Origin of the sequence: Paenibacillus gorillae, from assembly GCF_000513275.1 — a bacterium.
GTDB classification, from domain to species: Bacteria; Bacillota; Bacilli; order Paenibacillales; family Paenibacillaceae; genus Pristimantibacillus; species Pristimantibacillus gorillae.
On record NZ_CBVJ010000045.1, the window covers coordinates 1 to 57,671 of the forward strand.

The following is a 57,671-nucleotide window of genomic DNA, read 5'->3' on the forward strand; positions in this document are numbered from 1 at the left end:
GAACAAGTATTCCTTCTCTCTGGCTTCGCCTTTCCAGCCATCTCTGGTAAAACCAAATGGTAACAGCGAGCCATGTGCCACTAGCCAAATAACCGCCGATCACATCGCTTGGATAATGTACCCCTAGATAAATCCGGCTAATCCCAATCGCCAGGATCATAACGGTGCCGGCAATGATGAGCAAAGTCCGCTTCAACGCAGTACGGGCGTGTTTCCATAACAGAAAACATAACACGCCATATAGGGCAAAAGCGGCCATCGAGTGTCCGCTCGGAAAGCTATACCCCGTTGCATCCGCAAGGCGATGGAGTGTAGGACGGTCACGATGAAAAATCGCCTTCAGCATAACATTGAGCAAAGCGGAGCCGGCAATAACCCCAATAAAAAAAAGCAGCTCCCAGCGATGCTTAAATACAAAATAGAGCATGATCATGATGAGAATAGTAAGGATTACATTTAACGTGCCTGCTCCAATCAAGGATAATCCTTTCATAATCGGCGTCAGCCAAGGACTCTCCCACTGTTGGACAAATGTAATTACCCGGCTGTCAAACCATTCGATATTGTTTTTACCAATTAACATGGCAATTAAAGCAAAGCCGATGACTCCAATCAGACTAATAATAAATGATCCTGTAAAGATGGACTTCAGATTCATAAACCTCTCCCTGTACCTTGCATTTTCCCAAACCAATTTACAAAATCTTATTAAAATAGAATAGCATATACGCTCCCTATTTAAAAACAGAAGTAAAGTCGCGATTCATCTTCATCCGTCTCACAGAATATAATTTACTTTACACAGTTCAAGCATCCTGAATTATAATGATGGAGACATTTTCCATTTCATGGAGGGGATTGAATGAATGAGGTTAAATCACATTTAGCTGCGGCTAGAGGGAGATTGCTGCAAGAGATATCATCTCTGGATGATGACGTGTTTAATCGTGCAATTGAACCGGACAAATGGAGCATTGCTCAGGTTTGTCATCATTTATGGCTGACAGAGACGCTATTCAGAAAAGCCATTATGTATGGGCTGAAGCATAAGCTTCTCTCTCCAACCGAAAGAAAAAACGTAGATATTGTAATCGATATGTCTGTGAAATATGAAGCACCTAAAGTTTCACAGCCTGATCCGGGTCCCTTCCAAGTGCCTCAAATGGTTGAACAATTGAACAACTCCAGAATTAAATTGATCACACTCATTGATGAGATCGAAGATCCCTCCGTTTTAAAAGAAATAGCTGTCAATCATCCCCGCTTCGGCGATTTGCCCTTAGATCAATGGATCGAACTGCTATATCTGCATGAACAGCGGCATACTGAACAAATCATTTCACTTAAGTAAACAAACGAATGACCCGCAGGATGAACACTCCATTGCAGAAGTGTACATTCTAACGGGTCATGCTTTCATTTTAAAGACTATTTTTTAGAGCGTTTCTTGGACGATGCTTTCGCACGCTTGCCGCCTCTCCGGCTCGAAACCATCACATTTTTTTCGCTATGCGTGTAGTAGTGTTTGTATACCGGACAACAGTGATGCTGCTTGATCGTTTCGATGTTTTGCACGACATTCACTAGCTGCGGATGGTAATAATCCTCATATTGAACGACTGGAGGATCGTAAATCGTCTGCGTTGGACAGTCCGGACAAAAACCAGCCTCATTCATTTCATTGCCCACATTATAGTAACCGTTACGTTTCAAAATAACAATCTCCTTCCGTTTTTGAATACAACATATTCTATTCACAGAAGTAACATGCGGCCTGTACTCTTGACATGGAAGGCCATAGCCTTCGCTAGAACAGGGGTAGAACGGCCGGGATAAATCCCCCTCCCTATCAGTCTGAAGAACGAAATAGGTTAGAAAACAAAACTGGATTTTGATATGATACCAGTATGAAACTTAATCCTGCTATACATAAAATCATCATTATACTGCTCTTTATCAGCGTTTTACTTGGTTTGCGCTTCATATGGCAAAACCTATTTTCACAATCAGAGCCTGTTCCTGTTGTTAATGGTGTCATGGATTTGCGGGACCGCAATCTAGAGGAGTCCCATCTATTCAGAACCAATGGTGAATGGAGCTTCTATCCTTCTCAATTGATCTCTTACAACGATCTGTTATCGATGCCTGACTCTGCTGTTCCGCTTCAAGTTCCCGGGGACTGGAGTGCTGCATTAGGAACGGACAGCAGCTCTTCATATGGTTATGGAACGTACCGGTTACAAATACTAGTCGACCCGCTTCAACAGCCTATTTCGCTATGGCTAAATAAAATTCAGTCTGCTTCGGTTGTCGAAATTAACGGAACGCCGATGCCTGCGAACGGCACGGTATCCCAAAATGCTGAAACGTATACACCAAAGACTACTTCGTATACCGCGTCTTACTTTGCTAAAGACACGACAGTAATTGAAGTGCTAATTCACGCAGCAAACTATGATCAACCGCATAAGGGCGGCATCGCCGGCCCTATTTTTGTCGGCTCTCAGGAAGCTGTTGAGCAGAGCTACTTTTATAACATCAGCACTCAAATGATTGCCATCATTATTTTGCTGCTGCATGGGCTTTATGCCTGCATTCTTTACCTATTCAATACCAAAGAGCGTGCTTTATTTTTGGTTGGGCTAATGACGATTTCGGTAGCTGTCATTCTGATGGCGAGGAATGATAGTCTGCTGCTGACGTTATTGCCGATTAATTATACTTGGTCTTTGAAAATCCGTTTGATTGCCTTCTTATGGCAAAATTTATTTATTCTGCTTGTTTTCCGTAAATTCACGACAAGCGTGAAATCTGGCTACGGGGTACGCCTGTATGTAGGATGCCTTTATGTTTATACCATCTTTATTCTGATCTCCCCTGCTTCCCTAATAAGTAAATTCAATCATTTGGGGATCGTTCAAGCGTTTCAGTATATCCCCTTCATCTGGTTGATTTACAGCTTAGGGCGACTATTGTTTAAGAAACAGGAGGATAAAGATATTGTCTTTCTGCTCCTGTCCGGAGCGGCTATTATCTCAAATCTGCTATGGAGCTTCTGGAATTATAATGGACAGTTTATACTCGTCTATTATCCGCTCGATATTATCGCTGCCATCGTCGGCTTCTCGGCGTACTGGTTCAAAAAATATTTTCGCAACGTCAAGAAAATTATGGATTTAACTAAGAAATTAAAAAAAGCAGACAAGCTTAAAGATCAGTTTCTAGCTAATACGTCTCACGAGCTGCGCACGCCGCTGCACGGGATCATGAATATCGCGCAAAATGTGGTGACCAAAGAAGAAGGCAGACTGTACGAGAGCAGCCGCGAGGATATGGAACTGCTCATTACAATCAGCCACAGGATGTCCCGGATGCTTGGCGATTTGCTGGATGTCGCCCGTCTTCAGGAGCATCGCATTACTCTGCAGCGGGAGCCTATCGCTATTCAATCGGTTGTCCCTGGCGTCATCAGCATGCTTAATTATATGACCGAGGGCAAGCCGATACGGTTGAACATGGCTATTCCGGAAGCTCTGCCTCCTGTCCTTGCTGATGAGAAAAGACTGGTTCAAATTGTATATAATCTCGTACATAATGCGCTAAAATACACGGAAAAAGGAGTAATTACCGTTTCAGCCGAGGAACGGGACGGCGCGGTCTTTATCCATGTGACTGATACCGGAATTGGCATGGCACAAGAAACGATGGAGCGGGTATTCCTCCCTTACGAACAAGGCCCGAACGGCCAGCAAGACGGACGCGGCATCGGACTAGGCCTCAGCATTTGCAAGCAATTAGTCGAACTGCATGGAGGCAGTTTGTCTATTCAATCGGAGCTTGGCAAAGGGTCCGTGTTCAGCTTTCATTTACCGCTTGCCGAGGCAGCAGATCTGCAGGCAACAATAATAGAGCCATCCCCGTTCATTGCGGCGGCCAATGAGCAGATGAGCCGGATGACAGAGTGGACTTTAATCAAGCATGACACGAGCCGGACTGTTATTTATGAAGAGCTCCCTCCTCTGTTAACGGACAGCAAGGTGAACATTCTGGTGGTCGATGACGATCCAGTTAATCTGAACGTTCTCAAGGGGATTTTGTCCAATGGATCCTATTCCATTACGGCTGTAAGTTCTGCGCTAGAAGCACTTGATTTGGTGGATAAAAAGAAATGGGATCTGCTAATTGCTGACGTGATGATGCCCCATATGTCGGGATATGAATTAACGCAAAAGGTGCGGAAGAGCTACTCCTTATCTGAGCTCCCGATATTGCTGTTAACTGCACGCAGCCAGCCGGAGGACAGGTACACCGGATTTATGTCAGGTGCAAATGATTACGTCACGAAACCGGTAGATGCACTGGAGCTCAAATACCGTATTCACGCCTTAACGGCGATGAAGCAATCGATGAATGAACGTTTGCGCCTGGAAGCGGCTTATTTACAGGCACAGATTCACCCGCATTTTCTGTTCAACACCCTGAATTCCATAACGGCACTCATACATCAAGATAAGAAGAAGCTTGAGGATCTGATCCATGCGTTTTCTTCCTTCCTGAGGATCAGCTTCGACTTTCTGAATACAGGAAAGCAGGTGGAGTTGTCCCATGAATTAGAGCTTGTGGAAGCTTATTTGCATATTGAGCAAACACGCTTCGAAGAGCGGTTGTCCGTCATCTGGAAGGTTGATCCTGACATTAACATTCTTATCCCGCCTCTATCGATTCAACCGATTGTAGAAAATGCGGTTAAGCATGGGCTGCTCACTCGCCATGTAGGCGGCACGATCCAAATCCGGGTTGCCTTACAGAGCAGTTCGGTCCTCATTGAAGTGCAGGACAATGGACAAGGTATGAATCCGGCCATTCTCTCTTCTCTATTGGAGCCTGCTATGAAGAGAACAGGCGGCATCGGACTAGCCAACACTCACCGCCGATTAATTCAGTTGTATGGAAAGGGTCTTTCCATTGAAAGTACGCTTGGGAAAGGTACGACCGTATCCTTCCTAATTCCTGTAGAAGGTTAGCTTCTGCATAAATATTGAATAAACCTGATTTCCATATGAGGAAATCAGGTTTTTTTCAAGCAAATTCAAAGGTTCAATTGCTACAGCTTTTTCGCATAACAATGACGCAGCAAGCCGCCATACATCGGTCTTGAAAATTGCAGTTCGAGCTGTGCAGCCTCCAAATTGCGAATACTCGCTGTATTTTCCGGGTGAACCGTTGAATAGAGATATAAACCGCCTAATGCCTTGGCACGCTCTTCACGCAACTGATTGAAATAGCGCTGCAAGCCGCGGCCGCGAACAGACTCGTGTACGATCGTGGAATCAAGGGTCCACACTCGTGTCAGCTCTTCTTCCGGCACGCCAAATTCTTTTCCAATATTGCTCTCTGTCGCTCCAGCATATGCTAGTACCGAATACGCTCGTAACTTCTCTTCCTCATAAGCTCCGTAAATTTCTCCGTTGAGTTGGATGACTTTATGGAAATAAGCTTCATTATCAGAGGCGAACATGGCAGCATCCGGCAGCCTCGATATGACGCCCAGCATCAGCTCGTAAATGAACGGAACTTCATTATGACCAAGCTGACGTATGGTTAATCCTTGATGCCAATGTTCCATATCTAATGTACTTCCCGCCCTTCATACCTGTATTTCTTCTTACACAAGATGCGAGGATACGGTCTTGCCCATACAGTAGCTGCTTTCACAATCAATATAGGGTCCGAAACGTTCGATTTCGACAAAGCCAAACCTTTTGTACAGCGCTATGGACTCCGGCTGCATCAATCCTGTTTCCAGAAGAATAGAATGATACCCGGCCTGCAGAATCTTCTGCTCTAACAACGTTAAAATACGTGAGGCGATGCCTTTGTTTCTATAGGAAGGATCAACAAAAATCCGTTTCAGCTCACAAGACCTTTCATCAAGCGGACGAAACGCCCCGCATCCGACAGCAATATGCCCCGAATACGCAACGACAAATACAACACCGTCTTCCTCAGCTTGTTCCAGCTCTAAGCCATGAACCTCATCTGAGGGATATAGAGCGTATAAGTAATTATCCAGCTTAGCTATCAAACCCCGTAAATCTTCATTGTACGCATCTACTATTTGTAAAGTAAGTTGTTCCACTCTGTTCACTCCTTAAGCAATTCGTTCTCGTGAGGCAACGTTAATAATTTCTTTTACCGCCTTTTTTAACAAATTCCCAATCGCCCTCTATATTGGTTCTTACCTTATGAAGCAATTTGTGAAGTGCTTCTTTATCTTTGTTGGAGAGACCGGCTAACGCCACCTGATCTGAATAATCTGCCTCCCGTTTTAAAAAAAAATAAGCTTCCTTCCCCTTCTCTGACGGATACAGCTTTTTGTTTTTTTATTTTCCTCATCCATTTTTTCTCAATGAAGCCCTGCATCTCAAGTTTGCTGATTGCACGGGCTGCGGTCGTACGATCAACTTTGATCATTTCCGCGAGCTTTTCCTGTATAATTCCCGGCTCCTCACAGATCCGTACAAGGTATAAGTATTGACCTTTCGTCAGATCCAGCTCTTTAAATTCGATATTGCTGATGGAATCGAATGCTCTAGCAATCATACCGATTTCACGAAGAATTTCTTTCATAAAACGACCTCCAGTTTTTGTTGCATTTACAATATAATATATTCACTATGAAATAGTCAATTACAGCATTAAAAAGAACGGCTGCAAAACGCATGATTCTTATTCATCAATAAATCTGCCATAGAAAGAACAGTGAAAAACCATCCCTTTTTCCAACGGAAGCAAGCCCTCTTATAGCACTTTCTGGAAAGAAAAGACGCTCAAACCCGCGCATATGCTGCATTAGCATGTTCGTAGACCACTCGAAATTCAGTCTATCAATTATTTATCTTGACAGATGCAGAAATTTCACTAGAATAAAATTTACTAAACCAATGGATTTAGTGGAAATTGAATTTGAATCGTCTGTAGATGTTTCGCTGTCCCTTCTTTTCTGCACAGTTTAGAAAACATCTCGTTATGTACAAAGGAGGAGACCGATTCATTCAGGGATTTCACAATAGTTGAGTTTTACCCGTAATTTGCAAGACATGAGCTCCATCAGCAGTATGTATTTTTCACAATCGAACTTAAGGAGAAAACGAGATGAACAAAAAAACTCAAATCATCACAATCAGTGCGCTGGCAGTAGCTATTAACGTTATTGCCGGTACGATTGTGGGCAGCTTAAAAATTCCATTCCTATTCCTCGATACGGTAGGAACGTTTTTCACCGCCGCACTGTTCGGCCCGGTATGGGGAATTCTAGTCGGTGTCGTTACCAATCTGGTTCTAGGTGTAACATCGGGCTATACAGCCATTCCATTTGGGCTTGTTAATGCCGTTGTTGGTCTGGTTGTCGGTCTATTGGCTAGAAAAAAAGGCTATCGCCTCTCTACAGCTCTTACTTCGGGAGCCATTCTAGCTGTCCTTTGCCCGTCAATCGGTACGATTATTGCCATCGGACTGTTCGGCGGCTTAACAGGCGGAGCGCATGACGTTGCCATCCTGTGGCTCAAACAAGCTGGCAGCAGCCTCTTCACTTCAGCATTCCTGCCTCGTTTGGCTGAAAACCTGGTCGATAAAATTTTATCAGCTATTCTGGTATTCTTTATTATTAAAAACCTGCCGCAATCTCTAATTAAAAAGTCGAACAAAAAGAAGGCGCCGTCCATTGAAGCGCAGTAAGCAGCTCGTAGTCGTCTCACACTGCGTTATTAATCAGAACGCCGTCGTAGATGGCGAAGCTCGTAGCCCAGGCATCATGAAAGCGGCAGTTGACTGGTCCTACAAGCAAGGGTACGGCGTATTCCAGCTTCCATGCCCCGAGTTTACTTTTCTTGGCCCTGAGCGTCCGCCTATGACCGTTGAGGAATATAATACACCGGAATTCCATGCCCATAATCGTAAAATATTACTCCCGTATATGGAGCAGCTTAAAGTGTATCAGGATCACGGTTATGAAATCGTCGGGGGGCTGGGCATCCAAGACAGCCCTTCATGCGACCCGGGTAAGGGCGTATTTATGCAGGACGTTATTCAGCTTGCGGCTGAGCTTGGCGTAAATATTGATTTCTTCTGGCAAATTCCGAATACAAAAACCGGCAAATTCGACCCCAATCATCCGAAAAGCGTATTTGGTCCGGTATCTGCGTCTGCCGAGAAAGAAAATGAGGCGGTGAAGTAGTCATGCTTGATATTCGCAACGCCTCCTTCTCTTACACGGATGAGGACGAAGAGGATACACAGCACACTTCCCGCGTGCTTCACCAAGTAACGGCTAGCATTGAAGCCAATGAATTTGTAGCTTTGCTTGGACGCAATGGATCTGGCAAATCATCTTTTACCCGTTTGCTTAACGGAATTGAAATTCCATCTGAAGGTACGGTTCAGGTGGAAGGGAAATTCACTCATCATTCTCCGAGTCTTCCGTTAATCCGCCGGGCTGTGCAGATCGTGTTTCAGAATCCGGAGAATCAGCAGGTTGGGATGACAGTTGGCGAGGATATCGCTTTTGGCCTATCGAATATCGGGTATCCGCAGCAGCAAATGCAGGAGCGCATAGCTTGGGCTATCGACCTTGTAGGTCTTGATGCTGACGTAGATCGTCCTGTAACTCGTCTCTCTGGCGGTGAAAAGCAAAAGCTTGCTCTGGCAGCTGTGCTGGCCTTGTCACCGAAATATTTAATCCTAGACGAAGCCACATCCATGCTTGACCCTTTGGCCAGAAAGCAATTTGTTGCTACGCTGCATGAAGCGCGTAAACGGCACCCTTTTGCTCTCATTTATATTACCCATCATCTCGAAGAGGTTCTGGAAGCGGATCGCTGGGTTCTGTTCCGTAACGGCCGCATCCATCTTGACGGCCCGCCGGCTCAGTTTCTGAATGATGAAGCTCTCTTGGCGGAATGCGGATTGGAATTGCCTTATTATCATGCCCTTGCGCTTGCGTTGCAAGCTAAAGGAATTTCTGTCCCTGCTTCTCTAGGGATAGAAGAATTGAGGGATTTGTTATGCAGATTCAACTGAGCGGCGTCTCCTTCATTTATGAGAAGAAGAAAAAGAAAAAAGCTGCTACTCTAGCGCCAACCGTTCTGAAGCAATTGAATCTTACGATTCATAGCGGTGAAATGCTGGCAGTTGCAGGGAAGTCCGGTTCCGGAAAATCTACTTTTCTACAGCTGCTCAAAGGCTTTCTCTCTCCGACAACAGGCAGCGTATTACTGGATGGTGTTGATCCCAACACCTCCAAGCGCCCAGAGTTATTCGATCAGGTCGGCTTTATTTTCCAATATCCGGAACATCAATTATTTGCGACTACCGTATTTGATGATATTGCATTTGGGCTGCAAAGCGCCAAGCTGCCTGGAGAAATCGTCGAACAGAGAGTTCGCAAAGCGATGGAATCCGTCGAACTGGATTATGAGGTATTCAAAGACCGCAGTCCGTTTGAACTAAGCGGCGGGGAGAAAAGACGGGTAGCAATTGCAGGCGTCGTGGTGCTGGAACCAAAGCTGCTCATTCTGGATGAACCGACCGCAGGCCTCGATCTTCCATCCCGGACGGCTTTGTTCGAGCTTCTGCATCATATGAACAAGAATCAAGGACTGACGATTATCTGGGTGAGCCATCAGCTCGACGAAATCGTTAGTCATGCATCTAGGCTGCTTGCTTTACAGAACGGCGTCTTTATTGCAGACGGCTCGCCTGAAGCAGCTCTTTCCGACCCGGTATTGCTGGAAGCCTTCGGTTGGGAGGAACCATCTGCATTGGTTGTGTCTCGGTTGCTTGGGCAGCTGGGATTGTCGGCCGGCAACACCAAGTTATCGCCGGAGGAAGCCGCTGCTATCATTGCAGCTGCGCTGAACCAGCACGAAATAATAGCTAAATGAGGAATGATTATGGCAAATAACAGCTTTCTTTTGTTTCAAAAACAAAATTCGTGGCTGGAACAATGGGACCCGCGAATGAAGATTACGGTAAGCCTCATATTTGCTGCAAGCCTGCTGCTGAACCACAGCTTGATACTAAAGACCGCTCAGATTGTACTATTGATCGCGCTTTGGTGGATTGCCAAGCTGTCATGGCGAGCACTTGTATTCACGCTGCTGAGCTTAACGATCTTCTTTATTTCGACGATGATCTACCGGTCGATGCTCATGACGAATCCTGGAGATACCTTGGTTCACCTTGGAGCCTTAACCTATTCCGAGCAGGGAGCCCTCGATGGAATCCTCATGTGTGAGCAAATTGCCGGCATTGTTCTGCTCTTATCCTTGGTCGTCCGCACCACCTCGCCCATTATTCTGGCTGAAGGACTGGAAATGATTTTGAAGCCGTTCAAAAAACTGCGTCTCCCCGTCCATGAAATGGTCATGATGTTCACGATTGCTCTGCGGTTTCTGCCCATTCTAATTGAAGAAGTGGATAAAATCCGCAAGGCTCAAATGGCGCGAGGCGGCGGCTTTCACCGCAAAGGAATTTCATCACGCTTTCGCGGGGTATTCCCAATGTTGATGCCGCTATTTGTACTGTCTATTCTGCGGGCCAAAGAGCTCGCCGTAGCGATGGAATCCCGCTGCTACCAAGGTGATGAAGGACGTACACCGATCCGGCTCTATCAGATGCACCGCCGCGATTATTCCATTTTGACTTTCTCGGTCATTAATCTATTGCTCGTTTTTATCGTGTAACAATAAGAAGAGAGATCAGGTTCGTCTGATCTCTCTTTTTTTTTACGGTTTGAGTCCTCCGCTCCACTGAAAACCTCTGTGGCCCGAACTTCTTCTAATCTGCATTCATTGCCTCTACTTTGCTTGTTTCTATCATTCAAACTCCGCAAATCTATAAAGCTATCAGTCTATACCATTTCTCTGAGAGGTTCATAGAATATCTTATACTAATTGAAAGGGTTGATTAATGAATGAAGAAACTGACAGTAAAAAACTATGCATCCATCGTTAAAAACGCACCTGCAAAAGTTGCAGCTAAAGGCAAAGTTAAAATCTCGGGCTATGGCGGAAGTGTTGGCGGGTACAGCGGCTGCAACAACAATGGCAACTACAATCGCAACTCTAACCGGAACGAAGAGTCCAATGATCCATTCTTTGGACCTTCCCTTAGACAACGTCTGAGAGGCTGGGCTAAAGCCAGCACAATCGTTACGGTCGTTCTTGACAAATTCGTCATTCGCGGTCGCATTATCAGCGTTGACGGCGACGGCTTTGAAATGACAATTGTCGAAAATCACAGATCTGGCGGCAGATCCGGTGGCAGCTCCGACCGCAACCACCTCTTCCAACCTGGATCCATTGTATTCATCAGCTTCAAACAAGTTAACGCTGTTGCAGCTAGCCCTGGCTGCTAAGCATTGGCCACTGAATGTTCTACGAAAAAAAAAGCGCCGTGATGGCGTTTTTTTCGTTTATTTAAGAGATTTGTATAAAGCGGCCGATCACTATTGCACCTTCTGTATTCCAACCCGTTTTACAGCAATATTACCCGAGACCAGCAGCCCTGTCACCACAAAGGCAGTCGCTATCCAATCGTATGTTGTAACTGCTTCGTTCAAAATAGCTGCCGAGAGCATAAAACCGAATATTGGAGTCATAAACAGCCAGTTGTTCGCTCTGACCGCATCTTGCTTGAGCAAGTAGAACCAGAGCAGCATTGTAGCGATTGATATAATGAAAACGAGCCAGAATAGCGACCCTGCCAAGTAGTAATCAAAGTGCAGAACATACTTGTCTCGCTCGAAGAAGTAGGTCACTGGCAAAGAAAGCACGCCGCCGATTACAAGCTGCCATGTATTAATGACAAGGCCGGGAAGTTCTAAATTGGCTTTTTTAAAATATACACTCCCCAGCGCCATCGCCGTCATGCCAGCAGCCACAAGCATAATCCCCGTCAACTGAAAATGACTGTCGGCAAGAGCTGGCCAAGTAGCAATGAACAAGCCAATGGCCGCCACAAGCATGCCAATCCACTCTTTTCCTGTTATTTGTCGCTTTAGCCAGACCGAAGAAAGCAAAGCAACCAGGAAAGGATTTACCGTAACGAACAAATTGAACAAGCCAGCGGACACTTTATCCAATGCCAGACTTGTTGCCCCTAAGTAGATCGTTGTATTGAGTGTTCCCAAAATAATGAGCGGCCGCCATTCCTCCCGTCGCGGCATACGATAAGACCGCTTCACACAATAAACGTAAATAAACAGCAATGCGCCTGCTATCAGAAAGCGGATATTAGCCAGCAGCAGCGGTGTCGTCGCATGCAGCCCCAGCTTAATTGCAATTGCCGCAGATGACCATAATAGAGTAAAGAGTAGACCTAATGCTATGTTCTTCATTGCACACATCCCCTTAGCGATCCAAACATCTTGTAATAAATTCACAACCGGACAGGCTGCTCATTCATTGTAATGGTTGGATACTAAGGGGATTTGACTCGTTATCAGGTTTTTTTAGCCAATTGTCTGATGTTGGAGCTATTCTCTATACTGCTGACGGTATTGGCTAGGCGTCAATTGCTCATGCTTGGTGAATAGCCTTGTCAGGGAAGACTGATGCTCCAGCCCCACTTGCATGGCAATATGGAGCAAGGACATATCATTACTCAGCAGCAGCTTCTTCGCTTCGTTCAATCGCACTTCCTGGATATAGGCGGAAGGCGTTTTACCCGTTTCCTTCATAAACCAATTCGAATAATACGTACGATTATAATTCTCAAGTTCAGCGAGCATCTGTACTGAAATCGGCTGGTCATAATGCTCATGAATGTACTGAATTGACCTTGGCAGGCCTCGCTTCTCCTGCTGCAGGCAGCGTGAAATATAAGGAAAGAGATCTCGGAGAGCCGAACGGGAATAATGCTGCTGCTCCATCTCATGCAGAAGCAAGTACCGGATGCTTTTCCACTGATTATTCAAGGCATGTGCTTTACAGCCCGCGCTGTTTCCCAGCAGTTCGCTTGCGGATAACATGCCGCTTGGGATATCAAGAACCAAAAACTCGTTTCTGGTAGTCGCATAGAAACAATGCTCGTAGTTTGGCGATACATATAGCAAAGTTTGCTCGTTCACCCGGTGATGACTGGCTCCTGTTACTATCGTAAGCTCTCCGCGCAACGGCATAATTAAATGAGCATGATGATGGGAATGCGTCACCTGCGTCGCCGAATATGTACGCTTCTCTGCTACGATGTCGTTGAACGTGTCCACTCTCTGTCGCCCTCTCTTCGTTTTGTTAAATCTATCATACCAGCTAGAAAGCGCAAGATACACTGTAAGTATCCGGCTTAGTCTTACCAAAAGAAGAAACCTTGACAGGCACGAAGCCATCAAGGTTAAAAGTATTTGAACTATTTCAGATAGATTAAATCGTCATAATAGGAATCCCATTCTCCAGTAATGAACCTAGCCGTGACTACTTTCTCTAGACTAACGGGAGACCAAGATTCCAACTCAATGACTCCTTCAATCTCAGAATCTCGAGGGTTTTCATTAATAATATCCCCACTATGGTCTACCAACATATAACCGTCCTCAGTTTCTACTTTATAGACCGGAAAGTTAATATGTGGTAATGGTGCATTCCCAATCACCTCCCAAATACCGTCTTCAATTCTAGAATTCACAGTCTGAATTAAAAAAACAATTGGTTTCGATGTGATATCAATGACCGGTAGATGTTCTTTTGATACTACATCGAATATAACCATACAATCAGATATCCTTCCCTCAGCAATCACTTGACCATAACTATATTTATCCTGTTCTATTTTTATTGCGAACACATCTCCAATGCGCACCTTCACTTTTTTTTTACCTGCCATCGTGAGTCTCCTTTACCGCTTTTTTTAGGTGGGTCGATACCATTTTGTATCCACTTCGTTTCACTAATTTGATTTCTTTTATTTTGTAAGCTTCCTCCATTTTTTTGCAACCCACCATATTGGTTCATTGCCGTTCTATTCCTAATCCAGTGTTCTTCATATTAGCGGATAAAGAGATGCTGGTTCCATTTACATGTTAGCATTGGTTTTATCTTTTAGCATTTTCACTATGGCTTCCATGACCGTGATGTTTGGATCCTTATACTCATACGCACATGCTTCAGGATAGCTGGTTTTGTACACGACCCGGTTGAACATACGAGACACCATATCCTGATAATACGATGTGGACTGAACCGGGCTTCATTGGCGTAAGCAATGGTTGACTCTGCGATTGTATGCACGATCTTCTCCACAGTGCCCGATTCAATAGCTAATTGCAAGAGCATGCGGATTCCTTTTTCTTTCGTCCGGCCCTTCTCTATAAACATCGTATTGTTTGATGTATACGCGCTCCCCTGATTAAAAACCCACTTCGCCTCACTTAATACTTCTTGTCAGTTGGCTTGCTCCTCGAGGTTCGCTTTGTATAAGTTCAAATTGGGCAGCAAAATTTGAAGCTGTTGCTCTTTCTCTTCATTCGGTATGTTCCGATAATCCGGCTATAACCCATATCTGTTAACTGTTTCGCAATCCAAGTGCCGATGTAGCCTGTTACTCCTATAATAACAATCTTATCGTTTCGGTCCATCTTTTACATATCTCCTTTCCATGCCATTAGAAATACACAATACGGATACGATACAGCTTAAAGCTGGGTTTAAGTCAAAGTAATGTTATTCAGTGTAAAAGGCTCTCCAACCCAGAAATAAATTTCTATAAAAAAACCATTCCGAGGAATGGTTTGGTCAAAACTGTATCAATCCTTAGTCTGGAACCTGCTCTCCACCAGCACCTGCGCTTGAGACATTGTCTGTTGAATAATTGCAGCAGCAGGATGATCCGTTGCTAGTCGAAGCCCCTGTCCCGCCCATAATGACATATACTCCGGATTATTTGTTTTAGCTGCTGCCTGGCGAATATCTCGTGTCATCGCATTCTGAATGGGAAACGCAGGAATTGTTCCAGCATACTGATCTATTTCTTCAATAAATGTAGTCTTAATGCCGCGAGCCGGTTTGCCTGAATATGCACGGGTAACTACAGTGGAGTCTTCATTTGCTGTAAGAATGGCTTTTTTATATACGTTGTGGGCCCCGCTCTCCATACTCGCTAGAAATGCAGTACCCATTTGTACGGCAGCTGCTCCTAATGAAAGACTGGCTACAAGACCTCTTCCATCCATAATTCCGCCAGATGCAATGACAGGAATGGATACTTGATCCACAATTTGTGGAACTAGAGCTATCGTTCCTACTAAAGAATCTGTATTACTTTTCAGAAATGTTCCTCGATGCCCTCCAGCTTCGCTTCCTTGCGCGACAATTGCTTCTACCCCTGCAAGCTCTAAAAGCTTGGCCTCTTCGACAGTAGTAGCCGTTCCGATCACCATTATTCCCTGACTTTTCAGTACCTCGATCACATCTTTTGGAGGAATGCCGAATGTGAAGCTAACGACCGGAACCCTCTCTTCGAGCAATACTTGTATCTGCTGTTCGAAAGACTCTGGTGTGCTATCAATCGGCGGGTTTTCCTTAACTCCCAGCTCCACGCGATACTTATTCAAATGGGACGTCATTTCTTTAATGATTGCCTGAGATTCAGCTGCTTCCTCTGGCACGAACAAATTAACGCCAAAGGGCTGTTCCGTAAGTTGTCTGACCTCTTGAATGGTGCTCCTTAGTTTCTCCGGCGTCAAATAGGCTGCACCAAGACTGCCTAGCCCTCCTGCATTAGATACCTCAGCTACAAGTTCAGGTGTCGTTGGACCACCGGCCATAGGAGCTTGGATGATCGGAAATTGAATTTTTAATCGGCGTGTGAAATCATTCTCGAACATGTTTATAGAGTCTCCTTTACGATTAGACTTTTACCACCTGACATAACACTTCCCAATATCATAACAACTACAGCAGTTATAAGCACCAAGGCAGCAAGAGCCAAGGAAACACTGTAGCTCTTTGTTGCATCTAAAACAAATCCTGCCCCTAAGGGCCCAATAATTTGTCCGGTTCCAAAGAATCCAGTCATTAACGAGATGGCTTGATTGCCGCTCGCTGGTTTGAGTGTACGAGCCGCTGTAATCGCAAGCATAGAAATGCCCATAAAGGTCCCGCCAAACAGAATGGAACCCAGCGCTATACCGAAGATATTAGGCAGTACTACAGGCAATATAACCCCTATAGCTTGTAAAAGAAGCGCAGCGATCAATGGCTTCACATAGCCGATCTTCCCCATGCACCAAGACCAGAAAATAGATGAAGGCACCGCTGCAATTCCAACGATAATCCAGCTATAATCAGAAAAAAACGCCATATGCGGCACTTGTTTGACATAAGCAACTAAAAACGTAGCACTAACAATATAACCCAGCCCTTCAAGGCCGTATACAATAAGCAAAAAAACAAATAAATTGGAGTCTTTTTTGGCGTAATTACTGCTTACATTTTGGGATACAGGCTGCTTTCGCGGCTCCTGAATATATCTCCATATAACGGAGGCAAGAATGATACTAACAATCATAAGCCCAATCCATGCTCCCCTCCATGAGTGAAGGCTGAACATTGGAATGAGTAACCCGGATAATGCAATACCGAATCCAACCCCGCCGTAAAAAATACCGATCCTTTTTTCACGCTTGTCAGAGATGAGCGCATCTAGAACAAAACCCGATGCAAGGACAAATATAGAACCGCTGCTCACTCCTGAGACGAAACGCAGTATCATCCACCAAGAGAATGAAGTGGTAATTCCCATCAATCCTGTTGTTAACATACATAAAACCAAATGAATACGCAAAAGAGCAGATCTTCGAGCTCCAAACGTAAGGAAACCCGCTCCAAAAGCTGCCACTAAGTAACCTAAGTTATTAATAGCTGCCAAATAGCCGGCTTCTGTTACGGACAAATGAGCTTGAGACTGCATGATTGGAAGTATCGAGGTATATGAAAAACGGCCGATACCCATTGCAATCGTTAGCATTACAAATCCGCTAATTAAGATTTTTGCAGAACTTCTCCCTTGAATAGCTGAACGAGACAATTCAAATCCCTCCTTTCAGGTTCAATTGTACTGCCAGCCTTATATTGTGTAAAATGAAGTTAAACGATGTTTAACATTGAAAATATAAATGTCTGAAATGGAGAATGTCCATGGAAATCCGCGATATGCACATCTTTTTAGCAGTGGCAAATGAAGGCAGTATTACTCGAGCTGCTGAGAAATTGGAATACGTTCAGTCGAGTATAAGCATACGAATTCAGCAGCTTGAAAATGAACTTCATACCGTGTTATTCATCAGGCAGCGCCAAGGCGTTCAGCTTACGACATCGGGACAAATCCTCAAATCTTATGTAGAGAAGATTTTATCTCTCACGCAAGAGGCAGTGCAAGCTGTATCGGACAAATCAACGCCTCAAGGACCGCTTCGAATCGGATGTCTAGAAACGACAGCTGCCATTCGTCTGCCGAATATTCTCGCCGATTATCATCAATCCTACCCTGAGGTTGATTTGACATTGAAAACGGGCACTACGGATGAATTAGTGAAATTAGTACTGAAGTTTGAATTGGACGGCGCATTCGTAGCCGGACCGATTGAGCATGAAGAGTTAGAAGCAACAACCATCGGTTATGAAGAGCTTGTACTCGTAGCAGGAGGGCAACATGCAGCAATTGAGCGGATGGAAGAGCTGCAGCATCAAACTCTGCTTGTTTTTAGAATGGGCTGCTCCTATCGTCAAAGATATGAGGATTGGTTAAATAGCAAAGGATTAAGACCTTCCAAAATTATGGAGTTTGGGACGGTTGATGGGATTCTTGGATGTATTCATGCGGGGCTTGGCATCTCGCTGTTGCCTCGTTCGGTTGTTGAGAGAGCGATTGGGCACTATGATCTTCATATTCTAAAACTTTCAGAAAAGCATTTCACAACGGCGACTTTATTCATTCGCCGCAAAGACTCCTACTCTACTCCTGCGGTGTCTGAGCTAGTAAGGATCGCACAGAAAAGATTTATATAATGATCGCGATAGACGCGACCTCCACAGCAGAACAGCTTAATTTAGCAACCCATGATTTTTAATGTTAACTTGAATATGAGGCTTGATGTTGATCTGCGGGTATTCTTTATTCCAGTCCAGTGTCTTCCATGTTTTCTGATGCAATGCCTTCATTTGAAGCCCGATTCCAAGCCCGTCGCAATTGGCTTGCTGAAGCTGGCGAATCGTTTCTTCTGCACGGGCAGTCAGAACCTTTTCCAAACTGCGGGAAAAATCGGCAATCATGGCCTTGTCTAATGTGGTGCCTGTAGGATTATCGACTAAAAAGCAATTGAGTGTAATGAAAATATCTGCCGTAATCTGCTCCTTTATTGTAAGCTTTACTTTTTGCTTTGCACGTTTATACGTGAATGTCAAATAGCTTTGCTCAGGACCAATCTGTTCCGTCATCGTCCCATAAGACATATGTCTAGTCAGCATTACAAAGGTACGGGCATGATTCATATCGAGCTTTCCAGTCATTTGCTTGCCGTGAAATAAGGCCAAGCCGTTTATTTTCGCCCGCTCCTTCTGCTGCAGTGCTGCGATTACAGGAAGTACATTGTCAAATCCGGGGGTCATCATGATTGATGAAATTAAGAAAGGCGATTCTTCTGGTATGATCCCTTCTTCCTTGTTGCTTTCAAGCAAATCATATAAGTACTGGCTGATAAGCGAGCGGTCTTCTACATCCAATTCAATTACATCTTGTGCCTGACCATCCGTAATGGCGATAAGGATGCTAATTGGAAACTGAGCTTCTCGATAAAAGTAGTCCAGCGTTTCATACAGACTTTTTTCGGCAAAAGCTTTGTTGACAAGCAGAACCCTTGTCTCCCTTAGATCCATGTGCTGAGACACCATTTTCTGAAGCTGTAAGCTTGCTTCCTGTACAGAATGTCCTATTCCGTTTACTTTTGGCGTAACCACATTGCCCTGATTTTCGATTGCTGTCTTGATGGTTGGAATAGACACTGACAATCGCACCTTATGCTCCCCCAATAAATCAACACCAACCGTTTGCACCATCCGGACGTTTTTAAGCTGTCTTTGGTCCCAGCAGCCGTTTAACAGCAAAGTCAGCGTTAACATCACAATAACCCGCCGTTTTGTTCTCATGATGACCTATTTCCCCCCAAGCTTGTCCTTCAGTCCCGTCAGCCATACAAGCAGCAGCATACATGCAATTAGGCCAAAGGAAATAAGAGAAGCATATCGATTGGTTAGTGCTTGCAATTGATCCAGTTGTTCAGCTGTTAACTGATAGAGGCAAATGGCGAATAGAACAATACCACAGACATACGTAATGGATTTTGGAGTCTCCTGCTGTTTTCTAAGCATGGCCGAAATCGATGAAACAATAAGCATGAAATACGAATAAAAAGACGTTAGAATAAACAGAATCCAGAGCGAAAGAACAATCAGGTCAAATCGTTCAATTATATTTAAGGAGATAGCCTTCATCTGATATAAAAGTGGCTCTCGAATAAATACAATCATATCTTTCCCGAATAATGCCATCGAGGAGAATACACAAAACGCATAAAAAAACGTCGTGGTCCAACTAGCATACATAGCCGTTCGAAGAACCTTTACTCTGTCTGCGTAAGAATAATAACCAGGCAGCAGCAGCATAATTTCAGCACCGGCTAGTCCCCATAATGCAACGAATGCCCCGTCCAAAATAGATAATGGTCCCGCTTCAAAAACAGGCAGCAGATGATACGGATTCCAATCCTTAAGCATATACCCAGACAACAAGATAAAGGAGGGCATAAATAAGGTGCAAAATACCGCAAAACGGGCATATACCCGAAATGGCTGAAGAGCGAGATACATACAGACTCCAAAGAGTGTAAGCATTAAAAACCACTCAGGCGTTCGCGGGTAAGCCCATAATTCCGTTGTATATAACCAACCCGTCAAAATGATGTACAAAATTAACGAATATAGCGCGATGCTCAGCGTCAGAATTACCCGGCCGCCAAATCCCCCCAAACGCTGCATTAAGAATTGAAACACATTGCGATCTCCGGCTGACACCATAAGTTTCCATAACATATAAATGTAAAGGCTATTAATAGCACCGCCTAATAAACACGCTACCCACCCGCCGGGACCTGACTTTTTGCCCACCGCATTCGCAATTGAAATGATTGCCGAACCAAATTGCGCTTGCATAACAACGCAATAAAGCTGAAACAATCCCTGTTTTGATTTCATTTGGCCTTACTCCTTATGGGTGAATAATAGGGAACACCAAATGGCTCCAGTGAAAAGAAATGCACCAGGCAAGCAGCGGTAAGGAGTGTAATGCCATAGAATCCTACAATCCAAGCAGCAAAAACAAATAGTATCTGCAGAATTAGCGTCAAAATCCGCATTTGATAGGTTGGAATAATAAAGGAGCCAACCACTGATAATGCTACAATGACAATATAAATATTGGAGACAAAGCCGATTTTGACGAGAGCTTCGCTTATAATTATGCCTCCGGCTACGCCTACCATTTGGGCAACTTGAGAAGGCAGCCGGATCGTCGTTTCCGCAATTAACTGAAAGATAATGATCATCAGAATTGCTTCTACAATTGGTGAATAAGGGACATTTTCTAAGGAGCCTTTAATACTGATCGCCATTTGTGACGGGAGCACTTCATGATGGAAGCTGACAATGGCAATATACAAGCTGCATATGTACAAGCTGAGCATTAAACCTATTGCTCTCAATGTTTGTAAGACAAGTGCACCCTTATCCTCCATGAGCATCGAATCAATCGTGCGGAGGAAGGTATAGAACGAAACAGGAACGATAAGGCAAGTAGAGCTCTGCTCACATAATACGGCAATACGTCCCTGCATGATCAAATTTGTTGCCGTATCAATTCGCTCTGTACCAAATACTTGGGGGAATAAAGATCTCTTCTCCTCTTTTAATAACTCCTTTTGCAGACGGCCGGGATGTATTTCCATTCCGGTCTTAAGTCCTTTCAAACGTCGAGTAACCTCATTCACGATCCGCGAATCTGCTACCCCATCCTGCCAGAGTATTGCTATTTTGTGATTCGAATAATTACCAACTGTCAAATAGCGTACTTTAAATTGAGGGGATGATGCCCGGTTTCGAATGAGATTAATGTTGACATTCATATGTTCAATAAAGCCGGATCGCTCCCCAATAATCGAGCTTTCATTCTCGGGCTCTTGAATAGAACGGTTATTGGACTGTTCAGCGTTTAAGGAATACCATATTTCTTCACAATGCACCAATGCTTTTCCTTGTAATATCGCATTAACAGCTTCCTCGGGATCGGTACAGGGAAATACATCTGCAGAAGTAATCAGTTCATTGATTGACAGGTCATCATAATCTTCTGATTGTGTACGAAACCATTGTTTAAACAAACTGATCTCTAGCTTCTGCTTATCACATAATGTCTCTATATAGACTAATACAGCTTTCTTTCCATATAGATCAAATTCGCGAATAATCAAGTCCTCTGTATAATATAGCCTGGCTTGAATTTGTTCGAGCAGCTTTGGCTTCATGATTTACCACTCCTGTCCTAGAAAGATTGCCCAATCCACTTATCAATTATGTAATCATATGGTTTATTCCAGACACAAAAAAGCTGTTCATCTGTGATCGACAGCCATCATTTATATGATTGAATGATTATTCTATTTTTATCCTAACAATTAAAGCATTAATAATCGGATTGCCAGCAATCGTTGGATTCAACACGACGACGCTGCCATCAAAACGGTTTAGCGTTAAAGCTGTACCGGCTGTCAAAGAGGCAATAACCTGCCCCGTATAAGGAAACGAGCCTGTAGAATCAAATCGATTCTACAGGCTCGTTTCCTTGAAATCCGCCAAACACCAAGGATGCCACCCTTCTGCCGATTTCTGTTTTATCCATATTGCTGCTCCCGGTTGCCCATTGCAATGCGCCTTCATGGATCATTTGCGCAAAAATAGGCACATAAATATTCATCTCTTCATCTGTGCAGATGCGGCTAAGACTTTTGGACAAATACGTCTGCAATTCATTTATCGCTTTTTCCTTCAATTGCGGTACGACGAGACCAATATAGCTGCTTCGACACTGAATGTCTGGCTGTTCATAGAAATCGCATAAGGCTATTACAAGCTGATAAATGCTCTCTTGATCAAATTTCACTTCACCTTTTGTACGGTTTACGATTGCGACTGAGGCGGAATCCCCCATTATAAAGTCCAATAAATCAAATTTGTCATTAAAATGGGCATAAAAGGTCGCTCTATTCACTTGGGCTGTCTTTGTAATATCCGCTATCGTTATTTTTTCAAAGTCCTTTTTTGAAACTAAATGGATAAATGCATTAATTAATGACTGCTTCGTATTTGTCATTCTTATATTCATTACTTTTGTCCCCATCTTGCCCTCCTTACACGCGACAATTTATTGTTATTGTTGCTATAACAACATTCCTTAAGGGATTGTTGGTTGCTGTAGCACTCGATTAATCGTAAATTGTTACTAAAGCAACGCATGTTACTTTAATTTATCACAGATGAGGAGCTAATCAAAATGAAAACTATAGCCATTATTGGAGCAGGTCCTGGGTTGGGTTTATCTATAGCTAAAAAATTCGGAGAAAACGGCTTTAGAGTAGCAGCCATTGCCCGCAACCCTGAAAAATTAACCGCTATCGTAAATGAACTTAAAGAACTGAATATTGAAGCGCAATCTTTTATTGCGGATGTCACAGACTTGGCTGCTCTTAGACAAGCAATTCAAGCGGTTAAACAACAATATGGCACGATCGATGTGCTGGAATTTAGTCCTTATGGGGGCTGGGATAAATTCACATCTGTATTAGAGACCACTCCCGCGAGTGTATTAGAACAAATAAACAGCTATTTGCTGCCTGCCGTTCTGTCAGTCAATGAGGTACTGCCTGAGATGATTAACAACGGTTCTGGAGCCCTATTATTTACAACCGGTATATCCGCTATGTTCCCTTTACCGCTTGCGGGAAATGCTGGCATTATCATGTCCGGCATTCGTAATTATGCCACAAACCTGCACAATCAATTGAAAGAGAAAAGCATCTATGTCGGACATCTCTCCATCGGGACTCTGATAAAATCCGGAACAGCCGGAGATCCTGATCTCATCGCGGAGACTTGGTACAATATGTATGAGCAGCAAGACCGCTTAGAAGAAGTATTTCCATCTGGCTTTAATCCGACTCAAATGGGGATTTGACCCTCTCTTCCAGCGGTTGCTTGCCCCGTAAAATTCACTGAACGCACTCCGCCTGTAAATTTTTGTACATGACTGGGCCTTGAAAAAAAACGGCGGTCTGTCACCATTTAAGACCGGTAACAGCCCGCCGCTAGACTAAGATCGGATTTCACTTTTCTTTTGACCTATTGAAGGTCCTGTCATTCCTGACTCCTCCAAGTTGATTTTCACCACCACTTCTACCTTCGCTTGTTGAAAATGCTGCGGCCACTCCTTCTTCAATTCCTTCCACTGCTGGGGATGCTGACGGTGCACGGCTACTCCAAATCCGAGAATATCAGTTCCATGCGCTTGTATTTCTTTTATTACACGCTTAACCTCAGTTGAGGTTTGATTATTCATGTATTCCTTCACCATTGTGATATTTTTCGTCTGGAATAAATCCAGATGTGTGTTGTTCTCTCTCAGAACGCCTTTAGCGCCAAGAACAACTCGAATACGAATATTATCATTCTCATCCGCTGAGGTTTGAATTTTGGTTGATAAATGATTGATTTCCACCACGATATTCCCCTCTTCAGAAGGAATTTTCACAGTGCGAATTGCACCGTCAAGCTCTCCTTTGACCCATTGCACAATCATGCCTTTCTTCAAGGTCAAGTAGTTGACCAGCTTAGTTTCTTTATTAAAAACTGCCGTTCCCCACAGTTTCAACTTCGAATTTGAATCAAATTGCGCGGTAATAACGGGCAGAACCGGACAGCTTTCCTCACTTGCATTCGCCATTAAGAACTTCAGTAAAGTTAAGTCAGGAGTTGTACCTGCTGCCTCATGAATTCTAAAGAAAGCGTTGGCTGGCACCTGCTCCAATGGATACGATAAGGATAATAGCTCCGCAGCCGTACTTCCCTTAACAATAAGGATATCCGTACGCAGGCGAACAATGGGATTGCGGCTGTATTCATCAATAATGTTGGACAGCCCTTTTTTCGCTAGTTTGTCGCCAATAAGGATGACACGCCGATGACCGGCAAACCAGGCCCGGGATACTTTCGTTTGAAGATCTTTAGCTGCCTCATAGACACTATTCCCGCTTCCCGTAATGGTGAATGAAGATTTCCCAGCCGCAGTTTCACTATCCCCTAATTCTCGCGGTATAGGAAATTGTGCGGATGCCAAATAACTCCCATCATCCTTCAAGTCCATTCCCCAAGCAAAAATAAGCGCTTGATTGTTCAGCTCCCTGCGATCCCAGCATCCCGTAATGAGTAATACTAGAATAATAAGAGTCATCCAACGCCAGCCCAATTTAATTTGACTCATCCTTTCTCTGTATGCTCTGGCCGCGCATAACGGATACGATCCATAACAACAGCGGAATACCTATAACATTGATTGGTATAACATACGGAATCCACATTTGCTGGACATATTCTTTTATTGGTGCCGTCGCGTTTTGGGGCAGAAGCGCAAGCACTAGAGTAATTGGCGCCATCAGCCAAATTAACATTCTCCAGTTTTTAATGTTGAGCCATTGGGCAGTGCCATACACGGCTATAAATAGAAATAACGATAATTTGATAAAGGCGGAGAACAGCCAAATAATAACGAACAGAATATCAACATTCTGGATAAATCCAAGTACAGATATAAAACGGGTCATCCCAAAAAAAGGCGCCCACATACGTGCAGGTAAAATAGGTCCAAATGTCATAATAACCATCATAGAAGCTACCACAACTAGCACAGCTGTAAGAGCCATTCCCCACATCGTTATCGATAATGCTTGCTTCGAATTAGACATAAAGGCAAAAATCATCGTGAACATAATAATGTCACCATAGAATGCAACGCCAGAAATCGATCCCTTCATGATGTGCTTCCATCCGCTATCTATGAATACAGGCGTCAAATGATGCCAATCCAAATGGTTGCTGCTGAGCAGACACGTACCCAAAATAACGACTAAAATGATCGGCCCCATCAGCTCCCCGCAGCGAGCAATTCCAGCCAGTCCTCCCGCGGCAATCACATAGATGACAAGGATAAGCAGCGTAACCATAATGACGTACAACGGTGTTTTCGTAAACAAAGTTAAGTAGACAAAATCAGCTGAATTACGCAGCACCATACTATTCAAATAAACCCACATAACAAAATAAGGAATGATAACGATTTTGCCCGCCCATTTGCCCAAAATAGTCTGACTGTATTGTACAAATGTTTGCTGAGGATATCTCATGCTCAACCTGACAATGAGGAATACAATTCCTAACCCCATTAGTCCGGCAAGCAGCATGGAAATCCATGCATCTTGGTTAGCTTCTATCGCTGCGGCAGATACCGCATACAGCATGGTCAGCACGATCTCAATACTGAAGACGAGCCAAAACAACTGTTTTCCAGATATTTGCATCGCTAATGGTCTCCTCACTCTGACGTCATTGACACCTTGCGTTATTTTTGACTCTTTTTGTTTTTGGCGGGATCTTGCCCTGCTGGTGTTCGGATTATGTTCTCATCAACTAGAAAACCAGGCCTTTTATTCATCGTCCAACGAGGCATTCGAATGAAAATATCTTTCATATTGCTGGATAAGTTAGGTGCAACAGGTGCTAAGTAAGGAATCCCAAACGAGCTGAGATTGACTAAATGGATAATGAGTGCAATCACTCCAAAACCCACTCCGTAAATACCTAGACTGCCCGCCAGCAATAAAAGCGGAAAACGTAACAGCCGAAATGCTAAGCCTAGATTGTACCGGGGCAAAGAGAACGAGGCAATTCCGGTAAAAGCAACCACGATTACAGTAGGCGCGGATACGATCCCTGCACGTACTGCTGATTCTCCAAGCACCAGTCCCCCAACCATGCTTACTGCAGAGCCAACCGGCTTCGGCAGCCGTATTCCGGCTTCCCGCAATGCTTCGAAAATAACTTCCATCAAGAGCGTCTCGACTACAGTCGGAAAAGGAACATTTTCTCTGGCGGCCGCAATTGTTAGCAGCAGTGCCTCTGGAATAAGCTGAGGGTGAAAGGTTGAAGTCGCTACATAAAGAGACGGAAGGAGAAACGAAACGCTCAGCAGCAAAAAGCGAAGCAGTCGAATCCCGCTCGTGTAAATGAAATGTTCATAGTAATCTTCAGCTGCATGGATAGCAGTCCAGATCGTCATCGGAACGATGAGTACAAAAGGCGTGCCGTCCACCAAAATAGCAACTCGGCCTTCCAGCAGGCTGGCCAGAACAACATCGGGACGTTCCGTGTTCTGTACTAGAGGAAACGGAGAGTGCGGTGTATCCTCGATAAATTCCTCAATATAGCCCGAATCTAGTATGGCATCGGTATTTATGCGATGGATTCTTTTGCGTACCTCCTGCAATATACCCGGTTTGACAATCCCCTCAATATAAGCAATGGATATCTGGGTTTGTGACATCTCCCCTACTGTGGTCATTTCGAACTTGAGCTTCGAGCTGCGCATTCTGCGCCGTATTAGCGCCTTATTCGTAAAAATCGATTCCGTGAAGCCCTCTCTTGGACCTCGAACGACTGATTCCGTACCTGGTTCTCCAATCGAACGTTTCTCATAATCACTCATGTTGCCAAGCAGAGCTTCTGTTTCTCCCTCGGTAAGCAGAGCGATTTGTCCATTGAGAATCCCCTGTACGACAAGTGAGACATCGCTTACCAGTGCTGTTTGCTTGATTGCGAGCGCTTGCTGAGCAATTAACTCTTTAAAGTAGGAAGGCTTGTCGACTTCTGGATTATGCCCTGCCGTAAGCAGAGGCTTGAGGAGCATTTCCTCTAGTCCCTTTGTGTCAATCAAGCCATTCACATAAATCACCAGTGCATACATTCTGCCTTCGACATAGAGAGGACGATATACGACATCCGAGCAGTTACGAAAAATTTCTTTCAAATACGTTTCATTTTGGCACAGTGAGGGAGTTAGTTTCTGCTCTGGCAAAACGTCGTTCATATGGATGTTTTCTTTCTCCTGTGTCCGCGTCCATTTAAACTTATTAGCCATAAGCCCCCTCCCCCTGTTAGCTCAGCAAAATAACGCAAAGCACATTCCCAAATTTATTTTGTTAGCATAACCCATTTATGGAATTCCATTCTTCATGCAGAATCATTGCAAATAAAAAAAGGCCGCGATGGCGCGACCTTAACCGGATGAATATGAAGCCTTCAGACAGCATGAAACTGCTCCTATTAATCCGATGTATTCCTTTAGGTTTCCTGTTAAAACAGCTGATTCGGAAGAATCAGCTGCTTTTGGTTTTATTTTTTAATTAACGTGAAGTCATCAAATGCAGCCCAATTGCCTGCTGCGGCATTGGAGTGAACCCCAATCGTAATGGTGCCTGTCGTTACATTAATATTATCGATTACCAGCTCCACCCAAGTACCTGTCGAAGCTGTAGTCAGGTTCGTGCTGTAAGTCGTAGCTCCGCCATAATTGCTTGCTTCCATGCGAAGGGCGCTTTGACCGCCGCTGGAGCGGACCCATACCGATGCTTTATACGTACCGTTAGGCACCGATACAGCTTGAAAAGTAGTTTGCTGATACGCTGTTGCCGCGAAGTGCGTCAGCTTATAGGAACCTGTACGTGGTGTATCTGTATCTACACTTTGCGCAACAACAGCTTGGCCTGTAGGACGCCATTCACTCCAATTGCTCAAGCTCCCTGCTTCGAATCCCGGATTAAGCAGCAGATTCGACGTTGAAGAAGATGCCGTAAAGCTAATGCCGTTAAGGTTTAACACTCCTTTGTAAACGACGTAGACGTCCTGGGTCCCCCCTGCTCCGGTCAAGGCTGCGCTATTCGTTGCCCAAGTCTGCCAACCGCCAGTTCCGCCTACAGGCACCGTTCCGAGCAGCGCTCCTGTTGGGCTTCCTGTACGAATCTCAAGCGATGTAGACGTTGTATAACCGTTTGCAACTCGTGCGCTGACGCCTGTTACCCCATTTAAATCGACATTTTTGAACATAATCCAGCTTCCGTTGGATGCGTTGCCGATATCCAGGCCTCCGCCTGTATCACTAGTTGCTTCCGGTTTGATCGAGAATGCTTCATTATACGCTGAGGCTTTCAACCCGTAAGTATTAGGAATAACCGTTTGCGCCAAGGACTGCGTTCCGGACCATTTGAAGGTTACGGCAGATTTGCCAGGCAGCGTGTACGTAAAGGACTGGCCGCCCCATTTCACTTTAAAGGTATTGTTAGAAGCCGTTTCATTGTAAGCAACAAGTACTTTGCTGCCGTCCGGATTTTTCGCTGCAAGGTTATGAATGCCATTGGCATAGCCGGTCGAAGCGATGCGCACCGCACCTGGAACAATATATTTACTGAGGTGACCCATTGCATAATACGACGGTCCATAAGTTACTGCACCCGTGCCTTGGTTAATTGTAACCAGTCCTGTGCATGTAGTGCAGCCCCCATTTGTTGGACCATTAGCTGTATCTAGTGCCATATTCCATGCAATAAAGTTTTTGGACCAGTGGCGGAGCGTCTTCGTCAAGTTTTTCATATCCACATCAAACTGTCCTGTTGTTGTATCCGTCCAAGTACCGCCTGTACATTCTGTCTCATACGTGTCTTTTGACGGGAACAAATAATGCATGGTCGACATAATCGTTGCTTCGCCGCCATAGCAATGCCATGCGGTACCCGCAGTATAGGTTGCAGCAGCCGAATCGCTATAGTAAGCAGGAACAAAATCGATATCCCAGTTATGGTCAAAAGCGAAAATTTTGACGTTTTTGCCGCTGAGCGCCGGACCCAGATTATTTTTCACGAAATTGGCCTGTTCCTGCGGCGTCATATACATACCCGGATACCCCGTGGAAGCCCAGCGCGGCTCGTTATTAGGGGTCACGGCATAGATCGGTACGCCTTTGGCTGCATAGGCATCGATGAAGTTAACAAAGTAGGCAGCAAGATCACCATAATGTTCTAGCTTCAGGGTAGCCGTATCTCCGCCAAGCATGGAATTATTGTTTTTCATCCAGCCAGGCGGGCTCCATGGGCTCGCAACGATCTTCAGATTGCTGTTCAATGTCCGCGCCTGCTGCAGAAGAGGAATAATATCAATCTCGTCTTGCGCAATGGAAAATGGTGAAGCCGGCGTCGGTTTATAATTGTAATTGCCAACGTGAGAGAAATCAGAGGCTCCCATTGTCTGGCGAAGCCAGCTGATTCCGATCCCGCTTGTCGGACTGAACAGATTCGTCATCAGCGTATTCCGATTTGCAGCGGATAGTTTCTGATTCATCAGATAAGCGGAAGAGTCTGTAATGGAAGCCCCAAAGCCGTCAATCGTCTGAAACGTCGAATTCTCATCCACAAAGATTGTATTCGTACTCGAGGCTGTGTCCGCTGCAAATGTCAGATTGCTCTGGGGAGTCAGCTTTTCCGTTAATGATTCATTCGTGCGCCATACGCTTACCGTTTCTCCTGCAGCAGCTGCTATCTCCGGCTTTGCAAGCGATAATGAAGTCACCAGCAACGAGGTGACCAGTGCTGCCGCAGCCATACCTTTAAACAAATTAGCCATTTTATTGCCTCCTTTGTTTGTTCCTGCAAATGATTGAATAGCTCTTATGCTTACTTACTTGCCCGTCTTTTGCTTCCAGTCATCCAGCTGCTTCTGTACCTCTGCTACCACCTTCTCGATACCTGCTTTTTTGCGTTTCTCGATATATTCAGCCAGCTTCTGCTCGACCTCTGCTGCCCCCGTGTTCAACGGCGGTCCAAATTCGTCGTTGACGGCTTGAATATTGGCGATTTCCGTCTGCACCGGTTCCGGGTCAAAGGTAAAGCCCAGAATCGGGGAAGACTTCGCTTCATTGTTTTCCTTCAGCGTCTGCTCGCGTACCGCTGCATCCTGACCTTCCTGCATATCGGCAAGGAACGTATTGCCGAACACCCAAGTGATATTCGGGTTATAACTGCTGTTTTCATTCATCTTGATCATGTCATTCGAGATTCTGGTATAGTGCTTGCCTTCAATTCCGTAGCTCACCAGATTGAGCAGCTCTTTATCCGTATTAAGAAGGTTCAGAAACATAAGGGCGCGTTCCGGATTTTTCGACGTTTGGCTAATGGCCTGCATCGACTGAATAATTGTATTGGTTCCGACAAACGGCTCCGAAGTAGGAACGATGACAATATCCTGTCCGCCGGAGGCATTCTTCTCTTCGACTTCACGGCCCGGCTTCAGAACGTTATGGAAGGACACGGCGATCTGGCCCGCTTTCTTCCGGTCATCCAGCGCTTTAACCGTAGGCGCATCCTTATTAATCAGACCCTTGCTGTACCAGTCGTGCATCAGGGTCAAATACTCCTTATACTCCGGTGATTGAATTACGTCCATGACCTTGGACTGAGCGTCATCCCGATATAGACCCACAATGGCTTCATTCGAGATATATTCAATGTTGTTGTAGGTGGTCTTCATATTCTCGAAGTTGCCGGCGCGCGTTATGCCAAACGGAATGATGTCGGGCTCGTTCTCCTTGATTTTCACAAGGAATGGCTCGATATCCTTAATCGACTTGATTGCGCTTGGATCGAGGCCGTATTTGTCCTCGAAACGTTTCTGGATGAGGAAGCCCTCTTTGTTCGTAATCGTCTGGTAGTTAAGAATGCTGTAGATTTTACCATCCACCTTCAGCGCTTCCCATACCATATCCGGAAACAGCTTCTTCAGCTCTGGCGCATTCTTATCCAGCAGCGGTCCCAGCTCGACAAACGCGCCGCGCCGCGAATTCTGCGCATAATTGAACATCCAGAACGAGGTCCAAGCAATATCGAATTCCTCGTTGGCGGCAACCATCGTATTGAGCTTCTGCTCATAGCTTCCTCCGTCTGTCGGCATCAGCTTGATGGTAGCGTTAATTTTCTCCTTCGTGATTTTATTGATCGCATCCTCTACTTCCTTCGTACCGGGCTGCGTACTCCATTGCGGGTAATACCAGGTAAGCTGTACCGGATTAAGCTTTGAACTTTCTGATTCCGCTGCGGTCTGTGTACTGCTTGCCGGCTTGTTACTGCTTGCGGGAGTGCTCGCATTATTGCTGCATGCAGACAGCACTAGCATTAACCCAACCAAAAGCGCGAGCATACCTTTTCTGTTGTTGTACCCCATCTTTATTGATGACCTCCCTAACTATTTATGGAATACGGCTATGGACAAGCCATGGTCAAGTCCAAGCCGTGTGTTCCCGGGTGCTAGAAGCTGCTTACTCTTTAAGAGAACCGACAGTCAGCCCTTTGACAAAATAACGCTGGAAGAACGGGAAAATAAAAAGCATCGGTCCCGCTCCAAGAACCGCTAATGCCATTCTGGTTGTTAAGCTCGGAAATTTAGTTACATCAATACTGCCGCTAAGATGCTGTGAATTAACGGCATAGAATTCAATCGTACTCATAATCCGGTATAGGAGCAGCTGCAGCGGAACGAGACGATCCTGATCGATGAACAACAGCCCCAGCCACCAATCATTCCAATAGATAAAAGAGATGAACAAGCCAACCGTAGCAAGCGCCGGAGTGGACAGCGGCAATACGATCGTGAAGAAAGCACGATACTCGCTGGCCCCGTCTATCTTGGCCGATTCGATGACTTCCGCCGGCATCCGGTCAAGGAAGCCCTTCATGATCATGACGTAGAACGGATTAATCAAATACGGAATAATGAGCACCCACAGCGTATCCTTCAGATGCAAATATTTCACAACGAGAATATAGAAGGGCACAAGGCCGCTGTTAAACAGCATCGTGAATACGACAAATAAAGTTGTCGCCTTTCGATAGCGGTACTCCTTGCGGGACATGACATAGGCAATCATTGCTGTAAGCAGCAGACCAATTATTGTTCCGAGAACAGTAACCGCAATCGTTACGCTGTAGGCATTAAGCAGGATGCCGGGATTATTGAATACAGCTGCATATCCGTCAAGGCTGAACTGTTCAGGGATAAACCGGTATCCATGCTTGACCACGGAACCTTCCTCCGAGAAGGAAATAGATACAACCAGCAGCAAGGGATAGATCATGATGGCAGCCACGATCACCAGAACAGCATGGCTTAACAGGCGAGCGACATTTTTTCTCATAAGAACACCCCTACCACAATGCGTGATCCGAATTCGATTTCTTAATTATCGTATTGGCTGCAATGACAAGCACAAAGCCAACAAGCGATTGGTACAGACCTACAGCCGCCGACATTCCGACATCACCAACCGTCCTTAACGCACGGAACACATACGTATCGATAACATCCGTCGTCGAATAAAGGAAGCTGGAATTGTTCGGAATGAAATAGAACAGGCCAAAATCTGCCCGGAACATGCCTCCAATCGCCACGATAAGCAGTACGACAATTAATGGCGTCAGTAATGGCAATGTAATTTTGCGGATCATCTGCAGCCGGTTCGCTCCGTCAATTTTCGCCGCCTCATAATAGCTAGGGTCTATACCGATCATTCCGGCATAATAGACAAGCGTAGAGAAGCCTAACGTCTTCCATAGATTAACGGCGTTCAGAATATACGGCCAGCGGCCAGGCTCCTGATACCAGTTGACCGGTGCTTGCCCGAACAGCTTCCATACATGATCCAGCAGCCCCCGGTCCTGCTCAAGGAAAGCCAGCACGATATAGCCGACAACTACCCATGACAAGAAATAAGGAAGGAATAACGCACTTTGGTAGAACTTCACCGCTTTGCCGCTCATCTCATTCAGAAGCAAGGCCAATAGTAACGCGCACACTAATGTAATCAGAATAAAACCGCTGTTGTACATCACGGTATTACGGGTAACTCTCCACGCATTATCGGAGACAAAGAAGAAACGGAAATTATCGAGGCCGTTCCATTCGCTACCGAAAATTCCCTTGTCAAACCGGAATTTCTTAAACGCAACAATGAGTCCAATCAAGGGCAAGTAGCTGAAAATCAGCTTAAACAGCAGCGCCGGCAGGCTCAGAATAAAGAGATCCCTATTCCTGCGGAAATATCTTTTGCGATTCGGCTTGCTGGGCTTGCTGAGTATGATCGCTTCGTTTTTCATGTTTTACATTCACCTCCCCTTGCTGCCGTTTTTGGAATCCGCAGCTGTCATAGGCCCATTTAAGCAGACGGGAAGGCTATTCTTCTACTGAACATATTGCACTTTTCTCTATTTTGGCTTGCACTATCCGCATATTTCTCCTATCTCTTGCGAGGGGAAAAAGAAGCCCTGAATTCTCGCGTTTCTATTGAGATTCAGGGCTTCCAGACCGTTATTTATCAGGCGCTATGACTTTGCGGAGCCTGTAGTTTTTCGGTGAAGTACCGTATTTGCTCTTAAATAATTTGAAGAAATAGCTTTGCGAGCGGTAGCCCGCCTGCTCCATCACTTCATTAATCGTTATATCCTTCGTCTCAAGCAGCTCGAGCGCTCGCTCCAGACGGAAATCATTCAGGTATTCGGTAACGGTCATACCCGTGCTTTGCTTGAACTGCCTGCCGATATAAGCGGAAGACATCTTAAGCAGTTGAGCCATCCCATTGAGGCTGAAGTCCGGGTCCATACTGTTCTCTGCTATCATATCCTTCATCGTCCGGGCAAGAATGTCGGCCTTTTCCGTCTCTGCCGGATTGTCCTGCTCGGACAGCTGCAACGCAAGGGACTGGAACAAAGCCTTGATCTCCTCCGCCGTTTCCTGTTTAAGCACTTCCTGGTGGAAAGCCCGGATGTCGATCTCGAGAGGCCGAAGCCTGTGTTCGTTCATTTCACTGATCGTCTTCGTCACGGTCACCGTCATATGCATAACAGCGTTCATAAACTGCGTGTAGGTGAGCATTGAAGCGTATGCGAAATAGGAGTCAAAATCTTTAGCCAGCTCCGTGCTGTTCCCCATGCGGAGATGCTCGGTCATAAGCTTTTCAATATGAGTGGCCTCATGCAAATCCTCGTGTCGTTCCTCCGCCTTCACCAAATCCGCTGTAATAAGGACAGAGCTGCCCAGCAGCATCCGGTATTGCATGAACTGCTGCGCTTCAAGGTATGCCTCGGCTATTTCCGTGCAACTCTCAAATGGACGGGCGAGCGACACCGTCGTAGACAACTTATAATAACTCTGAATGACAGCTTGCATCTCATTGATTGCCGCTTTAATCGGTTCCATTGCATTCCTTGACAGAGAGACAATAAAAACAAACTGATTATCCCCCATCTCAATCCATGCCGGCTTACCATGCCGGGACAGCAGCTCATCGGTGATGTTGCCCAGTGCAAACCGGTAGATTCGCTGTTCCTCCGTGCTAGCCTGAAGCATAGATTGCTCGAATTGATCAATTTTGCAAATTCCGATGAGAAACTGCCCTTCTGCATCCAGCGGGAGCTCATATTCCTCAAGCAGCTGTCTGAAACTCTCTTCCGTTAGCCCGGAGCCTCTGCTCAATATACTGCGGATGTGGAAATCCTCGATAATTTTCCGGTTTCGGACATGATGCCGTTCCGCGCTGTTCGCCTTATCAGCCATAGAGGCGTAGCTGGCTGCAAGATAAGACCATTCATCCTTTTGCTGGCCGGATTTCGCTTCTGGAGGAAGTACTCCCCGCACCTGCCTCACCATCGTATCAACCGGGCGGTAAAGCCTTGTTGAAATAATAAGAGCAATAATCGCTGACAGCAGTAAAAATAAAGCGGTTACAACAATGAGCATGTTGCGGACTCCATACAGCTCGCGGAACGCATAATCATAGGACTGGATGCTGATCGCCTTCCAGTTGTATTTGCCAAGCGGCATGACGGTCACGATTGACTTGTTGTCCCCCCGGCCATAAGTGAACGTCTCAAACTCCGCTTCGCTTTTCTGAATCCGGTTCGTAATACGATCAGGCAGAAAATCCGCCAGCCGGTTATCGTTGGAATAAAGCGAGCCATTGCCGTCCATCAGCAGCACCGAGCTGCTTTTGTCATAAGCCAGATCGTTAATGACTTTTATGTTGTTAAAAATCCATTCCGGCTTTACATTCAGAATCAGCTTGCTCTGCTCCGTCTGATTGGCCTTATCGTCATACATCATATAGGAGAAGAAATCGACAGCTGCCTGCGAATCTCCCGTAATCTTCATCGGGACAAGACGCATTTTCTGCAAATTAGATTTATTGCCCAGCTGCATCTCAAACCGCTCGATCTCGCCGTGCAGATTATCTTGGAATTTGCGGTTAGTCGACAGGTAGGTATCGGTATAGCGATTGTACAGAATAATAGAGTACAGATAAGTAGAGGAATCGGCTACTTTGTCCAGCTTCGCCAGCTTAATGGCAATATCCTCATAGCTGAAAGTCTTGCTATATAAAATCGGGATGACCTCATTGTCAAAGTAAAGGGACATCATTAAATTTTTCAGAATTTCATCCATGTACTCTACGTTATACTTGACTTGCGCGAGTACTTTGCGGTTCGCCTCGGTCTGGATACGGAGCGTCGAACTCTTCATATTCCAATATAAAGTAGAGGCAAATATACATAAAATAGCGACAATAAAAGCAATCAGAGACCACAAGATACGCTGCAAATATTTGCGGGAACGAAATGAAATCAACATCTTACAATTCCTCCTGGCAGTCTGAAGTCATCGCTTTCTAAAGCATAGAGGGCTATCCCTGGCAGGGAACAGCCCTTGAAGAATTACCTTATGCAGTTCATTCGATTATTGCTGCGAAAAGCGGTAAGTCGCAACGCTTTTGGCTGGAACATAGGCCTCAAACTGCTTGCCCTCGCATACGACACGTATGGGCTGCTCCTCCAGTGTCTGATTAATAACAACTATGATAACATGACCATCCGGGTTCAAGAACGCCACATTCGTTACCGTATCGGGAGAGCCATAATTACTCTCAATTCTCCAAGCCCCTCTTTGAATATATCGGGCAAATTGGGCCGTCATATAAGTTTCCGGCGTCATCCAATATTCATCCGGACGGTCTGCATGCTGCACCAGCAGCGTTGGATCTGGAATACCTACCCACTGATGCTTGCCAATCCGGCTGTCGAGCATGGTCACCCATGCGTTATAGCTAGAAGCCCAGTTGCGAAAATATTGCGCAATCCGGTCGGCTGCGGCCACTCCCCAGATCGACCTCTCCGTCATATGAATCGTCTGATCGGGATAAGCTGCTTTAAGCTCAGTCATGACAGAAGGCTCGCCTTCATAATCATGAAAGGCTATGCCGTCCGAGGCGGAACGCCCTTCCTTATCATTAAGAATCGGACAGGCGTACATCCAGGCATCCTGAAAGTTATGATCAAAGATCCAGATCTTTGTGTCCAGCTGATGCTCGTCCAGCTCTTTTCGGAGTGCGATAATAAGCTCTCTCTCCTGTTCCGGGCTCATATAGCAGCTTGGATAATCGATCTCCAGCAGGGGCTCGTTCTGTACTGTAATCGCATAAAGCTCAATCCCCTGCTCCTTATAAGCCTGAATAGCTTTACGGTAATAAATAGCCAATGCGTCGGTATATGCCTTCCCTTCCTTCAGCTCTCCCCGCCACAAATTGCCCGAGGTCTTCATCCAGGCCGGAGGTGACCAGGAGGAAGCGTAAAAATTGCAGATCCGGTTTAACGGCCAGCATTCGCTGGACCGTCGGAATAATCCCAAACTCTATATCCTTGTGGATCGAGAACCGCTCCATCGCAAAATCCGTTTCTCCCTCTTCCAGATCGTTATAGCTATAGAAGGTTTGCGCGGTAAAATCCGAGGTACCCAGCGCCAATCGTATAAACGAAAAACCCGCGCCGTGTATCGGATCAAGCAAAAAGGAAATGAGCTCCTCTTGCTTCACGGGAGACATTCTTGCCAGGTTATGTACCGTACTTTCCTCCATAGAGGAGCCTACCCCAAGCATCTCCTGATACTTCATTTCCGGGAAAACTGTAATGGTTGTCCGGTTCTCCGGACGCGGAGCATGTGTCCATAGAGGAGGCCTTGCTTCGCCTCTATACTCAATTTCCTTAGATTCGTAAAACCAGCTGCGATCTCTCGGCTCCAGCTCAGAGCTCCACCATACCTCGACTTTAGTTGCTGTCATCATAATCTCCTTTTACCCTGATCAATGGATGGGTTCTGTTTTCTCTCCCCAGCATGACAGCATGGAGGTGTCCGGGCTACTGCTCAAATTGTACATTTCTCTACTTTAGCACTTCACTATATAGTAAAAAGTGATCTAGAGGAGGTGGAAATATTGAAATCGATTTCATTCAGTTGTATCAAGTACTTTTCGTTTATTTTACCCGATACCGGATAGGTAAAGGAAGAGATTTCTTATCCTTGATTCTGACATGAATGGTGTAAAGAAACGGCAGCCGATCTAGCTGCCGTCTGAAGCTTCTTATAAGGTTAATTTATTAATGCAGCAGGTTGAGCTGTCGCTTCATCGGCCGACATGGTTATCTTTTACATAGGTTGTTTGGTTGGACGAATAATAATTTCATTTACTGAGGTATCATGGGGCTGTTCGATAGCGTACGCAATTGCCTTCGCTATACTATCTGAAGAAATACTCATACTACGAATCATATCGGTCATGTCCAAAACTTCCCGACTGGTAACAGTATTCAATAATTCCGTCTCCACTATTCCTGGAGAAATGATGGTCGAGCGTATACCCGATACCGATGATTCCTCCAGACGCAGCCCCTCTGCAATAGCCCGTACTGCAAATTTAGTCGCACTATAGACAGTTGTAGTTGGACTAACAACATAGCCTGCAGTCGAAGAAATATTTATGATATGACCTGACTTTTGTTCTCTCATGCTTGGAAGAACCGAGGCAATGGCATAAAGTACACCTTTAATGTTTACATCAATCATCTGTTCCCATTCCTTGACTCGGAGCTCGTTCAACCGGGAATTTGGCATGATTCCAGCGTTATTTACAAGAACATCAACCTTGCCAAAGTTTTCGATCGTGAACCGTGCGAGATTATTCATATCCTCAAACGATGTTACGTCCGCCTGGAAGGAAAGTGCTTCTCCCCCAACAGCACGAATTTGGTTTACGACTTGCTGCAATCGATCCGCTCTTCTCGCGGCTAGTACGACTTTCGCCCCTTGATTAGCTAATAGCTTAGCTGCAGCTTCACCGATTCCACTAGAGGCGCCAGTAATGATAACAACTTTTGATTCCATATGACTCATGAAAATCCCCTCCTCTTTTAGCTTTAATCGACTACATTAAATAGGTTGAATGGTTGGACGGATAATGACTTCATTTACTGAAGTATCCGCCGGTTGATTGATTGCATAGGCGATTGCATTAGCGATTCTATCTGGTGAAATACTCATACTGCGAACAATGTCATTAGTTTGTGCTACATCGGGGCTAGTAATGGTGCCTAAAATTTCTGTATCGACAATACCGGGCGCAATGATGGTAGAGCGAATTCCCGATACAGGTGATTCTTCTTGACGCAAGCCCTCAGCAATCGCTCGAACGGCAAACTTAGTTGCACTGTACACAGCCGAAGTTGGACTAACAATATGGCCCATTACCGAAGAAACATTAATGACATGCCCAGATTGCTGCTCCCTCATAATTGGCAGGACGCCGGCAATGGCATACAGCACGCCTTTAATATTTACATCAATCATTTGATCCCAGTCACTGACTCGAAGTTCATTTAATTGTGATACTGGCATAACTCCAGCATTATTGATCAGAACATCCACCTTGCCATATTTTTGATTTGCAAATTGGGCAAGATTATTCATATCCTCAGACGAAGTTACATCAGCTTGGAAAGAGAGCGCTTCTCCCCCCGCAGCATGAATTTCATTAACTACTTGCTGTAATCGCTCCGCCCGTCTCGCTGCCAATACTACTTTTGCACCATGACTTGCTAATAGCTTAGCAGTAGCTTCGCCTATTCCGCTCGAAGCACCCGTAATGATAACAACTTTAGATTTAATATTTTCCATCGATAAACACTCCTTATAATATTTTTTCGCAACACACGTTGATTAATTGTCTTGCGTTGATTATTATTTTATTGAGTTTTAAAATATATACAATCGTTAATAGCAGCCGGTTTATTGCTTAATCAACAACTAGCATCATATTGTCTATAACTTGAACGGAGGAATAGCACTCATGGAGAACAAACGAATAGACCGTCGCACCATAAAAACAAGAACGGCTATTAATAAAGCATTTCTTGAGCTTTTTTATAAGAAAGATCTAGAACTGATTACCATAAATGAAATTGCGGATTTAGCCGATCTCAACCGGGCAACCATTTACTTGCATTACAATGATAAATACGACTTGCTGGACAAATTAATTGAGGGGCACCTCAATAAACTCATCTCATTCTGTGATACAGACGGACAGACACCTCTGAGAAGTGAGTTCTTACTCATCTTTGAATATATAGCGGAACAATTCCTCTTTTTTTCCGCGATGCTTAACACTTCACGGGCTACCGTCTTTAGAAGCCGCCTGATGAAGTTTATATTCGATAACATGAAGAGCAAGCTCGAGGATGGCGGATCTGATACGTGGATAGACAATGAATTACGCGCTCAGTTTATTGCTTCAGCTTTTATCGGGATGTTGGAATGGTGGGTCCAGCATCAAATGCCACATCCGCCTGAATATATGGCAGAACAGTTATGCCGGTTGTTTGAAAAAAATGAGGTGTACGCTTAATTAGCAGAAAAAAGCCGCGGGACGCTGACTCAGCATCTCACGGCTTAGTAGTTATGATTATTGTATTTGGCCTGTTCTTCTGATGATAGCTTCTAGCGCTTCTTCCAGCGACTGCCGACCGCTCACGACTTCAGTTCCTTCCTGCTCGAAATCAATCCAGCCAGAATTGAAACCATCAAGCATTTCCAGCCGCCCCTGTACATTCTCTGCAATCCCGCCTTGACGAATAAAAATATCCGGCCAATCTTCCCGTTTCACAACCTTCGCCTCTACAGGACGATTCAATAATTTGGATAGCGCAGAAGCAATATCGTTTGGTGAATATGGGCGTGGTCCCTGCAGTTCCAAAAACCGCGTGCCTTCCCATTGCTGCTTAAGCGTTGCCGCTGCAATTGATCCGATATCGCTAGTAGAAATCATTGGAATTGCCCGGTCAAGCGGTGCCAGGAAGGATTGAATTTCACCATATTTACGAGCAGGCTCAATATCCCATGCCGAATTATCCATAAACCATGCCGCTCTTAAAAAAGCTGACGGAATTGCGACCCGCTTAAGCTCCTCTTCCACTATATGAAGGGAATAAATGATTCCAGTTCCTTCATCATGCTGTCCTCCTACTGAAGATAAAGCGACAAACCGAGATGGCTTTGCACCTGTCAAAGCTAATCGTATAGCTTCTACATAAGCACGGGTATCACTAAAGTTTTTATCGGGATAAAAAGAAGGCGGGTTCATGACGAATACAGCCTCTGAACCGGCAAAAGCGGCTTCAAGTGCTGCAGCATCGCGGTAATCTGCAATGACTGCTTCTGCGCCCAGATTAATCCACTCTTGCGCTTTCTGCTGATTTCGCAGCACTACTTTCACCGGCAGCCCTTCTTTTAATAGCTGCCTGGCGGTTGCTCCTCCAACTTGTCCTGTTGCACCCATCACTGTATACATGCACTTCAACTCCTTGTTCGAATTGAAACCATCATACCAGAATAGATTACATGTTACAACTTATATTTTTTGTAACTTGAATGTTCCGGTTTGTATTTATCAATGCTAAAAAGCCGACCCACATGGAGTGGACCGGCTTGGATACTTGGTTTAAAAAATTGATTATTTCTTAACGGAGCTATCATGCAGACCGTATAGCAATGTCTGCCAGACAGCTTCAAATCTGCTTTCTGCATCGGGTTTTTCCCATTCTGAGGAAAAGGCAGCATGATGAAATCGTGTAGTCGCCATAAAAACACCAATTGCTGCTTGTCTGGCATCCTGACATTTGAACGTCCCCACAGCAACGCCCTCTTCAATTATGAGTTGCAGCTGCTCTAATAATTGCTCCATATGCATCTCAAGCAAATCTGGATTTTCTCCAACTAATCTTGCGTACATTGCAAATAACTCCGGATCTTTGCGAGACCGTTCGAGCTTGAACATGCGTAACGCATTTAACCAATTATATAATTTAGAATCTATTGAATTAGCTTCCTTAGCTGCTTGCGCTAGCGGCTCAAAAACGCCACTCAGCCATCTGTCAACTACGGCTTTTTGCAGCATCGCCTTATTCTCAAAATGCCGATATAGCGCGGCGTGACTCACCCCAATAGCTCGTGCAATATCCGACATATTCGTTTTTGCCAGACCGTACTTCCTCAAGACAGTTTCAGCAGTATCCAAAATTAATTCTTTCGTTAATGTTTCTTCAGCCATTTTGTCATTCCTTCCTTGTGCTCATGATAGCAAAAGAAGGATTCGTTTACAACTTACGTTATTTGAAATCATTCACTGCCCTTCATAATTTTCACCATGCTCTTGCCTGTTGCCACAATTGACTCTTCTGCCGAACGAGGCCTCCAGCCTAGTATACGTTTGGCCTTTTGGTTGCTCGTTGACATATCTAGTCCCAAGAGTGATGCAATCATTCTTAATTTTGGATTGAAAATCGCCAGCACACGAACAAGAATATTAGGAAATTCTCCCTTTGGCACGTTTTTAGCATCTTCCCCTAAATGTTTCTTCAAAATTTTTGCAACCTCTAACATCGAAATATTCTCTGAGCTGGAGGCTATAAAACGCTCTCCCTTTGCTTCAGGACGAAGCATGGCCAAAATATGCAAATCCGCAACATCTCGGACATCCACATAATCCGAATAAATTTTTGGGACATACTTTAGCTTGCCTTCTAACATTTGGCGGACACTGTCATTGGAATGAGAATAATCATTGCCTAGTATCGGCCCCATCACCCCAACGGGATTTACTGCGGCAAGTTCTAAGCCTTTGCCTTCTTTACGGATAAATTCCCAAGCCGCTTTTTCAGCGATCGTTTTAGATTTTTGATAAGGATGAATTTTTGCATCGATATTAGACCAATCTTTCTCGGTAAAAGGTCCTTTATGATTCTGATGCCCCACACCAATTGCTCCGAAAGCAGAAGTTAGAACAACACGTTTGACACCTGCATCACGTGCTGCCCTCAACACCCGTAAAACACCTTCACGTGCTGGTTGAATCATTTCATTCTCATCTTTATAAATTTTGTTAGGTGTTGGAGAAGCTACATGTATGACATACTCCGCCCCTGTAACAGCCTCGCCCCAATTCGTATCCGAAGATAAATCGGTTTGAATAAATGACAGACCTTCAAAATTGGTTACTCCGCCTGACCGTAACATGGCTATTACTTCCTCTTGTCTGCTCATTGTACGAAGTGTTGCCCGCACTCGATACGCTTTCTGAAGCAGCTTCAAAATAATATGAACGGCTATAAATCCTGAACCTCCAGTTACAAGCACTAAAGGGTTATTGTTTTCTGACATTGGAAATGCTCCTTTCAGCTGATCTTACATCTGCAGCCAAGCTTTATCTTGAACTGTGTATTTGTTGAAGAAATGCTTAACCCAATTATCTGCTAAAAAGAGAAGTTATATGAGCCTGATCCTGCATAAAAGTTGCCTAAAACTGCACACTGCGCTATTTATATTTGTGTTCATCTGCGATAAACGTATAATTTAGCGTGTACTGTATCAACGTAAATGCAGAGCCTTTTAAGTCAGAAGCATTTGCACTCGCATGTTGAGAAGGAGTGTAGAAACCCCATGTTAACCCAAGAAAACAACGCGAATTTGGGCCGACTCATTGAAATGACCGAGAAAATCACTACCGCAGATGGAAGTACGCGAACCGTCATCCCCTATCTGATCATCGATCGGCACAGCCATGAAAGACCGCCAATTCCCTGCGTGCTAACGCCCTCCTTTTGTCTTTTTCTGCAAGGAACGAAGAAACTCCATTTTGGCGAATACATTTTCAACGCTTACCCGGGTGACTACTTGGCATCTGTGATTGATCTCCCTGGGACTACGCAAGTAGTCCACGCTACGAAGGAATTGCCTTTTATCGGTCTGCGCATCGACTTTACGACAGAGGAGATCGCTTACGTGATGTTATCGGCCGGAATAAAGGTTAATCCGAAGGATAAAAAACGGAATAACGAAACCTTCATCGGAAAATCGGATGCCGATTTTCTGGAATTGTTCATTAGGCTTTTGAAACTGACTAGTAAACCGTCAGAAGCTCCCTTTGTATCCGCTCTAATTAAACAAGAGATGATTTTCAAATTATTGACGAGCGATTATGGGCATTTATTTTTCCAGCAAGTACTCTTCGACCAACAGGCCGACGGTATAGGGAAAGCAATTGCCTGGATCAAAGAAAATTTTAAACGTTCTTTTACTGCCCAGGAGCTTGCTAGTTATACGAATATGAGTGTTTCGGGACTGCAGCATAAGTTTAAAGCTATTACGACTATGGGTCCTTTACAATATCAAAAACAACTCCGACTTCAAGAAGCAAGACGCTTAATGTTAAGCGGCTCGATGGATGCCACCACTGCTGCATTAGAGGTTGGCTATGAAAGCCTTTCGCAATTTAACCGGGAGTACCGGCGGCAATTTGGCCTCCCGCCTCTTCAAGATATTAAAACCGTTCAGAAATCCTCCTCCGTAAAGTTCATTAATTGATAAAAGGCAGCGACCAAACGGTCAGCTGCCTTTTATCAATCTTATTAATCCAATACATCTACCAATAGGAGATCATTCCATTTTAATAATGTGCGTTTATCGGGTTATTGCTGTAAGTCATATTTCGAATGTTTTTTTCAGCTATTTTACGAATAATCGGAATGATTATAGAATCATCAACAATTGAAAGCTTATCTGACCTAAATAATTGAAATTTCTTTAACTGATAATAATCAAGAAGCACCTGCTCCATGGATGTCTGGTTCTGCACTAAATATTTCATATTCGTTATTTCTCGCAGAAGCAACGTATCTTGAAGAACTAAAAACTTTTCGTTTACCGGATTAAATATCTTTTTCTCCTTGCCGATTGCATAAAATTCTGCCACTTTTTGATTGCGTTTAGCAAAGGATTGATTCAGCTTATCAAATAATTCAGGATAAACGGTCTCAAGCTCCGTAAGAAAAACCTCGGACATTTTCCCTACTGATGATAAGGACTGCTCAAAGATTTGTTGAAATGCCCTTCCATAAGAAGTATCGCCATCAGTCATGGAAGGTTCTTCTAGTTCCTCGATGTAATTGACAAGGATTTCTACAATACCACTAGCTAGTTCCTCTTTGGACGAAAAATATTTATACATGGTGGCTCTGCTTACACCCATTATTTTAGAAATTTCTTCCATTTTCAAATGATGAAATCCACTGTGAACAGTCACAATTGGAATCAATTTATTCAATAAATCAGCTTTTATTTTTTTTGTCTTTCTGTTGTCGTCATCAATGAACCCCCTATTCATACAAATTGTACACTACAGAGCACAAAAAATAAACAAGTAGAATAAAGTAGACAAAAAGAATTAATATTGTTTACTTTGTTTTATTTTCGTGCTAAGATTAGCCCGAGCTCAGAAAGGATAAGTTGTTTGGTCTTAAGAATCTAACTACAACAAGAGGTGTTTCCTATCCAAACAAATAAACACATTACTTTGACGATCATTATCGCTTGTCAGCTTATGATCGTACTCGATGCATCGATTATGGTGACGGCCTTGCCTGAAATTGGCCGCACCTTGCACTTGACTACTACAAGTTTAACTTGGGTTCAAAATGCTTATATTTTAGCATTTGGCGGACTGCTAATGCTTGGTGCCAGAGCAGGCGACGTTTTTGGCCGTAAACGGGTATTTCTGCTCGGTATTGCCCTATTCACTCTGGCTTCATTGCTGGTTGGTTTAGCACAGTCTCCTGCATTTTTACTTGTTACTCGCGCTTTACAAGGTGTAGCTGCTGCTTTAGCTACACCTGCTACATTGGCACTGTTATCGGTGACCTTTACTGAGGTGAAGGAAAGATCTAAAGCGATAGCCTTATACAGTGCAGTGAACGGTGCTGGAGGAAGTGTAGGCATTATTTTAGGCGGACTTCTAACGGATCTCATTTCGTGGCGTATGGGAATGCTTATTAACGTACCAATAGGCATTGTGTTACTCATTTTGGCTCCCCGTTATTTATCTGATACACCGAAATCACCAGGAAAGTTTGATATATACGGGGCTTTCTCCTCTGTATTGGGGATGACATCATTAGTTTTTGGTTTTATTCAAGCTGCAGAAAGAGGATGGGGAGGTATTGGGACGATTATCCCCCTTATGATTGGTGTTATTTTAATAGCAGCTTTTATTCTAATCGAGACTCGTGTGGAACAGCCAATTACACCATTACGCTTGTTTACAAGCCGCGACCGAGCTGCCGGTTATATGGGAAGATTTTTATTTGTCGGCGGCGTAGCTTCCATGATGTACTTCCTGTCTCAATTTCTGCAGGTTGTACTTGATTTTTCGCCCTTTGAAGCCGCTCTCGCATTTGTTCCAATGACTGCGGTTCAGTTTGGGATGATGTATGTCGTTCCGAAGTTGATGAAGCGATTTGCACTCTCTAAAGTATTAGTGTCTGGAATTATCATTGCACTCATTGGAATGGGCTTGCTGAGCAGAGTGTCAACGGACTTGCAATTTTTTCAAGGGGTAATTCTTCCAATGATTATCCTTGGAATTGGTGCTGGCATTGTATTCATTCCGTTTACGACGTTAGGGCTTAATCATGTTGAGCCTGGTGATGCAGGCGCTGCCTCAGGCTTAGTAAACGTAGCCCATCAGATCGGCGGATCCGTTGGCTTGGCAATTGTTGCAACGGTATTCAGTGCTGCATATCAATCATCCGCTTCTTCAAAAACAGAATTTGCGAATGCCGTTTCAGCTGCTATAACAGGTTCAGCCTTTTTCTTGACTGCTTCTTTGATTGCGGTTGTTATTTTACTGCTTCTAAGAGCGAAAAAATCTCCTGCTTAATTGACTCATACAAAATTAATCTACAATTAAGCGGTCTTAGTCATTAGTATAAAATGGACTCGGGCCGTTTAAGTTTTCTAAAAAAAAACCACTCCAGAGGAGTGGCTAGTCCTATTTGAAACTACTTTCTATTAAGCAAAAAAAACTAAAATTCAGTATCCAACACTACATTTCTAATCACCAATCATCTCTAACTCATTAATTTGTAGATATTGTCCACCATTGTTTTTAGTTATAAATATTCTATATTTACTATATGAGTTTTGATTATCTACAGTGAAAAGTTTTGATTCATTTTGAACCCAATCCGTTATCCCAACTTGAGTATCAAGTGTGACCCACTCATTTCCATTAAATCCTTGAAAAATCCAGTCTTTAGGTGCTCTTTCGGGTCCAGTATTATGATCAATTGTCCTTATTGTATACTTAGTTACCGTTCTTGGACTTGAAAACTGATAAGATAGCCATTCGTTTTGCGTGCTAGTGGGAGCCCAGCCAAATTGATTATACAGTCGATCAAATGCAATATATCCACTTGTACTTCCATTTAATGCACTGCTAAATTCAACTAATCCTTGAGGAGAGTTATTGCTCATCATCGGTGGAATTAAACTCTGACTTGGTCCAGTTAAAGTGTATGATATCGTTGATTTTGAAGATTCTCCGTTAGGAAAAATAGCTGTAACTGCAAGCTTATACGTAACCCCATTCACTAATCCAGAAAATGTATAATTGATATCTTGAATAGGAATATTGTTAACTTTAACTCCATTTTGATATACATTATATCCTATAGAATTCTTCGTTTTCCTCCAGCTCATTACAATATTATTATCTATCTGCGTTGCATTTAAACTATTTGGGGAATCAATCGAAGGAATAACCTTGGATTGCTCCATTTCAATCTCTCCTATTGATATATAAGTATCACCATTGTTTTTAACAATATAAAGTCTGTAAGCCTGGTAAGCACTCGTATTATTAATATTGAAATACTTTGCTTGACCTGGCTGCCAATCTGTAATTCCCGTCCTACTGTCTAATGTAATCCATTGTGTCCCGTCAAATGCTTCAAACTTCCAATCTTTTGGTGCTCTAGCAGGTCCAACAGGATGATTTATGGGAATAATAGAATATTTGGTAATAACTTTAGGATTACTAAATTCATAAGAAATCCACTCATTTTGAGAAGAAAGTGGGGCCCATCCATTAGCATCACTTACTCTATCAAATGAGAGATAACCCTCTTGAAGTTTACTGCTATACTGGATACGTCCATAAGCAGAATTATTACTGCTCATTTGTGGAACTATATTTCTAATAAAATCGGTAACTTGATCACCTAGATAGGTAGGAAAGTACGTAATTTCATTTAATGCAGCCCATGAAGTTCTTCCAGTCACCTTTATTCTTATGCCATCATAGCTGTCTTGGGCCACTGGTATAGGTTCTTGAATCGTCGGAAGTCTATAATTAGAATTAGAGAATAATGAAATAGGATTACTAATTCTAATCCATTCTCCTTCAATTAATCCATAAATAATATAGTTAATATTTTCAGCTGGAGAAGCATGTGAAGCAATTTGAATTGCCCCTATTGTTAATGGACTTGGGAAAAGCAATTCAACTTGCCCTCCAATACCTCCTGAATTCCAATATGTCTCTAGATTACAGTCGACAGCAATATCAGCAGTATGACCAGAGTAAGAAACACCAGAGATAGTTGTTGTTTCTGGAAATTTAAATCCTGGAATTCCATTACAAACTTCTAATTGAATAAATCTAATTTCTGAAATAGCAACCCATGAACTAGAGTTAGTATTTACTTCAATTCTAATTCCATCATAATTACCCGGCAATATGGTAATTGTGTTTAGAATTGTAGGTGTAAAAGATGAGTCACCACTAACATCATGAGTAGTTGTATCGCTAACTTCTATCCAATTACCTTGATTCAAACCATAAATTTCAAATTCTTCAGTCGAGGTCGGTGATGCATAAGCCGCCAATTGCACTCCTGATATTTTAGTAGGCTCAGGAAATAATAACTCTAATGTCCCTAAACTACTCCCCGAACTCCAATAACTTAATAGATTTCCATCAATAGCATTTTCAGCAGGAGTCCCAGGAAAAGAAACACCGCTTATAATTGTACCTTCAGGCGGAGATGCTCCTTCCATTTCCTGTGCATCCTGGCCTTGTTGAAAATCGCTTGCTGAAACAGATGAAACAGTACTTGAAACCAATAAAACAAAACATAAAATAAAACAAATAAATTTTCTTTTCATGCTCATTCTCCTTAATTTAGTAATATAACTTATATCGGATCTATAATTGATAATCATTAATGGTTGATACCAAAAGAGTTTACATTAATACTTCATGAACGTCAGACAATAATAATTAAAAATTCAGTAATTCACTCAAAAAATCTAAGGACAGCCCCCTTTAAAGGTGGCTGACATGATCACTAAAATATTTTCGCTCCAAATTAAGAATCGAATTTTACATTAATTTTGTTTCTCTGAGCAAAATAATCGTGTTACAGAGACCAAACTATAGAGGAGCTGAAATTAATGGGCATTTTAAGCGGCAATCCAAAAGATGAGCCTATGCATTACGGCGAAATATCTAATGTATTTATGGCTTCATCCGCAGCAAAAGGCGCTATATCGTGTTATCAGGCATATTTAAACCACGCTGGCGATAAAGAACTTAAAAAAATTCTGGAGAATCTTATTGATCAAGCAAGATTAGAAAGCAAAGAACTTGATGCTTTGCTGATTAACAATGGCATCACTCCCGCTCCTACTATGCCGGAAAGACCAGCTGTTAAACTCGAAGATATTCCTGCCGGTGCAAGATTTACTGATCCTGAGATCGCTTTAAAAATTGCCTCAGATACATCAATGGCTATCGTTGCATGCAGCCAAGCTATGGGGCAATCGATCAGAGTAGATATCGGTGCACTGTTTGCTAAATATCATCTCGCCAAGTCAGCTCAAGGCGTTAAAATACTGGATATGCTCAAAGATAAAGGGTGGCTCATCTTCCCCCCGCTTCAAGTAAAGCGGCCGGAGACAGTTAAAGTATAGGTAGAGCAGCCTTTATTAAAACAGCCCCCTTAATGGGGGCTTAACGCCAGCAACTGCTCCCCTATTCAGCCTGATTAAGTACAGACAAAAGAATTAAGACCGGTTCTTTAATCATTGTGTAATGTGAGGAATTCAATTCACTGTCTCAACGCGCATACATCTAAAATGTTTTTTCGCAAAAAAAAACACTCCAAGAGGAGTGATCAGCGCTCATGATAAGCGCTATAGATTTGGATAGGAGTGGAGAGTACTATTCTGAAACTGCACTTTATTTTAGCCAATGATAACTTAGAACTATCTTCAATTCCTTACTCTATATCCATAAGGTTTGCTGTTGGCGGATAGTAACTGGATCTTGTAGTATTTGGATCTATTATGGTCCATGGTTCATTTACGAATGTACCGTCTGAACGCTGTACACTATATTCTGAAACTAATACATATTTAGACCATGCGACATTATAGGGATACGGGTTGTTAATTGTCAATTCTTTTGTTTCTTCAGTCATTTGAGTAGTTGTGTGGCTTTCATGTGTTGCTAGTTCCGTTGTATATTGATAAGAAAGGCCAGCAGAAGAATGCCTCTTATCCTCCTTTCCAAATTGAAATCCTACGTCTACCCCAATTGTATGACCAACGGTTTTTGACACAATATTTTGATCTTCCTGTGTCATACCTGTGGTTTGTGAATATTTATGTGTTTCATTCGGAGCAAGCGTATGAGAAGCTACTCGCTTCCAGTATTGTTTTCTTACATATAAATAATAGAGATTAGTTTTTATTTGTTGTGGAGTATCATTATCACCAAAATAAGGATCGTCAACCGCAATAAATGGCGCTAATGTATAGTTTGTTGTAACCTTTTCAGTAAGTTCCGGTAATATATCATTTATATCCTCATATTGAGGAACATCTGGTACCGGATACGTTGGAACTGAAGGTAAAGTAAAACTTTCAACAGCCTCGGGTTTCCACCTTTGACTGTCACCACCATGCCAAGTGTACTGAGTTATGTTTGCGTTGTCTGCGGTACTATTCTGATGTACACTCATTACCTTACCACTATTTTTATTAATAACCGAATTGAAACTATCTCCCTGATCCTGTAGAAACCACTGTTGACTATTACCACCATGCCAATAATACTGATGTACGTTCGCGTTATCTGCCGTACTGTTCTGATATACACTCACAACCTTACCACTATGTTTAGCAACTATTGCATAATAATTATTATTAAGTTGAATAAAGATCCACCTTTGACTATCACCCCCATGCCAATAATACTGAGTTATGTTCGCATTGTCTGCCGTACTGTTCTGATGTACACTTACTACCTTACCACTGTGTTTAGCCACTATTTTATAAAATTGATTTTTATTAGGTATCACAAAAATCATCCTTTCATAGAGGTTGCTACTCTCAAAATATTAGATAAAGCCATACTTACACATAAAAATCAGTACGAGAATTCAATCTACTCCTAAAATCACATAATTCCCTCCCTTTCAAGATTCTGTTAAAAGTTTTCGAACATTCATTAATATGTAATGTTTTTTTAAAAAATGCGTTCTTTTAATTGGTTTTTCCAATTCTGGGCTCACTAAATAAGGAACGATCAATCTTCCTTTTTATGATCCATCTCTATCAAGCTTAGCACGCAGGTAAGAGCGATCAAAAAGGTATTTATAGACCGACCTTTTATCGAACACTTATTTCTTAAGCAAGATACAAAAAAATCCGGCCTATTGGCCGGATTGAATATTTTAGTCTGATGTAGATAAAGCCAACAAATTTTGCAGTTCCTCAAGTGTTGTCCCCATTTTATAATTAAACACACCGGAAGAGTCTTTGACTTCTGACTCCTCTAAAGGCAAGTTTTCGTATAGTAATGCGATTTCAAGCATTGAACCCTTTTTAATTATATGAATACCTTTGGTTGTAGGTGCGATTAGGTAGGACTCATAATCCTTTGAAGACGTACTATGGAAAACGACTAAATTCCCTTTACGTGTCAGATACCCTAGTTTTTCAGGGTAGTTCATTTTTGAGCCGCAGGGTAATTTATAAGATATATTTGTTGACAATCGATCCACCCTCTTAGTATGTTTTGAATCCAAATTTACTTTCTAGATCCTCGTAAATCCTCAACTGCTTTATGTACAAATAGAGTATCCATTATCAGCGATCATCATCGTGAATTTATACTTCAGCAGTTTCATTCCTGATTCCACCAAACATCTCCACAACCAAATCTGATCCAATTTGGATGATCAATTTAACATCAGCTGGCGCAGCCTTGGTGTACAGTTTCATCTAGTCACCTCTCTCTCTTGGATGCGAAACCAGGATAATTGTATCATGGATTTTATAACGGTATCTAGGAGATTTGATGGGAATTCAGCAAAAAAAAGAATCTGTTATCTTTTAAAAGAATTAATGATTTCTACAATTTCATATTGTTGTGTTTCAATAGCTCTTTCCAACGGACTGCCATTATATGACCGCATTTTTCCCTTAAATTTAACCGGGGTAGTAAAGTCGACACCTTCTCCAAGCAACAGCTTCACTATTTCTTTGTATCCTAACCCGCAAATCCAAAACAACAATTCGGATTTCGGGGTTGTTTGACTCTCATAATCCGCTCCATTTTCGAGTAAGTATGCAGCGATTTCCACATTATTTCTCCAGCAGGCCCATTTAAACGCTGCAGAAAAATATTTCTGATCGATTCCATTGTCGATAAGCGTTTTTGCCGCTTCCAAATTTCCTCCACTCAGATTTGTTGTGAAATCAAGCAGCGAGCTTTTGAGACTATCCAGTTGGTTGATATCAATTCCTTGCGATAATAGTAATTCAATCATTTTTTTACTTCCACGTTCACATGCAAAATGTATCGGTTGCAGATTGTTCGGCCCTTTCGAATGGACATCGGCCCCTGCTTCAATTAGATAGCGAGTTACTTCAAAGTGATTGTTACTAATGGCAATGGATAAGGGCGATTGTCTGCCGACATCCTTCATTTCTTTATCCGCCCCTGCTTCGATTAAAAGCTTCACGATATCCAAATTCCCTACTCTGCACGCGATTTGCAAGGGGGTTCCATTTACCGGATTCGAATAATCCGTTAGCTTTTTATTTAGGCTATTCGCTTTCGCGTTCATTACACACTCTCGTACCCGATTCACATTTTGGTTATAACAAGCATGATGCAAGGTTTCATTATTAGTGGTTTCTGTCATCTGTAGTTGTTCCTTCCCCCTTAATTACCCAAGCCGGATTCGATTGCTGTCAGCTTATCCACTAGCTGCTCCCTTGCAACCGCTGTAAAGCTCAGCACGCCTCTCCGGTCTACGATAGCTCCCTGCTTGATTCGTTCATCCAGCCATCCAGAAACAAAACCCGGCGCGTAGCCCCCCGTGCTGAAGCCCTGCCCAAGAGCGATCATTTTTTCATACTCCGTTAAATAGTCCGCTCGCGTCACTTCGGGGTTTAACCCGGTGTACAACCAGAACTGGATATCATACATCAGCATCGACAACTCATCCGCATGAAAAGCGAAATAGCCTTTGTCCTCTACGATCCGCGTGCAAATGTTGCGAATGACCGCTTCAATACGATCTATACCACCGGCTTTCTGGCATAAAGATTGCAATAAAGATGAGAATTGCGCATGCTCCACCTTGTCCAAATCATCGAGCTTGTCCTGCTCCGAGGTGTCGAATACTTCCTCATTGACCAGTCCAGTTATAAAAGTCGCAAAGTTAGGCGCAAGGAAGGTAACCCAATAACCAGCCTCTTGATCCACATGTACAACTGCAGGCTCGCCGTCCCGGCCGCATACACGATAATCCAGCATAATGACATCATGCCCTGCTGACGGACAATCGCACAGGACAACCCCAATATCCGGATAGCCCCATTCTTCTTGCATAAAACGGCTGCCCAAACTGCCGCCCAGACTATAATCTTTCTCCCGCCCGATTCCCATAATGCCCGTAATGGCTACATGGTCCTCCGCCCAGGAGGTCGAAACGGCAGTCGGAAAACAAATATTGACCGGTACGCCGCCATTCTGCTGCTGCATCAGCCAAATATAGTCTGCCGGAAGCTTGTACCCCAGTTCCTCTTCAATAGAAGCTATCATCTCAGCAGTAGGCTGTGCCTCTACATAACTTTTGTCTGCATAATCGCTGGTTTCCCAGAACTGACTGAAGTCGCGCTCGCGAAAAGGAACACGGGCAATCTCCTTGATCGCCGCAGCTTGCCTCACCATAAAATCGCGGCATGCCTCTATGTACTTATCCACATCTGCATCGCCAGGCTCCAAACGATCAAACTGCTCGAATGCGGACAGTGCCTTTTCCCATTGATGCAGGTAAAAATAAGAATAGCCGATGCGCCAATTCCACGTTGCATCCTGTCTTCCTTGATGTTCTACTAACAGCAGCTGCTGCAACGCTTCTGTGTAGCGCCCTAAGTTGTTAAGCGCTCGGCCATAATGACCCACTATTTCGTAGTCCCGCTCCGATTCTGGCAGTTGCTCGATCGCTTCAACAATTTTGTCGTGCTGACCTTCAACATACCAGCTTTGCAGCGTGTCCAATCGTTCTTTTGACATTTCGCCACTTCCTTATTTAAATTTTCAAGCTTGAAGCGTTTACCAAGCCACGGTCTTCAAACCCTTTTTTGTTTCAATAATTGTAACTTGGAAATAAGATATTCCTACATTAAGTTAACTAGCATTTTATCGCAATGTCAAAAAGCATGATATGACTACCGAGAGACAGATTACATCAATGAGCTTTTTTGTAAATGTTCAGAAAAACTTCTCCTACTCTGTTTGAAGTGATTGCTGTTACTACTTCAGTAATGAAACAAATCATTCTACACACTTTTGGGTTGACAATGGTCAAGCCCTGCATTATGATTAGAGCGATCGTTCGATCTAATCAGGCAAAGGAGGTGGACAGAATGTTCGATTCTTACAATAAAGTGCAGAAAGCTGTTCTTGAGACAACATTGAATTTGATTATCGACAAAGAACTGCAAGCAACGTCTATATCGCTAATTGTAAAAGAATCTGGTGTATCTACCGGTAACTTGTATCATTACTTCAGCAGCAAGGAAGATATCATTAATGAGCTGTACAAGGCAATCTTGCGGTTTAACGGTGAGTATGTGACAAAGGGTTTGAACAACGAGGATGATTCTATTCAGACACGTTTTCATAGGGCTTGGCATAACGTAATCGATTTAGCCCAAAAGTATTCGAAAGGTTTTCAATTTATTGAGCAGTATTCATTCTCACCGTATATTTACGAAGAGTCTAAAATTGAGGCTTTTAAGGGATGCTGGTGCGGACCGCTCGAGAGACTGTATCAACAGGCTATTGATGAGGGCTTGTTTGTTCCACTGAAACCTCAAATGATGGTGCATATGAATTACGGTTCTATTGTTTATCTCCTCAAAGGGTATCAGCAAGACCATTTAGAAATAACGGAAGACGTCGCAGAGCAAGCAATTCTTACTTGTTGGAATGCGGTGAGCCGAACTAAGGGTTGGAACGAATAAGTTCTAACCATTTCTTTTGCCCATTATAGATCGAACGCTCAATCTATAAAAGTTGCTATGTTGGTTTGACTTGAAATTATAAGAACAGCATAAAATGGAGGTTGATTAATTATGGATAAGAAAACTATTTTTATTACGGGAACAAGTTCGGGACTGGGAAAACTGACTGCAATTCATTTTGCGAAACTCGGTTGGAACGTAGCTGCAACAATGCGCACACCAGAAAAAGAAACGGAACTTACCGCATACGACAATATTAAAATTTTCAAGTTGGACGTTACGAATGTGGAACAAATTAATTCAGCCGTAAACGACGCAGTTGCAGCTTTTGGAAAGATTGATGTTGTTGTAAACAATGCAGGACTAGGGTCTTACGGGCCGCTGGAATTAGCCGAAGAAAGTACCATCGATTGGCAGCTCTCCGTAAATGTTCGCGGCCCGATTAACGTCATTCGTCAAATCCTGCCTCACTTTAGAGCTGCAGGGGGTGGTATGTTTATTAATATCAGCTCCCACATGGGACTAACCACGGCAATGCCGCTTGCCTCACTGTACAATATGTCTAAGTTTGCATTAGAAGGTTTAACGGAAGCTCTTTATTACGAGCTCAATGAACTGAACATCGAGTTACGACTTATCGAGCAAGGTGGTTCCAAAGGTAACAATTTCATAGACAATGCTCTTTGGAATAAAAATAAAAAAATTACTGCTTACAATGAACTAGAAAACAAAATAACTTATATGTTGGAAAATGCGTCTGATGATCAACTGGATGATCCGCAAACAATTGTAGATGCTATCGCAGCTCAAGCAACCGGGGAAAGTAAACAATTCCGTACAATCGTTGGAGAGTCCGGAAAAGCATTGATCGGTCTTCGGAATTCTGTACCGATCGAGCAATACTTGGAAACAATCGCTTCGAACTTTAAATAAGTCGTAAATACGTTGGCCCAAGATCCTACCTATTAGTGCGATCTTGGGTCATTCTTTGAAACTGCCTCCACAATTGGATCGGCTACATTCCCGATAATGCTTGAAATGCGATCTTCTCATAATCGCCCGATAGATAACTCGTTACCCACATAGCTTAATCTCGTTGCCATTCCATAATCGGATCGAGTGATCGACTTTTTCAACAAGCAATTGGCGAAAGAGCGTCATGAAGGTACTGACCATATCGTAAAGATTGGTAATGACTTTTACTGTCCCCCTCTGCCTGCTTTCCCTTCCACTTGTTATCTTACAAAAAAAAACCATTCCAGAGGAGTGGTCAGCGCTCATGATGAGCGCTATAAATTACAAACTCCATTCCTCAACCCTCCCATGATTATTCAAAAACAATCACTTATGCTATAATCCCAAATAGGGGTGATTTCATTGAATAGTGGTATTTTAGCCTGTTTTATGTTCGTTGCTTTATTTTTTCTTCTTAGGAAAAAGAAAAAGTAGACTCGGTGCGCGGTGGTGTCTTTACATCACCCAATTCCCTCGATATTCTGCCCTGCTCATTCCTTCTGTTACCCACAGGCAGTTTCATAAGACTAGCAAGACGGACATTCGTGTTCGGCACCGACACTTTCTCGATATCGTCCAATTGCAACTCTCCACATGTTTTTGATTATTCAGCCTGTCCGTTAGAGTGCATCAAATTCGTCTGCACTTATCCAACATTCGGCTGCTCCATTATCCCAAGCAACCCGAAGTTCCTACTCAGAAGTTCTATTCCGTTTCACTACATACTGCTTCACAACAGTTCCGGAATCTCCTTTTCTATAATGATCGCCTTCGCGAATTATCCTACCAGAAGCATCGAATGACAGTACATACAAACTCAAGCAATCCCGACATTCTAAATTTCTGGCTACTTGCATTTGTAATTGCCATTTTGATATTTTCCTTTCAGCTTGTTTACCATCGTTGGTGATTGCATAGTAATCTTCCACGCCATACGAATTGTGGATGTGTAGCTCCTTCCCACAAGCGCAAGTAGGCTTCACATATCCCATTTAGCACCCACGGACAATTTATTCAATATGTTATGTCACCCTTTCATCGTAGTGTTCAATACTTAATTATTTCGTGTTAAACTAAGGTAATTAACTATTTAATTTGAGAAGGAATGAATGAGATAAAAAAAGTTACCTTTACCCCAAAATTCTTTATAACTATTTCTTTGATATGTGGATTAAACATTGTACTAAGTAGCTTTCGAGTAGTTTATTCGTCATTAGAATTTGTTAGATGGATAAATGTTGTAATAATTATTATTCAATCTGGGATTGTTGGCGCTTGTATAATACAATTACTTCTTTTAAAAGAGAAATAGGCTATATTAAAATCAAGAGTTAATCGCTATTGAATATGTTGTATCACTTAAGAGTTATATTCTGTTTCACCGCTAGTATAGATTCCGCCGCATTAACGCGTTCTTGTTGATTGCCCCCACACCTGCCCTCCCACTGCTATTCATTATGATTCCTCGTCGAACAACTCGACTTCATTACGACCAAAGTTAATCTCATATTGTGCAAAATCTCCGATTTACAGCAGCACAATTTGAGTACGACTCAATCATTTCCATCCAACTCAAATTCGTGGGTATAAGGTAAA

Annotated in this window: 52 protein-coding genes and 1 pseudogene; 16 read left to right on the plus strand and 37 right to left on the minus strand. The window is 43.5% G+C overall.

All coding sequences use genetic code 11. The annotated features are described in order from the left end of the window. Positions 1–658, minus strand: a 658-nt coding sequence (locus TY10_RS08165) for a phosphatase PAP2 family protein (protein WP_042162437.1), incomplete at its 3' end; no start/stop codon positions are given. A gap of 204 nt (positions 659–862) precedes the next feature. On the opposite strand from TY10_RS08165, the gene TY10_RS08170 reads away from it, so the two are divergent. Next, positions 863–1,351, plus strand: coding sequence for a DinB family protein (locus TY10_RS08170; protein WP_042162438.1), 489 nt, complete (start codon positions 863–865; stop codon positions 1,349–1,351). A 77-nt stretch (positions 1,352–1,428) separates the two neighbouring features. Here the strand turns inward: TY10_RS08170 and TY10_RS08175 are convergent, their stop codons facing one another. After that, positions 1,429–1,713 (minus strand): hypothetical protein, encoded by a 285-nt coding sequence (locus TY10_RS08175; protein ID WP_052350435.1) that lies wholly within the window; start codon positions 1,711–1,713, stop codon positions 1,429–1,431. A gap of 323 nt (positions 1,714–2,036) precedes the next feature. Here TY10_RS08175 and TY10_RS08180 point away from each other — a divergent pair, with 323 nt between their 5' ends. Beyond that, entirely contained in the window at positions 2,037–5,024 is a 2,988-nt protein-coding gene (locus TY10_RS08180; protein ID WP_238327510.1) for a hybrid sensor histidine kinase/response regulator, read from the plus strand. Positions 5,025–5,104: 80 nt separating this feature from the next. Here the strand turns inward: TY10_RS08180 and TY10_RS08185 are convergent, their stop codons facing one another. The 3 genes and pseudogenes from TY10_RS08185 to TY10_RS08195 all read right to left on the minus strand — a co-directional run bounded on the left by TY10_RS08185 (position 5,105) and on the right by TY10_RS08195 (position 6,630). Next, entirely contained in the window at positions 5,105–5,626 is a 522-nt protein-coding gene (locus TY10_RS08185) for a GNAT family N-acetyltransferase (protein ID WP_042162443.1), read from the minus strand. A 39-nt stretch (positions 5,627–5,665) separates the two neighbouring features. Next, on the minus strand, positions 5,666–6,139 hold the full coding sequence (locus TY10_RS08190; RefSeq protein WP_042162445.1) for a GNAT family N-acetyltransferase: 474 nt from the start codon (positions 6,137–6,139) through the stop codon (positions 5,666–5,668). A 40-nt stretch (positions 6,140–6,179) separates the two neighbouring features. Beyond that, positions 6,180–6,630 (minus strand): annotated as a pseudogene (locus TY10_RS08195) (MarR family winged helix-turn-helix transcriptional regulator). A 525-nt stretch (positions 6,631–7,155) separates the two neighbouring features. On the opposite strand from TY10_RS08195, the gene TY10_RS08200 reads away from it, so the two are divergent. From TY10_RS08200 to TY10_RS08225, 6 genes are all read left to right on the plus strand, one after another. Then, positions 7,156–7,737, plus strand: a complete 582-nt coding sequence (locus tag TY10_RS08200; protein WP_042162447.1) for a CD3073 family putative ECF transporter S component — start codon at positions 7,156–7,158, stop codon at positions 7,735–7,737. Further along, positions 7,724–8,236 (plus strand): CD3072 family TudS-related putative desulfidase, encoded by a 513-nt coding sequence (locus TY10_RS08205; RefSeq protein ID WP_042162449.1) that lies wholly within the window; start codon positions 7,724–7,726, stop codon positions 8,234–8,236. Before TY10_RS08200 ends, TY10_RS08205 begins: the two co-directional genes overlap by 14 nt. A 2-nt stretch (positions 8,237–8,238) precedes the next feature. Then, positions 8,239–9,078 (plus strand): ATP-binding cassette domain-containing protein, encoded by an 840-nt coding sequence (locus tag TY10_RS08210; protein ID WP_042162452.1) that lies wholly within the window; start codon positions 8,239–8,241, stop codon positions 9,076–9,078. After that, entirely contained in the window at positions 9,063–9,941 is an 879-nt protein-coding gene (locus tag TY10_RS08215) for an ATP-binding cassette domain-containing protein (protein ID WP_052350436.1), read from the plus strand. Before TY10_RS08210 ends, TY10_RS08215 begins: the two co-directional genes overlap by 16 nt. Before the next feature lie 9 nt (positions 9,942–9,950). Further along, a complete protein-coding gene (locus TY10_RS08220; RefSeq protein ID WP_042162455.1) occupies positions 9,951–10,742 on the plus strand; it encodes an energy-coupling factor transporter transmembrane component T family protein in 792 nt (263 codons plus the stop codon). A 230-nt stretch (positions 10,743–10,972) separates the two neighbouring features. Further along, positions 10,973–11,416: a hypothetical protein gene (locus TY10_RS08225; RefSeq protein ID WP_042162456.1), complete on the plus strand. Its 444-nt coding sequence runs from the start codon at positions 10,973–10,975 to the stop codon at positions 11,414–11,416. 90 nt (positions 11,417–11,506) lie between these two features. Here TY10_RS08225 and TY10_RS08230 read toward each other — a convergent pair whose 3' ends face one another. The 7 genes from TY10_RS08230 to TY10_RS08250 form a co-directional block, all read right to left on the minus strand. Beyond that, complete coding sequence (locus TY10_RS08230; protein ID WP_162160586.1) at positions 11,507–12,397, minus strand: DMT family transporter; 891 nt, start codon at positions 12,395–12,397, stop codon at positions 11,507–11,509. 138 nt (positions 12,398–12,535) lie between these two features. Next, positions 12,536–13,267 (minus strand): helix-turn-helix transcriptional regulator, encoded by a 732-nt coding sequence (locus TY10_RS08235; RefSeq protein WP_042162460.1) that lies wholly within the window; start codon positions 13,265–13,267, stop codon positions 12,536–12,538. A gap of 140 nt (positions 13,268–13,407) precedes the next feature. Beyond that, on the minus strand, positions 13,408–13,881 hold the full coding sequence (locus TY10_RS08240) for an Imm26 family immunity protein (RefSeq protein WP_042162462.1): 474 nt from the start codon (positions 13,879–13,881) through the stop codon (positions 13,408–13,410). Beyond that, positions 13,860–14,009, minus strand: coding sequence for a hypothetical protein (locus TY10_RS30735; RefSeq protein ID WP_162160588.1), 150 nt, complete (start codon positions 14,007–14,009; stop codon positions 13,860–13,862). Before TY10_RS30735 ends, TY10_RS08240 begins: the two co-directional genes overlap by 22 nt. 467 nt (positions 14,010–14,476) lie before the next feature. Further along, the gene (locus TY10_RS32495) at positions 14,477–14,632 is read right to left on the minus strand and encodes an NAD-dependent epimerase/dehydratase family protein (protein WP_155985772.1); all 156 of its coding nucleotides are present in this window, start codon (positions 14,630–14,632) and stop codon (positions 14,477–14,479) included. A 168-nt stretch (positions 14,633–14,800) separates the two neighbouring features. Next, complete coding sequence (locus TY10_RS08245) at positions 14,801–15,880, minus strand: NAD(P)H-dependent flavin oxidoreductase (RefSeq protein ID WP_042162464.1); 1,080 nt, start codon at positions 15,878–15,880, stop codon at positions 14,801–14,803. A gap of 2 nt (positions 15,881–15,882) precedes the next feature. Then, complete coding sequence (locus TY10_RS08250) at positions 15,883–17,082, minus strand: YbfB/YjiJ family MFS transporter (RefSeq protein ID WP_052350437.1); 1,200 nt, start codon at positions 17,080–17,082, stop codon at positions 15,883–15,885. Positions 17,083–17,192: 110 nt separating this feature from the next. Between TY10_RS08250 and TY10_RS08255 the strand changes: the two genes are divergently transcribed. Next, entirely contained in the window at positions 17,193–18,062 is an 870-nt protein-coding gene (locus tag TY10_RS08255; protein ID WP_042162466.1) for a LysR family transcriptional regulator, read from the plus strand. Positions 18,063–18,098: 36 nt separating this feature from the next. Here the strand turns inward: TY10_RS08255 and TY10_RS08260 are convergent, their stop codons facing one another. The 4 genes from TY10_RS08260 to TY10_RS08275 form a co-directional block, all read right to left on the minus strand. Further along, positions 18,099–19,199: a Ger(x)C family spore germination protein gene (locus tag TY10_RS08260; protein WP_042162469.1), complete on the minus strand. Its 1,101-nt coding sequence runs from the start codon at positions 19,197–19,199 to the stop codon at positions 18,099–18,101. A 6-nt stretch (positions 19,200–19,205) separates the two neighbouring features. Beyond that, positions 19,206–20,303, minus strand: a complete 1,098-nt coding sequence (locus TY10_RS08265; RefSeq protein WP_042162471.1) for a GerAB/ArcD/ProY family transporter — start codon at positions 20,301–20,303, stop codon at positions 19,206–19,208. Beyond that, positions 20,300–21,628 (minus strand): spore germination protein, encoded by a 1,329-nt coding sequence (locus TY10_RS08270; RefSeq protein ID WP_042162473.1) that lies wholly within the window; start codon positions 21,626–21,628, stop codon positions 20,300–20,302. The genes TY10_RS08265 and TY10_RS08270 overlap by 4 nt, the downstream gene beginning before the upstream one ends. Before the next feature lie 290 nt (positions 21,629–21,918). After that, positions 21,919–22,500, minus strand: coding sequence for a TetR/AcrR family transcriptional regulator (locus tag TY10_RS08275; protein WP_042162475.1), 582 nt, complete (start codon positions 22,498–22,500; stop codon positions 21,919–21,921). 153 nt (positions 22,501–22,653) lie between these two features. On the opposite strand from TY10_RS08275, the gene TY10_RS08280 reads away from it, so the two are divergent. Continuing rightward, entirely contained in the window at positions 22,654–23,334 is a 681-nt protein-coding gene (locus tag TY10_RS08280; protein ID WP_042162477.1) for an SDR family NAD(P)-dependent oxidoreductase, read from the plus strand. A 135-nt stretch (positions 23,335–23,469) separates the two neighbouring features. Here the strand turns inward: TY10_RS08280 and TY10_RS08285 are convergent, their stop codons facing one another. The 12 genes from TY10_RS08285 to TY10_RS08335 all read right to left on the minus strand — a co-directional run bounded on the left by TY10_RS08285 (position 23,470) and on the right by TY10_RS08335 (position 39,299). Continuing rightward, the gene (locus TY10_RS08285; protein ID WP_081735164.1) at positions 23,470–24,636 is read right to left on the minus strand and encodes a Ger(x)C family spore germination protein; all 1,167 of its coding nucleotides are present in this window, start codon (positions 24,634–24,636) and stop codon (positions 23,470–23,472) included. Next, a complete protein-coding gene (locus tag TY10_RS08290) occupies positions 24,623–25,729 on the minus strand; it encodes a GerAB/ArcD/ProY family transporter (RefSeq protein ID WP_042162481.1) in 1,107 nt (368 codons plus the stop codon). The genes TY10_RS08285 and TY10_RS08290 overlap by 14 nt, the downstream gene beginning before the upstream one ends. Before the next feature lie 41 nt (positions 25,730–25,770). After that, complete coding sequence (locus TY10_RS08295) at positions 25,771–27,345, minus strand: spore germination protein (RefSeq protein ID WP_042162482.1); 1,575 nt, start codon at positions 27,343–27,345, stop codon at positions 25,771–25,773. 254 nt (positions 27,346–27,599) lie between these two features. Then, a complete protein-coding gene (locus TY10_RS08300; RefSeq protein ID WP_052350438.1) occupies positions 27,600–29,879 on the minus strand; it encodes a carbohydrate-binding protein in 2,280 nt (759 codons plus the stop codon). A 54-nt stretch (positions 29,880–29,933) separates the two neighbouring features. Continuing rightward, positions 29,934–31,472, minus strand: a complete 1,539-nt coding sequence (locus TY10_RS08305) for an ABC transporter substrate-binding protein (RefSeq protein WP_042162484.1) — start codon at positions 31,470–31,472, stop codon at positions 29,934–29,936. Positions 31,473–31,566: 94 nt separating this feature from the next. Beyond that, positions 31,567–32,442 carry a carbohydrate ABC transporter permease gene (locus tag TY10_RS08310; protein WP_042162485.1) on the minus strand — a complete coding sequence of 292 codons (876 nt, stop codon included), beginning with the start codon at positions 32,440–32,442 and terminating at the stop codon, positions 31,567–31,569. A gap of 10 nt (positions 32,443–32,452) precedes the next feature. Next, positions 32,453–33,400, minus strand: coding sequence for an ABC transporter permease (locus TY10_RS08315; protein ID WP_042162487.1), 948 nt, complete (start codon positions 33,398–33,400; stop codon positions 32,453–32,455). A 211-nt stretch (positions 33,401–33,611) separates the two neighbouring features. After that, positions 33,612–35,927 (minus strand): helix-turn-helix domain-containing protein, encoded by a 2,316-nt coding sequence (locus tag TY10_RS08320; RefSeq protein ID WP_042162488.1) that lies wholly within the window; start codon positions 35,925–35,927, stop codon positions 33,612–33,614. Positions 35,928–36,032: 105 nt separating this feature from the next. Beyond that, positions 36,033–36,893, minus strand: coding sequence for a glycoside hydrolase family 30 protein (locus tag TY10_RS31405; protein WP_238327511.1), 861 nt, complete (start codon positions 36,891–36,893; stop codon positions 36,033–36,035). After that, complete coding sequence (locus TY10_RS31410) at positions 36,811–37,413, minus strand: glycoside hydrolase (RefSeq protein ID WP_238327512.1); 603 nt, start codon at positions 37,411–37,413, stop codon at positions 36,811–36,813. The genes TY10_RS31405 and TY10_RS31410 overlap by 83 nt, the downstream gene beginning before the upstream one ends. Before the next feature lie 362 nt (positions 37,414–37,775). After that, positions 37,776–38,519 carry an SDR family oxidoreductase gene (locus TY10_RS08330; protein ID WP_042162490.1) on the minus strand — a complete coding sequence of 248 codons (744 nt, stop codon included), beginning with the start codon at positions 38,517–38,519 and terminating at the stop codon, positions 37,776–37,778. A 36-nt stretch (positions 38,520–38,555) separates the two neighbouring features. Next, positions 38,556–39,299 (minus strand): SDR family oxidoreductase, encoded by a 744-nt coding sequence (locus TY10_RS08335; protein ID WP_042162492.1) that lies wholly within the window; start codon positions 39,297–39,299, stop codon positions 38,556–38,558. 172 nt (positions 39,300–39,471) lie between these two features. Between TY10_RS08335 and TY10_RS08340 the strand changes: the two genes are divergently transcribed. Then, on the plus strand, positions 39,472–40,029 hold the full coding sequence (locus tag TY10_RS08340; protein ID WP_052350441.1) for a TetR/AcrR family transcriptional regulator: 558 nt from the start codon (positions 39,472–39,474) through the stop codon (positions 40,027–40,029). A 57-nt stretch (positions 40,030–40,086) separates the two neighbouring features. On the opposite strand, the gene TY10_RS08345 is transcribed toward TY10_RS08340, so the two are convergent. From TY10_RS08345 to TY10_RS08355, 3 genes are all read right to left on the minus strand, one after another. Further along, on the minus strand, positions 40,087–40,971 hold the full coding sequence (locus TY10_RS08345; protein ID WP_042162494.1) for an NmrA family NAD(P)-binding protein: 885 nt from the start codon (positions 40,969–40,971) through the stop codon (positions 40,087–40,089). 162 nt (positions 40,972–41,133) lie between these two features. Beyond that, the gene (locus TY10_RS08350) at positions 41,134–41,730 is read right to left on the minus strand and encodes a TetR/AcrR family transcriptional regulator (RefSeq protein WP_042162495.1); all 597 of its coding nucleotides are present in this window, start codon (positions 41,728–41,730) and stop codon (positions 41,134–41,136) included. A gap of 68 nt (positions 41,731–41,798) precedes the next feature. After that, complete coding sequence (locus tag TY10_RS08355) at positions 41,799–42,839, minus strand: SDR family oxidoreductase (RefSeq protein WP_042162497.1); 1,041 nt, start codon at positions 42,837–42,839, stop codon at positions 41,799–41,801. A 279-nt stretch (positions 42,840–43,118) separates the two neighbouring features. On the opposite strand from TY10_RS08355, the gene TY10_RS08360 reads away from it, so the two are divergent. Beyond that, positions 43,119–44,042, plus strand: coding sequence for an AraC family transcriptional regulator (locus TY10_RS08360; RefSeq protein WP_042162498.1), 924 nt, complete (start codon positions 43,119–43,121; stop codon positions 44,040–44,042). Positions 44,043–44,124: 82 nt separating this feature from the next. On the opposite strand, the gene TY10_RS08365 is transcribed toward TY10_RS08360, so the two are convergent. Next, on the minus strand, positions 44,125–44,781 hold the full coding sequence (locus tag TY10_RS08365) for a TetR/AcrR family transcriptional regulator (protein WP_238327513.1): 657 nt from the start codon (positions 44,779–44,781) through the stop codon (positions 44,125–44,127). A gap of 216 nt (positions 44,782–44,997) precedes the next feature. On the opposite strand from TY10_RS08365, the gene TY10_RS08370 reads away from it, so the two are divergent. After that, positions 44,998–46,392: an MFS transporter gene (locus TY10_RS08370; RefSeq protein WP_272945281.1), complete on the plus strand. Its 1,395-nt coding sequence runs from the start codon at positions 44,998–45,000 to the stop codon at positions 46,390–46,392. 173 nt (positions 46,393–46,565) lie between these two features. Here TY10_RS08370 and TY10_RS08375 read toward each other — a convergent pair whose 3' ends face one another. After that, positions 46,566–48,680, minus strand: a complete 2,115-nt coding sequence (locus TY10_RS08375; RefSeq protein ID WP_042162502.1) for a discoidin domain-containing protein — start codon at positions 48,678–48,680, stop codon at positions 46,566–46,568. Positions 48,681–48,968: 288 nt separating this feature from the next. Here TY10_RS08375 and TY10_RS08380 point away from each other — a divergent pair, with 288 nt between their 5' ends. Continuing rightward, a complete protein-coding gene (locus TY10_RS08380) occupies positions 48,969–49,487 on the plus strand; it encodes a DUF3231 family protein (RefSeq protein WP_042162504.1) in 519 nt (172 codons plus the stop codon). A 308-nt stretch (positions 49,488–49,795) separates the two neighbouring features. Here TY10_RS08380 and TY10_RS08385 read toward each other — a convergent pair whose 3' ends face one another. From TY10_RS08385 to TY10_RS08400, 4 genes are all read right to left on the minus strand, one after another. Further along, positions 49,796–50,878: an RICIN domain-containing protein gene (locus TY10_RS08385; RefSeq protein ID WP_162160590.1), complete on the minus strand. Its 1,083-nt coding sequence runs from the start codon at positions 50,876–50,878 to the stop codon at positions 49,796–49,798. Positions 50,879–51,253: 375 nt separating this feature from the next. Continuing rightward, on the minus strand, positions 51,254–51,574 hold the full coding sequence (locus tag TY10_RS08390; protein ID WP_042162507.1) for a hypothetical protein: 321 nt from the start codon (positions 51,572–51,574) through the stop codon (positions 51,254–51,256). A 333-nt stretch (positions 51,575–51,907) separates the two neighbouring features. Continuing rightward, on the minus strand, positions 51,908–52,729 hold the full coding sequence (locus tag TY10_RS08395; RefSeq protein ID WP_081735166.1) for an ankyrin repeat domain-containing protein: 822 nt from the start codon (positions 52,727–52,729) through the stop codon (positions 51,908–51,910). Positions 52,730–52,749: 20 nt separating this feature from the next. Beyond that, positions 52,750–54,108 carry an SMI1/KNR4 family protein gene (locus tag TY10_RS08400; RefSeq protein ID WP_042162510.1) on the minus strand — a complete coding sequence of 453 codons (1,359 nt, stop codon included), beginning with the start codon at positions 54,106–54,108 and terminating at the stop codon, positions 52,750–52,752. A gap of 353 nt (positions 54,109–54,461) precedes the next feature. Here TY10_RS08400 and TY10_RS08405 point away from each other — a divergent pair, with 353 nt between their 5' ends. Both TY10_RS08405 and TY10_RS08410 read left to right on the plus strand, forming a co-directional pair. Then, entirely contained in the window at positions 54,462–55,061 is a 600-nt protein-coding gene (locus TY10_RS08405; RefSeq protein ID WP_042162511.1) for a TetR/AcrR family transcriptional regulator, read from the plus strand. A gap of 111 nt (positions 55,062–55,172) precedes the next feature. Next, positions 55,173–55,994, plus strand: coding sequence for an SDR family NAD(P)-dependent oxidoreductase (locus TY10_RS08410; RefSeq protein ID WP_042162513.1), 822 nt, complete (start codon positions 55,173–55,175; stop codon positions 55,992–55,994). Positions 55,995–57,671: the final 1,677 nt, after the last annotated feature.

Coding starts and splice junctions, on each gene's coding strand:
- TY10_RS08170 (WP_042162438.1), top strand. CDS start 863: ATGAATGAGGTTAAATCACATTTAGCTGCGGCTAGAGGGAGATTGCTG.
- TY10_RS08180 (WP_238327510.1), top strand. CDS start 2,037: ATGGATTTGCGGGACCGCAATCTAGAGGAGTCCCATCTATTCAGAACC.
- TY10_RS08185 (WP_042162443.1), bottom strand. CDS start 5,626: ATGGAACATTGGCATCAAGGATTAACCATACGTCAGCTTGGTCATAAT.
- TY10_RS08200 (WP_042162447.1), top strand. CDS start 7,156: ATGAACAAAAAAACTCAAATCATCACAATCAGTGCGCTGGCAGTAGCT.
- TY10_RS08210 (WP_042162452.1), top strand. CDS start 8,239: ATGCTTGATATTCGCAACGCCTCCTTCTCTTACACGGATGAGGACGAA.
- TY10_RS08215 (WP_052350436.1), top strand. CDS start 9,063: ATGCAGATTCAACTGAGCGGCGTCTCCTTCATTTATGAGAAGAAGAAA.
- TY10_RS08220 (WP_042162455.1), top strand. CDS start 9,951: ATGGCAAATAACAGCTTTCTTTTGTTTCAAAAACAAAATTCGTGGCTG.
- TY10_RS08225 (WP_042162456.1), top strand. CDS start 10,973: ATGAAGAAACTGACAGTAAAAAACTATGCATCCATCGTTAAAAACGCA.
- TY10_RS08230 (WP_162160586.1), bottom strand. CDS start 12,397: ATGAAGAACATAGCATTAGGTCTACTCTTTACTCTATTATGGTCATCT.
- TY10_RS08240 (WP_042162462.1), bottom strand. CDS start 13,881: ATGGCAGGTAAAAAAAAAGTGAAGGTGCGCATTGGAGATGTGTTCGCA.
- TY10_RS30735 (WP_162160588.1), bottom strand. CDS start 14,009: ATGAACCAATATGGTGGGTTGCAAAAAAATGGAGGAAGCTTACAAAAT.
- TY10_RS32495 (WP_155985772.1), bottom strand. CDS start 14,632: ATGGACCGAAACGATAAGATTGTTATTATAGGAGTAACAGGCTACATC.
- TY10_RS08245 (WP_042162464.1), bottom strand. CDS start 15,880: ATGTTCGAGAATGATTTCACACGCCGATTAAAAATTCAATTTCCGATC.
- TY10_RS08255 (WP_042162466.1), top strand. CDS start 17,193: ATGGAAATCCGCGATATGCACATCTTTTTAGCAGTGGCAAATGAAGGC.
- TY10_RS08260 (WP_042162469.1), bottom strand. CDS start 19,199: ATGAGAACAAAACGGCGGGTTATTGTGATGTTAACGCTGACTTTGCTG.
- TY10_RS08265 (WP_042162471.1), bottom strand. CDS start 20,303: ATGAAATCAAAACAGGGATTGTTTCAGCTTTATTGCGTTGTTATGCAA.
- TY10_RS08270 (WP_042162473.1), bottom strand. CDS start 21,628: ATGAAGCCAAAGCTGCTCGAACAAATTCAAGCCAGGCTATATTATACA.
- TY10_RS08275 (WP_042162475.1), bottom strand. CDS start 22,500: ATGGGGACAAAAGTAATGAATATAAGAATGACAAATACGAAGCAGTCA.
- TY10_RS08280 (WP_042162477.1), top strand. CDS start 22,654: ATGAAAACTATAGCCATTATTGGAGCAGGTCCTGGGTTGGGTTTATCT.
- TY10_RS08285 (WP_081735164.1), bottom strand. CDS start 24,636: ATGAGTCAAATTAAATTGGGCTGGCGTTGGATGACTCTTATTATTCTA.
- TY10_RS08290 (WP_042162481.1), bottom strand. CDS start 25,729: ATGCAAATATCTGGAAAACAGTTGTTTTGGCTCGTCTTCAGTATTGAG.
- TY10_RS08295 (WP_042162482.1), bottom strand. CDS start 27,345: ATGGCTAATAAGTTTAAATGGACGCGGACACAGGAGAAAGAAAACATC.
- TY10_RS08300 (WP_052350438.1), bottom strand. CDS start 29,879: ATGGCTAATTTGTTTAAAGGTATGGCTGCGGCAGCACTGGTCACCTCG.
- TY10_RS08305 (WP_042162484.1), bottom strand. CDS start 31,472: ATGGGGTACAACAACAGAAAAGGTATGCTCGCGCTTTTGGTTGGGTTA.
- TY10_RS08310 (WP_042162485.1), bottom strand. CDS start 32,442: ATGAGAAAAAATGTCGCTCGCCTGTTAAGCCATGCTGTTCTGGTGATC.
- TY10_RS08315 (WP_042162487.1), bottom strand. CDS start 33,400: ATGAAAAACGAAGCGATCATACTCAGCAAGCCCAGCAAGCCGAATCGC.
- TY10_RS08320 (WP_042162488.1), bottom strand. CDS start 35,927: ATGTTGATTTCATTTCGTTCCCGCAAATATTTGCAGCGTATCTTGTGG.
- TY10_RS31405 (WP_238327511.1), bottom strand. CDS start 36,893: ATGAAGACCTCGGGCAATTTGTGGCGGGGAGAGCTGAAGGAAGGGAAG.
- TY10_RS31410 (WP_238327512.1), bottom strand. CDS start 37,413: ATGATGACAGCAACTAAAGTCGAGGTATGGTGGAGCTCTGAGCTGGAG.
- TY10_RS08330 (WP_042162490.1), bottom strand. CDS start 38,519: ATGAGTCATATGGAATCAAAAGTTGTTATCATTACTGGCGCCTCTAGT.
- TY10_RS08335 (WP_042162492.1), bottom strand. CDS start 39,299: ATGGAAAATATTAAATCTAAAGTTGTTATCATTACGGGTGCTTCGAGC.
- TY10_RS08340 (WP_052350441.1), top strand. CDS start 39,472: ATGGAGAACAAACGAATAGACCGTCGCACCATAAAAACAAGAACGGCT.
- TY10_RS08345 (WP_042162494.1), bottom strand. CDS start 40,971: ATGTATACAGTGATGGGTGCAACAGGACAAGTTGGAGGAGCAACCGCC.
- TY10_RS08350 (WP_042162495.1), bottom strand. CDS start 41,730: ATGGCTGAAGAAACATTAACGAAAGAATTAATTTTGGATACTGCTGAA.
- TY10_RS08355 (WP_042162497.1), bottom strand. CDS start 42,839: ATGTCAGAAAACAATAACCCTTTAGTGCTTGTAACTGGAGGTTCAGGA.
- TY10_RS08360 (WP_042162498.1), top strand. CDS start 43,119: ATGTTAACCCAAGAAAACAACGCGAATTTGGGCCGACTCATTGAAATG.
- TY10_RS08375 (WP_042162502.1), bottom strand. CDS start 48,680: ATGAAAAGAAAATTTATTTGTTTTATTTTATGTTTTGTTTTATTGGTT.
- TY10_RS08380 (WP_042162504.1), top strand. CDS start 48,969: ATGGGCATTTTAAGCGGCAATCCAAAAGATGAGCCTATGCATTACGGC.
- TY10_RS08395 (WP_081735166.1), bottom strand. CDS start 52,729: ATGACAGAAACCACTAATAATGAAACCTTGCATCATGCTTGTTATAAC.
- TY10_RS08400 (WP_042162510.1), bottom strand. CDS start 54,108: ATGTCAAAAGAACGATTGGACACGCTGCAAAGCTGGTATGTTGAAGGT.
- TY10_RS08405 (WP_042162511.1), top strand. CDS start 54,462: ATGTTCGATTCTTACAATAAAGTGCAGAAAGCTGTTCTTGAGACAACA.
- TY10_RS08410 (WP_042162513.1), top strand. CDS start 55,173: ATGGATAAGAAAACTATTTTTATTACGGGAACAAGTTCGGGACTGGGA.